Source organism: Corynebacterium flavescens (assembly GCF_008693105.1).
Classification (GTDB): domain Bacteria; phylum Actinomycetota; class Actinomycetes; order Mycobacteriales; family Mycobacteriaceae; genus Corynebacterium; species Corynebacterium flavescens.
The window spans coordinates 1-56,965 of the sequence record NZ_VXKK01000031.1; the positions used below are offsets into that span (position 1 = coordinate 1).

At 59.4% G+C, this 56,965-nt stretch carries 52 protein-coding genes, 1 tRNA gene, 1 pseudogene and 1 riboswitch (1 of these 55 cut by a window edge); of the genes and pseudogenes, 33 read left to right on the plus strand and 21 right to left on the minus strand.

Going from position 1 to position 56,965, the window contains the following annotated elements; genetic code table 11:
* The first annotated feature begins 260 nt into the window (after positions 1–260).
* The 17 genes from F4V60_RS05885 to F4V60_RS05960 all read left to right on the plus strand — a co-directional run bounded on the left by F4V60_RS05885 (position 261) and on the right by F4V60_RS05960 (position 17,090).
* The gene (locus tag F4V60_RS05885; RefSeq protein ID WP_075729756.1) at positions 261–1,304 is read left to right on the plus strand and encodes a tetratricopeptide repeat protein; all 1,044 of its coding nucleotides are present in this window, start codon (positions 261–263) and stop codon (positions 1,302–1,304) included.
* A gap of 1 nt (position 1,305) precedes the next feature.
* A complete protein-coding gene (locus F4V60_RS05890; protein ID WP_150387361.1) occupies positions 1,306–2,289 on the plus strand; it encodes an HAD-IIA family hydrolase in 984 nt (327 codons plus the stop codon).
* On the plus strand, positions 2,280–2,441 hold the full coding sequence (locus F4V60_RS12520) for a hypothetical protein (RefSeq protein ID WP_170216819.1): 162 nt from the start codon (positions 2,280–2,282) through the stop codon (positions 2,439–2,441). Before F4V60_RS05890 ends, F4V60_RS12520 begins: the two co-directional genes overlap by 10 nt.
* A 6-nt stretch (positions 2,442–2,447) precedes the next feature.
* Complete coding sequence (locus F4V60_RS05895; protein ID WP_075729758.1) at positions 2,448–3,257, plus strand: TlyA family RNA methyltransferase; 810 nt, start codon at positions 2,448–2,450, stop codon at positions 3,255–3,257.
* Positions 3,254–4,135, plus strand: coding sequence for an NAD kinase (locus F4V60_RS05900; RefSeq protein ID WP_075729759.1), 882 nt, complete (start codon positions 3,254–3,256; stop codon positions 4,133–4,135). The genes F4V60_RS05895 and F4V60_RS05900 overlap by 4 nt, the downstream gene beginning before the upstream one ends.
* Positions 4,136–4,206: 71 nt before the next feature.
* Positions 4,207–5,874: a DNA repair protein RecN gene (gene recN, locus F4V60_RS05905; RefSeq protein ID WP_075729760.1), complete on the plus strand. Its 1,668-nt coding sequence runs from the start codon at positions 4,207–4,209 to the stop codon at positions 5,872–5,874.
* A gap of 61 nt (positions 5,875–5,935) precedes the next feature.
* On the plus strand, positions 5,936–7,120 hold the full coding sequence (gene steA, locus F4V60_RS05910; protein WP_075729761.1) for a putative cytokinetic ring protein SteA: 1,185 nt from the start codon (positions 5,936–5,938) through the stop codon (positions 7,118–7,120).
* Positions 7,121–8,053: a copper transporter gene (locus tag F4V60_RS05915; RefSeq protein WP_075729762.1), complete on the plus strand. Its 933-nt coding sequence runs from the start codon at positions 7,121–7,123 to the stop codon at positions 8,051–8,053.
* Between the two features lies 1 nt (position 8,054).
* A complete protein-coding gene (locus tag F4V60_RS05920; protein WP_075729763.1) occupies positions 8,055–8,693 on the plus strand; it encodes an NUDIX domain-containing protein in 639 nt (212 codons plus the stop codon).
* A 50-nt stretch (positions 8,694–8,743) separates the two neighbouring features.
* Positions 8,744–9,625, plus strand: coding sequence for a site-specific tyrosine recombinase XerD (gene xerD / locus F4V60_RS05925; RefSeq protein ID WP_075731099.1), 882 nt, complete (start codon positions 8,744–8,746; stop codon positions 9,623–9,625).
* A gap of 212 nt (positions 9,626–9,837) precedes the next feature.
* Complete coding sequence (locus tag F4V60_RS05930) at positions 9,838–10,710, plus strand: ParA family protein (RefSeq protein ID WP_075731101.1); 873 nt, start codon at positions 9,838–9,840, stop codon at positions 10,708–10,710.
* 9 nt (positions 10,711–10,719) lie between these two features.
* On the plus strand, positions 10,720–11,526 hold the full coding sequence (locus tag F4V60_RS05935; protein ID WP_075729764.1) for a segregation and condensation protein A: 807 nt from the start codon (positions 10,720–10,722) through the stop codon (positions 11,524–11,526).
* A 40-nt stretch (positions 11,527–11,566) separates the two neighbouring features.
* Positions 11,567–12,121: an SMC-Scp complex subunit ScpB gene (gene scpB / locus F4V60_RS05940; protein WP_075729765.1), complete on the plus strand. Its 555-nt coding sequence runs from the start codon at positions 11,567–11,569 to the stop codon at positions 12,119–12,121.
* A 113-nt stretch (positions 12,122–12,234) separates the two neighbouring features.
* Positions 12,235–13,161: a pseudouridine synthase gene (locus F4V60_RS05945; RefSeq protein ID WP_075729766.1), complete on the plus strand. Its 927-nt coding sequence runs from the start codon at positions 12,235–12,237 to the stop codon at positions 13,159–13,161.
* A complete protein-coding gene (gene cmk / locus F4V60_RS05950; RefSeq protein WP_075729767.1) occupies positions 13,161–13,862 on the plus strand; it encodes a (d)CMP kinase in 702 nt (233 codons plus the stop codon). Before F4V60_RS05945 ends, cmk begins: the two co-directional genes overlap by 1 nt.
* Complete coding sequence (gene der, locus F4V60_RS05955; protein ID WP_075729768.1) at positions 13,849–15,519, plus strand: ribosome biogenesis GTPase Der; 1,671 nt, start codon at positions 13,849–13,851, stop codon at positions 15,517–15,519. Before cmk ends, der begins: the two co-directional genes overlap by 14 nt.
* A 185-nt stretch (positions 15,520–15,704) precedes the next feature.
* Positions 15,705–17,090, plus strand: coding sequence for an anaerobic C4-dicarboxylate transporter (locus F4V60_RS05960; RefSeq protein ID WP_075729769.1), 1,386 nt, complete (start codon positions 15,705–15,707; stop codon positions 17,088–17,090).
* 33 nt (positions 17,091–17,123) lie between these two features.
* Here F4V60_RS05960 and F4V60_RS05965 read toward each other — a convergent pair whose 3' ends face one another.
* The gene (locus F4V60_RS05965; RefSeq protein WP_075729770.1) at positions 17,124–17,927 is read right to left on the minus strand and encodes a class I SAM-dependent methyltransferase; all 804 of its coding nucleotides are present in this window, start codon (positions 17,925–17,927) and stop codon (positions 17,124–17,126) included.
* A 37-nt stretch (positions 17,928–17,964) separates the two neighbouring features.
* Between F4V60_RS05965 and F4V60_RS05970 the strand changes: the two genes are divergently transcribed.
* The 3 genes from F4V60_RS05970 to F4V60_RS05980 are packed head-to-tail and all read left to right on the plus strand — an operon-like array spanning position 17,965 to position 22,148.
* Positions 17,965–19,398, plus strand: a complete 1,434-nt coding sequence (locus F4V60_RS05970) for an ABC transporter transmembrane domain-containing protein (RefSeq protein ID WP_075729771.1) — start codon at positions 17,965–17,967, stop codon at positions 19,396–19,398.
* Positions 19,399–21,162: an ABC transporter ATP-binding protein gene (locus F4V60_RS05975; RefSeq protein ID WP_075729772.1), complete on the plus strand. Its 1,764-nt coding sequence runs from the start codon at positions 19,399–19,401 to the stop codon at positions 21,160–21,162.
* Between the two features lie 23 nt (positions 21,163–21,185).
* The gene (locus F4V60_RS05980; protein WP_141255883.1) at positions 21,186–22,148 is read left to right on the plus strand and encodes a CE1 family esterase; all 963 of its coding nucleotides are present in this window, start codon (positions 21,186–21,188) and stop codon (positions 22,146–22,148) included.
* On the opposite strand, the gene F4V60_RS05985 is transcribed toward F4V60_RS05980, so the two are convergent.
* Positions 22,145–23,467 (minus strand): site-specific DNA-methyltransferase, encoded by a 1,323-nt coding sequence (locus F4V60_RS05985; RefSeq protein WP_084559149.1) that lies wholly within the window; start codon positions 23,465–23,467, stop codon positions 22,145–22,147. The genes F4V60_RS05980 and F4V60_RS05985 overlap by 4 nt on opposite strands.
* A gap of 177 nt (positions 23,468–23,644) precedes the next feature.
* On the opposite strand from F4V60_RS05985, the gene F4V60_RS05990 reads away from it, so the two are divergent.
* A complete protein-coding gene (locus F4V60_RS05990; protein WP_075729773.1) occupies positions 23,645–23,824 on the plus strand; it encodes an antitoxin in 180 nt (59 codons plus the stop codon).
* A 222-nt stretch (positions 23,825–24,046) separates the two neighbouring features.
* Here F4V60_RS05990 and F4V60_RS05995 read toward each other — a convergent pair.
* From F4V60_RS05995 to F4V60_RS06005, 3 genes are all read right to left on the minus strand, one after another.
* Positions 24,047–24,120: transfer RNA gene (locus F4V60_RS05995), tRNA-Pro, on the minus strand.
* Positions 24,121–24,221: 101 nt separating this feature from the next.
* Entirely contained in the window at positions 24,222–24,626 is a 405-nt protein-coding gene (locus F4V60_RS06000; RefSeq protein WP_075729774.1) for a YchJ family protein, read from the minus strand.
* On the minus strand, positions 24,623–25,777 hold the full coding sequence (locus F4V60_RS06005; protein ID WP_075729775.1) for a bifunctional alpha/beta hydrolase/OsmC family protein: 1,155 nt from the start codon (positions 25,775–25,777) through the stop codon (positions 24,623–24,625). Before F4V60_RS06005 ends, F4V60_RS06000 begins: the two co-directional genes overlap by 4 nt.
* Positions 25,778–25,865: 88 nt before the next feature.
* Between F4V60_RS06005 and secA2 the strand changes: the two genes are divergently transcribed.
* The 5 genes from secA2 (at position 25,866) to F4V60_RS06030 (ending at position 30,907) form a co-directional block, all read left to right on the plus strand.
* A complete protein-coding gene (gene secA2 / locus F4V60_RS06010) occupies positions 25,866–28,157 on the plus strand; it encodes an accessory Sec system translocase SecA2 (RefSeq protein WP_075729776.1) in 2,292 nt (763 codons plus the stop codon).
* 99 nt (positions 28,158–28,256) lie between these two features.
* On the plus strand, positions 28,257–28,694 hold the full coding sequence (gene odhI / locus F4V60_RS06015) for an oxoglutarate dehydrogenase inhibitor Odhl (RefSeq protein ID WP_075729777.1): 438 nt from the start codon (positions 28,257–28,259) through the stop codon (positions 28,692–28,694).
* 192 nt (positions 28,695–28,886) lie between these two features.
* Positions 28,887–29,564, plus strand: a complete 678-nt coding sequence (gene ftsR / locus F4V60_RS06020; protein ID WP_084559258.1) for a transcriptional regulator FtsR — start codon at positions 28,887–28,889, stop codon at positions 29,562–29,564.
* 41 nt (positions 29,565–29,605) lie between these two features.
* Positions 29,606–30,244: a bifunctional nuclease family protein gene (locus F4V60_RS06025; RefSeq protein WP_075729779.1), complete on the plus strand. Its 639-nt coding sequence runs from the start codon at positions 29,606–29,608 to the stop codon at positions 30,242–30,244.
* A 105-nt stretch (positions 30,245–30,349) separates the two neighbouring features.
* The gene (locus tag F4V60_RS06030) at positions 30,350–30,907 is read left to right on the plus strand and encodes a MerR family transcriptional regulator (RefSeq protein WP_075729780.1); all 558 of its coding nucleotides are present in this window, start codon (positions 30,350–30,352) and stop codon (positions 30,905–30,907) included.
* 80 nt (positions 30,908–30,987) lie between these two features.
* On the opposite strand, the gene F4V60_RS06035 is transcribed toward F4V60_RS06030, so the two are convergent.
* The 4 genes from F4V60_RS06035 to gndA all read right to left on the minus strand — a co-directional run bounded on the left by F4V60_RS06035 (position 30,988) and on the right by gndA (position 35,861).
* Positions 30,988–31,806 carry a vWA domain-containing protein gene (locus F4V60_RS06035; RefSeq protein WP_075729781.1) on the minus strand — a complete coding sequence of 273 codons (819 nt, stop codon included), beginning with the start codon at positions 31,804–31,806 and terminating at the stop codon, positions 30,988–30,990.
* 156 nt (positions 31,807–31,962) lie between these two features.
* Positions 31,963–32,793, minus strand: a complete 831-nt coding sequence (locus tag F4V60_RS06040; RefSeq protein WP_075731107.1) for a 3-methyladenine DNA glycosylase — start codon at positions 32,791–32,793, stop codon at positions 31,963–31,965.
* A gap of 98 nt (positions 32,794–32,891) precedes the next feature.
* Positions 32,892–34,331, minus strand: a complete 1,440-nt coding sequence (locus F4V60_RS06045) for a DEAD/DEAH box helicase (protein WP_075729782.1) — start codon at positions 34,329–34,331, stop codon at positions 32,892–32,894.
* Positions 34,332–34,406: 75 nt separating this feature from the next.
* Complete coding sequence (gndA, locus tag F4V60_RS06050; protein WP_075729783.1) at positions 34,407–35,861, minus strand: NADP-dependent phosphogluconate dehydrogenase; 1,455 nt, start codon at positions 35,859–35,861, stop codon at positions 34,407–34,409.
* Positions 35,862–35,904: 43 nt separating this feature from the next.
* On the opposite strand from gndA, the gene F4V60_RS06055 reads away from it, so the two are divergent.
* Positions 35,905–36,351 carry a PaaI family thioesterase gene (locus tag F4V60_RS06055; protein WP_075729784.1) on the plus strand — a complete coding sequence of 149 codons (447 nt, stop codon included), beginning with the start codon at positions 35,905–35,907 and terminating at the stop codon, positions 36,349–36,351.
* A gap of 3 nt (positions 36,352–36,354) precedes the next feature.
* On the opposite strand, the gene corA is transcribed toward F4V60_RS06055, so the two are convergent.
* Positions 36,355–37,425: a magnesium/cobalt transporter CorA gene (gene corA / locus F4V60_RS06060; protein ID WP_075729785.1), complete on the minus strand. Its 1,071-nt coding sequence runs from the start codon at positions 37,423–37,425 to the stop codon at positions 36,355–36,357.
* Positions 37,426–37,517: 92 nt separating this feature from the next.
* Between corA and F4V60_RS06065 the strand changes: the two genes are divergently transcribed.
* Positions 37,518–38,120, plus strand: a complete 603-nt coding sequence (locus F4V60_RS06065) for a class I SAM-dependent DNA methyltransferase (protein WP_075729786.1) — start codon at positions 37,518–37,520, stop codon at positions 38,118–38,120.
* Here the strand turns inward: F4V60_RS06065 and F4V60_RS06070 are convergent.
* From F4V60_RS06070 to F4V60_RS06085, 3 genes and pseudogenes are all read right to left on the minus strand, one after another.
* Positions 38,117–40,352: pseudogene (locus F4V60_RS06070) on the minus strand (bifunctional hydroxymethylpyrimidine kinase/phosphomethylpyrimidine kinase). The gene F4V60_RS06065 and the pseudogene F4V60_RS06070 overlap by 4 nt on opposite strands.
* Before the next feature lie 38 nt (positions 40,353–40,390).
* Positions 40,391–41,206, minus strand: coding sequence for a hydroxyethylthiazole kinase (gene thiM, locus F4V60_RS06080; RefSeq protein ID WP_075729789.1), 816 nt, complete (start codon positions 41,204–41,206; stop codon positions 40,391–40,393).
* Positions 41,194–41,289, minus strand: a riboswitch (TPP riboswitch). Its footprint overlaps the gene before it by 13 nt.
* 252 nt (positions 41,290–41,541) lie before the next feature.
* Positions 41,542–42,888 carry an NAD(P)/FAD-dependent oxidoreductase gene (locus F4V60_RS06085; RefSeq protein ID WP_075729790.1) on the minus strand — a complete coding sequence of 449 codons (1,347 nt, stop codon included), beginning with the start codon at positions 42,886–42,888 and terminating at the stop codon, positions 41,542–41,544.
* Between the two features lie 232 nt (positions 42,889–43,120).
* On the opposite strand from F4V60_RS06085, the gene F4V60_RS06090 reads away from it, so the two are divergent.
* Entirely contained in the window at positions 43,121–44,440 is a 1,320-nt protein-coding gene (locus F4V60_RS06090; RefSeq protein WP_075729791.1) for a class I SAM-dependent methyltransferase, read from the plus strand.
* A 45-nt stretch (positions 44,441–44,485) separates the two neighbouring features.
* On the opposite strand, the gene F4V60_RS06095 is transcribed toward F4V60_RS06090, so the two are convergent.
* Positions 44,486–47,407, minus strand: a complete 2,922-nt coding sequence (locus F4V60_RS06095) for an FAD-binding and (Fe-S)-binding domain-containing protein (RefSeq protein ID WP_075729792.1) — start codon at positions 47,405–47,407, stop codon at positions 44,486–44,488.
* A gap of 421 nt (positions 47,408–47,828) precedes the next feature.
* Here F4V60_RS06095 and F4V60_RS06100 point away from each other — a divergent pair, with 421 nt between their 5' ends.
* The gene (locus F4V60_RS06100) at positions 47,829–48,839 is read left to right on the plus strand and encodes a bile acid:sodium symporter family protein (protein WP_075731108.1); all 1,011 of its coding nucleotides are present in this window, start codon (positions 47,829–47,831) and stop codon (positions 48,837–48,839) included.
* Positions 48,840–48,941: 102 nt separating this feature from the next.
* The gene (locus F4V60_RS06105) at positions 48,942–49,490 is read left to right on the plus strand and encodes an SRPBCC family protein (RefSeq protein ID WP_075729793.1); all 549 of its coding nucleotides are present in this window, start codon (positions 48,942–48,944) and stop codon (positions 49,488–49,490) included.
* A gap of 187 nt (positions 49,491–49,677) precedes the next feature.
* Here F4V60_RS06105 and F4V60_RS06110 read toward each other — a convergent pair whose 3' ends face one another.
* The 4 genes from F4V60_RS06110 to F4V60_RS12760 all read right to left on the minus strand — a co-directional run bounded on the left by F4V60_RS06110 (position 49,678) and on the right by F4V60_RS12760 (position 53,037).
* A complete protein-coding gene (locus tag F4V60_RS06110) occupies positions 49,678–51,054 on the minus strand; it encodes an MFS transporter (protein ID WP_075729794.1) in 1,377 nt (458 codons plus the stop codon).
* 667 nt (positions 51,055–51,721) lie between these two features.
* Positions 51,722–51,883: a hypothetical protein gene (locus F4V60_RS12525; protein WP_170216818.1), complete on the minus strand. Its 162-nt coding sequence runs from the start codon at positions 51,881–51,883 to the stop codon at positions 51,722–51,724.
* A gap of 107 nt (positions 51,884–51,990) precedes the next feature.
* Positions 51,991–52,692: a YceI family protein gene (locus tag F4V60_RS06115; protein ID WP_075729795.1), complete on the minus strand. Its 702-nt coding sequence runs from the start codon at positions 52,690–52,692 to the stop codon at positions 51,991–51,993.
* A 6-nt stretch (positions 52,693–52,698) separates the two neighbouring features.
* Positions 52,699–53,037: a hypothetical protein gene (locus F4V60_RS12760; protein ID WP_075731110.1), complete on the minus strand. Its 339-nt coding sequence runs from the start codon at positions 53,035–53,037 to the stop codon at positions 52,699–52,701.
* Positions 53,038–53,164: 127 nt separating this feature from the next.
* Between F4V60_RS12760 and F4V60_RS06125 the strand changes: the two genes are divergently transcribed.
* The gene (locus tag F4V60_RS06125) at positions 53,165–53,539 is read left to right on the plus strand and encodes an RNA polymerase-binding protein RbpA (RefSeq protein WP_075729796.1); all 375 of its coding nucleotides are present in this window, start codon (positions 53,165–53,167) and stop codon (positions 53,537–53,539) included.
* Positions 53,540–53,645: 106 nt separating this feature from the next.
* Here F4V60_RS06125 and F4V60_RS06130 read toward each other — a convergent pair whose 3' ends face one another.
* From F4V60_RS06130 to F4V60_RS06140, 3 genes are read right to left on the minus strand one after another with little or no spacing between them, the layout of a single operon-like run.
* Entirely contained in the window at positions 53,646–54,542 is an 897-nt protein-coding gene (locus F4V60_RS06130) for a polyprenol monophosphomannose synthase (RefSeq protein WP_075729797.1), read from the minus strand.
* Positions 54,539–56,074: an apolipoprotein N-acyltransferase gene (gene lnt / locus F4V60_RS06135; protein WP_075729798.1), complete on the minus strand. Its 1,536-nt coding sequence runs from the start codon at positions 56,072–56,074 to the stop codon at positions 54,539–54,541. Before lnt ends, F4V60_RS06130 begins: the two co-directional genes overlap by 4 nt.
* Positions 56,075–56,728: an FxsA family protein gene (locus tag F4V60_RS06140; RefSeq protein WP_075729799.1), complete on the minus strand. Its 654-nt coding sequence runs from the start codon at positions 56,726–56,728 to the stop codon at positions 56,075–56,077.
* A gap of 94 nt (positions 56,729–56,822) precedes the next feature.
* On the opposite strand from F4V60_RS06140, the gene F4V60_RS06145 reads away from it, so the two are divergent.
* Positions 56,823–56,965, plus strand: partial view of a cobalamin biosynthesis protein gene (locus tag F4V60_RS06145; RefSeq protein WP_141255881.1) — the 5' portion only. 694 nt of this gene lie beyond the right edge of the window; only the first 143 of its 837 coding nucleotides appear in the window; it begins with the start codon at positions 56,823–56,825; its stop codon lies beyond the right edge, outside the window.

The window sequence follows — 56,965 nt, forward strand, 5'->3', positions numbered from 1 at the left end:
ATAACGATGCTGGCCGCATCACGGCGATACTCCTCGGTGAATCGACGTCGTTGTCCCATATGAACATCCTTCCGCAAGACCACGTGGTCCCGCTAGTTTAGGTGTCCACAACAAGAGGGTAACCCCAGTGCGACGAGATTTCCACGAGTAGGCTCGCTTGAGCAGAGGTTGCTGGTCTATGGGGTTTCAGGGTTTCCCTGTTTTACCTGTAGACTTAGCCGGTACAACGCAACAGTTCAACTGAGAAAGATTAAGGCTTAATGTCTGAACGCAATAATGACTCTCGCCGCGAAGGCGGGCGTCAAGGCGGCGAAGGCCGCGGCTCCCACGGGCACTCCGGTCACGGCCGTGACTTCGAAGGCAAGCGTGGACCACGTGGTGGTCGCGATGAGCGCGGCTCTCGCGATGACCGTCGAGGCGGAGAACGCGGAGACTCTCGTCCAGACCGTCGCGGGGGGCGCGATGATGACCGCAGAGGCGGACGCCGCGGAGGGCGCGATGATGATCGGCGCGGGGGGCGTCGTGATGACCGGCGTGACAATCGTCGCGGTGACAAGCGTGATGACCGCAGGCAGGAAGAGGAGAAGGCACGCTCGCATTCTCCGCAGCGTTCGGGTTACCGCGAGGAGCGGATTAACCGGCGCATTGCCGATCCGGACCTGCCTGATGATATTGACATCGAGGATCTCGATCCCTCGGTTTTGCAGGACCTGAGGTCGCTGTCGAAGGATAATGGGGAGGCCGTCGCCAAGCATATGATCATGGCCGCCACGTGGATGGATGATGACCCTAAGCTGGCGTTGCGCCATGCTCGCGCTGCTAAAGACCGTGCAGGGCGTGTGTCTATTGCCCGCGAGGTCAATGGCATTGCTGCTTATCGTGCAGGTGAATGGAAGGAAGCCTTGGCTGAGTTGCGTGCGGCACGCCGTATTTCCGGCGGTCCGGGCATGCTTGCCGTCATGGCGGATTGCGAGCGCGGGCTTGGGCGTCCTGAGAAGGCCGTCGAGCTTGGCCGCAGCGAGGATGCATCCCTTCTTGACCGTGAGTCCGCCATTGAGCTGGCCATCGTCGTTGCAGGCGCCCGCCTGGACATGGGCCAGGCTGAATCGGCAGTGATTACTATCCAGCGCGCGCAGCCGAGCCGTGATGATCGTGGTATGAGTGCGTGTCGCCTCAGTTATGCCTACGCCAATGCTCTGGCTGAGGCCGGCCGCGTCGACGAGGCTAAAGAGTGGTTTGAGCACACCGTCGCTATTGATGAAGGAGATTGGACTGACGCCTCAGAGCGTTTGGCGGAACTTTAAGATGAGTATTCTCTCCCAACATGATTCATTGCTGCTCGATCTCGACGGGACTGTCTGGGAAGGCGGGCGTCCGCTTCAGCGCGTCGTCGACGTCATTAATTCCTGCGGCGTGCCTGCCATATATGTGACGAATAATGCCTCGCGCAGTCCAGCTGCTGTTGCGGATATGCTGGAGAAAATCGGCATTGGAACCGATGTGGAGCACATCGTTACTTCCGCGCAGGCGGTTCTCACTCTGGCTGCGCAACAGCTTCCTGCGGGTGCGAAGGTTCTCGTTGTTGGAGCAGAGTCTTTTCGGGCGCTGGCGCGTGACGCGGGGTTTGACGTAGTAGCAAGCGCGGATGACAAGCCTGTGGCCGTGTTCCAAGGGATGTCTCCGGAAATCGGGTGGAAACAGCTATCCGAGGCTGCTTTAGCTATCAATGCGGGCGCACGCTACTTTGCCTCCAATATGGACACTTCTCTTCCCACCAAGCGTGGGCTCGCGGTGGGCAATGGCTCGATGGTCGCTGCTGTAGTCTCGGCTACCGGAGTGGACCCGGTTTCTGCCGGAAAACCTGAGCCCGCAATGTTCAAGCTGGCGGCCGCTAAGGTTGGCTCCAAGAAGCCCTTGGCTGTTGGAGATCGCCTCGATACCGATATAGCTGGCGGAAACGCCGCCGCCATGAATACTTTTCACGTCCTTACGGGTGTTTCAGGAGAGCTCGATCTGATTGAGGCCCCGGCACCCCTGCGTCCGAATTTCATCGGTGCTGGATTCCACGAACTTTCCTTGCCCTGCTCCGTGGCTAAACCGGGTGCCCAGGGCGGTTTCACCGCGCGTTTCGATGGTCTCGACATTTTATTGCAGGGTGGCGAGGACAATTCCACCTCGATTCAAGCGCTGCGCACGGTACTCGAGGTGGCGTGGGCCATGCCGAAGCCTCCTCGTTACGTCCAGCCGCGCAGCGAATTCGCCGAGAAGGCCGTAACCCAATGGCGATAAAGCCTCATGATCCCCGCAAAGTCGGGGATCATGAGACGGTTGGCGCGGAGATCGGGGCCATCTTGGCCGAGCCCGCCGCGGACCTTAATGAAGAACTAGAACAGCTGTCGCGAGCGCACGGCGTGCTGCGTGAAGCCCTGCAGGAGAATTAGTAGTTTATGGCCCCCCAACGTCGCCGCCTTGACGCGGAACTCGTGCGCCGCAAGATCGCTCGCTCGCGGGAGCAAGCAGTAGAGATGATCAAGGGCGGAAGGGTGACCGTCGGCGGCTTCCAAGCCCTCAAGCCGGCGACCATCGTCGAGCCAGAGGTTTCCATCAAGGTCGAAAGCAACCCTGAGGATGAGTGGGCATCGCGCGGTGCTCATAAGCTGCTCGGGGCGCTGGATTCCTTCGGTGTCTCGCCCCAAGGGCTGCGTGTACTCGATGCGGGAGCCTCCACTGGCGGTTTCAGCGATGTCTGCCTCAAGCGAGGGGCCTCGGAGGTCATCGCAGTTGACGTGGGTTATGGCCAGCTGCTGTGGCGCCTCCAAAACGATGAGAGGGTCACGGTCTTAGATCGTACGAATATTCGCAACCTCACCGTCGACATGTGTGGGGGCTACTGCGACGCCATGGTAGGAGATCTCTCCTTTATTTCTTTAAAGCTGGTGCTGCCCGCCATCATCGAGTGTCTCAAGCCGGGTGCATGGTTGCTGCCCATGGTCAAGCCGCAGTTCGAGGTGGGGAAGGATCGTCTCGGCAGCGGCGGAGTGGTCCGTTCCCCGCAGCTTCGCGCGGAGGTAACGGCTGAGATCGCAGCATTCGCTCAGACCCTCGGCACGGGTGTGAAGTCCGTGGTGGCCTCACCGTTGCCCGGTCCGAGTGGCAACGTAGAGTATTTCCTATGGCTCGAAAAGGGAGCCTCGCCTGTAGATGCTGAAACGCTGCAGGCTTTGGTGGAAAAGGCAGTAGAGGAAGGTCCGCGATGATGCGCGAGATTTTATTGGTTCCGCACTCTGGGCGAGCAGATAACCTGGATGCGGCCAAGCGCGCGGCAGAGCTTCTGCTGGCTGCTGGGATCACAGTGCGCGTGTGTGCAAAGGCGGATGTTCTTCCTGAGCTCACTCACGTGGAGCACTCGCCGGATGCAGCCGCAGGATGTGAACTTGTCCTAGTGCTAGGCGGGGATGGCACTTTCCTGAGGGCGGCGGACCTCGCCCGCGCGGTAGATGTCCCTGTGCTAGGCATTAATCTCGGTCACGTCGGCTTCCTTGCCGAGTGGGACGCTGAATCCCTCGATAGGGCGCTGGTCAGGGTCATTGACCGTAACTATGGCGTGGAAGATCGCCTCACCATCGATGTATCCGTATTTGATGCAGACGGTAACCTACTCAAGCGTGGCTGGGCTCTCAATGAAGCTTCGATTGAAAACCTCGACCGTTCCGGGGTCTTGGATGCAATTTTGGAGATTGATGGCAGGCCGGTATCAGCATTCGGCTGCGACGGAGTGCTTATTTCTACGCCAACGGGCTCCACAGCCTACGCCTTCTCTGCCGGAGGCCCAGTGCTGTGGCCTTCGCTAGACGCCATCTTGGTCGTGCCCAACAATGCGCATGCGCTCTTTACAAAGCCGCTGGTGGTCTCCCCGGATTCCCAGGTTGCGGTAGAATCCGCTTCTGATACCAGCGCCGCCATGGTGGTCATGGATGGCTTCCGCCGCATCAACATGCCCCCGGGGGCGAGGGTGGAGGCTGTGCGTGGAGCACACCCGGTGCGCTGGGTGCGCCTTGATGATCAGCCCTTCACTGACCGCCTCGTCCGGAAATTGCGTTTGCCCATCGAAGGCTGGAGGGGCCGGCAGAGTTAGGCTCGGCTTTTGAATCTGCAAATCGCCCCGTCACACAATTTGACCATCACACAAGGAGGAGTGGGCAGCACGTGCTATTGGAGATTACGATCGAAGATCTCGGTGTCATTTCTCGCTCCACCGCCGAACTCACCTCTGGGCTTACCGTGCTCACAGGAGAGACGGGTGCGGGAAAAACCATGGTGGTTACCGGGCTGCGCTTGTTGGCGGGCTCTCGAGCCGATGCCTCCCGGGTCAGGGATGGAGCCAAGAAGGCTGCTGTTGAGGGAAGATTTAGCAGCGGGGTCCCAGCAGTCAAAGAACTAGTGGAGTCCGTCGGTGGAGAAGCCGACGAGAATGGCGAGTACTTGGTCTCCCGCACGGTTTCGGCTGCGGGCCGATCGAAGGCCTACCTGGGCGGCAGGGCGGTACCGGCTGCAAAACTCTCCGAGTTTGCCGCCGCGATGATTACCGTACATGGCCAAAATGATCAGTTGCGTTTGCTCGCTCCGGAGCAGCAGCTAGAGGCGGTTGATCGCTTTGATCCCGCGACGGCCCAGGTGCGTGAGGCTTATACTGAAGCCTTCTTGAGGTGGCGCCGCTTAGCCAAGGACTACCAGTCCCGCACCCAGTCTCGCCGAGAGATGGCGCAGGAAGCAGATCGCCTCAAGTTCGCGTTGCATGAGATAGAGGAGGTTGCACCACGACCGGGGGAGGACAGCGAACTCGTCTCCCAGATCCGCAGGCTGCAGGACGTAGATGCTCTGCGAGAATCCGCCAGCAGCGCTCTCGCGGCTATCGACGGCGCGGAGGAATTCTCCGGCGCCAGCGAGTCGGGCGCCTCCACAGTGCTGGGCAGGGCGGAGGCTGCGCTTTCTGGATCGAGCGATGAGCTGCTGCGGCAATTAGGCGAGCACCTAGGCGACATCAACGCGCAGCTTTCAGATATTTCCTCCGAGCTCGGCGGCTACCTTGAGAACTTGCCCGCTGACCCGAATCTGCTGGAGGTCTCACTCCAGCGGCAGCAGGACTTGAAATCCTTAACGCGCAAGTACGCGGGCGATATCGACGGCGTCATTGCGTGGAGGGACCAGGCGGCACGCCAGCTCGAGAGTCTCGATACCTCAACTGAAGCCCTGGGTGAGCTCAAAGCACAGGTCGCGGAGGCTGAGTCCGAGATGATTAAGGCTGCGAAGAAACTGAGTAAGGCGCGCACTGCGGCGGCTGAGGCACTCGGGGAAAGGGTCACCGCAGAACTGCATGGCCTGGCCATGCAGAACTCCACTCTGACCGTGGCGTTGCGGCGCTCCAAGTACTCTCGCTCGGGGGCGGATGAGGCGGAGTTTCTACTCAACGATAAGCCCCTGGCTTCCGCTGCCTCTGGTGGTGAGCTCTCTCGCGTCATGCTGGCACTTGAGGTCGTGATGAGCGGTGAGGGAGAGGAAACCCTGGTCTTCGATGAGATTGATGCCGGTGTGGGTGGACGTGCTGCGGTGGAAATCGGACGTCGTCTAGCGCGCCTTGCAGTCCATAACCAGGTCATCGTGGTCACCCACCTGCCACAGGTGGCGGCGTATGCGGATAGTCATCTGCACGTGGCCAAAGAGGATGCGACCTCGGAGCTCTCTCCCCTCAGCCGGGCTGAGCGGGTAGAGGAGCTGGCGCGCATGTTGGCGGGTCTCGATGATACTGAGACTGGCCGCGCCCACGCCGCTGAGCTTTTTGAGCGCGCCCAGTCTGAGGTTGAGAAGCTGAAGTAGCAGTCTGCCTCCTCCGCGCGCCTTCCACAGTTTGCCGCGTGTGGAGTTCACAATAGAGGCCATGAGTCTGTTTTCCCGAAACTCCGATCTCTCCGGCACGCAGGGTACGCTGCGTGATTGCACGCCGGGCGGAAAGGGCCTGAAGAAGTTCTCCGCTGGTGACTTCGCCGTCATTAACGCCGCAAATATCTCCCGCCAGGAGGCGCAGACGCTGGTCGATCTGCAGCCGGCAGCTGTCATTAACGTGGCGGAGTTTAGCACCGGATCCATTCCCAATTATGGGCCCCACATGCTCCTCGATGCGGACGTACTTCTCGTGGAAAACGTCGGCGAGGACTTCGTAAGCAGCTTTAAAGACGGCAAGAAGGCCCGTCTCAGCGACGAGGGTGGCGTGTTTCTCGGGGAGAAAGAAATTGCATCCGGCGCCGTGGTCGATAGGGAGGCGGCGGAGTCGCGTTTCACCTCCGCGCAGCGTGAGCTCATGGACCACATGGAGGCCTACTTTGGCAATGCCACAGAGTTCATTCAGTCGGAGGGGCCGCTGCTTATCGACGGCCTCGGGGTACCGGAATCCGGCGTCGAGATGGCCGGGCGCAAGGTGGTACTGGTGTCTCCGAGTCCAGATCACCGCCACAAGATAGCTCTGCTGCGCAACTTCATCCGCGAGTACGAGCCCATCATCATCGCGGTAGACGAGGCCGCGGATACTCTCATGGAGGTAGGCTATAAGCCTGACTTCATCGTGGGTGATCCCGCGAAGGTGAGTGCGGAGACGCTGCGCTGCGGAGCAAGAGTCATTCTCCCCGCGGATCCGGACGGAACCGCCGAAGGCCTAGAGCGGATCCAAGACCTTGGAATCGGCGCCATGACCTTCCCCGCCGCCACGGATTCCGCCACCGACCTTGCTTTGTTGCTCGCCGATTATCATGGGGCTTTGATGATCGTCCAGGTGGGCGCAGCAGTGGACTTGGATGATATCTTCGCGAACAAGGAAGGCGCCACCCCAGCGGCGATGCTCTCGCGGCTTAAGGCGGGAACGCGCCTGGTGGATGCAGACACCGTAATCAACCTCTATTCGGCACCGGCTAGCGGAAAGATCGCCTGGCTGTGGGCGCTGCTGAGCATCCTGGTTGCCATCGCGGTCATCATTGTCATTGTCGGTCTAGGTGGCAGCGAAGGCTTTGCCCAAAACCTCATTGATACCTGGAATAACTTGGCGCTGACGGTGCAAGGGTGGTTCAAGTAAATGGCTAAGAGCAAGTCTGTCGCAGCCTTTGTTGTTGCTGGCCTAGGGCTTGGAACTGCTTTGGGGGTTGCTCTCGGGGTATTCGCCATCTCGCCCACCGTTAGCGCCGGTGGAGCCGGCGGAGAATCCTCCATCCGGGAGGAACACCGTAGGGCACTGCAAGAAAACCAGATTTACCAGAATCAAAACGGTGCGAGCGACTCCGTTATCAATGAGCTTTCCCCCAAGATCGTGGACGGATCGCTAGCGCAGCGTCCCGTACTGGTTCTTACTACAGCCGAAGCCGTCGACGGAGATGTCGACGCGGTCAAGAACCTGTTGCGTGCTGCTGATGCGCAGGAGGCGGGCTCTATCCGCCTGACGGAGGACTTCTTCCGTCAAGAGAACTCGGATAAAATCCTTTCTTTGGTTTCTTCGACCCTGCCCGCAGGCGCCCAGCTGAGCACGGATTCGCGCGATGCGGGAACCCACGCCGGCGAGGCATTGGGGGCGGGACTGTTTATGGATCCCAAAACCACCGAGCCGCTGGCAACATCCAAGGAGCGCGCCACCTTGCTGCAGGCTCTGCGCGAGGCGGGATACATTGATTACGAGGACGAAACCATCCTCCCAGCGCAGGCAATAGTCATCGTCACAGGCAGGGGATCGGACGGCTATTATACCGATACCCTAGCCAAGCTAGCTACGCAGTTAGAGGATACCGCCGGTTCCACGGTGGTGGCCGGGCGCGTGGAGCAGGCCGGCGAGGAACGGGTCATCGGAAAGCTCCGCGCTGGGGGGACCAAGGTCTCCACGGTGGACTCCATTGATCGCGCCTCCTCCCGCCTGGCTACGGTACTTGCGGTGAAGGAACAACTAGATGGATCTTCCGGAGCCTATGGCTCCGCGCCTTCTGCAAACTCAGCTACCCCTGCGTTCCCGAAGGACGCCTAATATGTCTCATAATTTCGAGGTGGTAGATTCCACGCTTTTGGTCGACGCCCCCGTCATCGCGCTGCGCCGCGACGAGGTGCTCATGCCGGGAGGGCGCGTGGCGTCCCGCGAAGTCGTGGAAAATCTGGGCGCCGTGGCTGTTGTGGCGGTCGATGAAAATGAGCGCGTGGCGATGGTCTATCAGTACCGCCGCCCATTGGGTACGCGCCTGTGGGAGCTGCCCGCGGGGCTCCTCGATATCAAAGGCGAGGACGAGCTCACCGGTGCTAAACGCGAGCTGCAGGAAGAGGCCGGACTGCAGGCTAAGCGCTGGGAGGTGCTCTCAGATATCGCTACCTCGCCCGGTTTTAGCGAAGAAGCGGTGAGGATCTTCCTCGCCCGCGATCTAAGTATGGTGGACAAGCTCCATGACACCGGTGACGAAGAACAGGATATGACCTTCGCCTGGGTTGACCTCGACGAGGCAGTCAACCGCGTGCTGGCGGGGGAAATAGTCAATTCCATTGCCTGTGTGGGCATTCTAGCCACTTATGCAGTGCTGCGCGGCGGTCGCGCAACCCGTAGCACTGATGTGCCCTTTCCTTTGCGTCCAACCTCGATGGCAAAGCGGCGTCCCGGGCCTGACCTTAAAAAGAAGTGACGCGGCACGACAGCGGCGGGGGCGACTCCCGCGCGAGCGCAGCGGGGCACATCGCCACGACGTGGCTTAACCACCTTGTCGTGGAAAAGGGGGCCTCGCCCAATACGGTGAGCAATTACCGGCGTGACGTGCGCCGCTACCTGGACTGGCTGGCCGATGCAGGGATAGAAGATTTGTCAGCAGTGGGGCGCGAGCACGTCGAGGCTTATCTGGCGCACTTGCGCTCCCATTTGGCCGCATCGTCGGCCAGCCGGGCGCTTATCGTCGCCCGCGGTCTCCATAAGTTTGCCCTTGCCGAGGGCGTCATCGTGCGTGACGTGGCCGCGGACGTCGCGCCACCCAGCCCTGCCCAGCACCTGCCTGAGACCTTGAGCATCGCCGAAGTTGCCGCGCTTATCGAAGCCACGCCTAGCGGCGACGCCGCCACCGCGGTGGATGTGCGCGATAGGGCTCTGCTGGAAGTGCTGTATGGCACGGGCGCGCGGATTTCTGAGGCCACGGATCTCACGGTCGACGATGTTAGCGATAACGATGGAATCCTTCGGCTAACAGGCAAGGGGAACAAGGAACGCATCGTTCCCATCGGCTCCAAGGCCCAAGCGGCGATTTCTCACTACCTCGTGCGCGCGCGGCCCGTTCTAAGCCGTGGCAAGACGCCTGCCCTGTTTCTCAATACCCGTGGCGGGCCGCTTTCTCGACAAAGTGCATGGGTAGTACTCAAGCGCGCCGCCCAGCGCGCGGGCTTGGGTAAGTCTATTTCGCCGCACACACTTCGTCACTCCTTTGCCACTCATCTTCTGGAGGGCGGTGCGGATGTGCGTACTGTCCAGGAGCTCCTGGGACACTCCTCAGTGACCACGACTCAGATTTATACGCATGTTTCCGCCGATTCACTGCGTGAGGTCTGGCATACCGCACATCCGCGGGCCTAGAGTGCAGGTTGGGTTGTTCACGGAGAAGTGATTAGGTAAAGGACTATGCCTTGATCCCCGAATAGGATCGATCTGCAGGTAGGGTAGAGGGTAGTCTAAAATAACAACGTTGTAAGCTGGGTTTATTGAGGCTTTTAACTAGCGCTGTTTAGGGCTATCTAGGGGCGGCTAGGCGCAGCGAAGAACCAATGGTCAAGGAAGCAGGTATGACTGTGAATGATGAGGGACTTTTTTCGGCCGCAGACACGCAGGTAGGGCTAACTGGTCGCCCCATCCGCGAACTGCCGGAACCTGCCCCGCTGGCGCAGCATGGCCCCGCCACCATCATCTCCATGTGTAACCAAAAAGGCGGCGTTGGCAAAACCACCTCCACCATCAACATGGGTGCTTGCTTGGCGGAGATGGGGCGCAAAGTCCTCCTCGTTGACCTCGATCCGCAAGGTGCGCTCTCGGCCGGACTGGGCCTCGCGCATGATGAAATCGAGGACACTATCTATGACGTCATGCTCGATAGTCAGACCTCTATCCATTCGGCGATCAAGCACACCTCCGTGCCTGACTTGGATCTCGTTCCGGCCAATATCGATCTTTCGGCCGCAGAGATCCAGCTCGTCAACGAGGTAGGCCGTGAGCATACGCTGGCGCGCGCTCTGCGTCCGGTTCGTCGAGACTATGACTTCATCATCATTGATTGCCAGCCCTCCCTTGGACTGTTGACCGTCAATGCCTTGGCCTGCTCGCAAGGAGTCATCATCCCAATGGAGTGCGAGTTCTTTTCGCTCCGTGGACTCGCTCTGCTCACGGACACGGTGGAGAAGGTCTCGGAGCGCATCAACTTCGACTTGGAGATCATGGGCATCCTCGTCACGATGTTTGATCGCCGCACCAAGCACGCGCGCGAGGTCATGTCCCGCGTCGTAGAGTACTTCGGGGATCGGGTGTTCGACACCGTTATCACCCGCACGGTGCGTTTCCCAGAGACCTCCGTGGCCGGCGAACCCATCACCACATGGGCGCCGCATTCGCAGGCAGCGCAGCAGTACCGTAACCTCGCTAAAGAAGTCATCGAGCGTGCCGGTGCCTAAGGTACCGCGGTGTCAGAGGTAGTCCAGCCGGAGATCACGGGCTTTCGCATTGCGCTGCGCAACTTCGAAGGCCCCTTCGATCTGCTGCTCCAGCTTATTCAATCGAGGCGCCTCGATATCACTGATGTTGCCCTGTCGGAAGTGACCGATGAGTTCGTGTCCTATACCCGCCAGTTGGGGACTGCCGCGAATTTGGACGAGGTCACGGAGTTTTTGCTCGTCGCCGCAACCCTGCTCGATCTCAAGGCGGCACGCCTTCTGCCGCGCGGCGAGGTCGATGACTTGGGGGATCTCGAGCTCCTAGAATCACGTGATCTGCTTTTCGCGCGCTTGCTCCAATACCGAGCCTACAAGCAGGTTGCGGATCTCTTCGCGCAGTGGCAACGGGAAGCGCGCCACGCCTATCCGCGGGCGGTGGGAATAGAGAAAGAGTTCGCGGATCTTCTCCCGCCGGTTAGTCTCGGACACACGCCGGGCTCCTTCGCTGAGCTTGCCGCGGCGGTATTTCGGCCGCGGCCCCCGGAGGAAGTGGGAGTAGGTCACATTCACCAGGTAGAAGTCTCGGTTCCCGAGCAGGCGGGAAAGCTGCTGAGCGCCCTGCGCATTCTCGGAAGGGGAGTGTGGCAGGACTTCTCCGAGCTCAATGCGGACTGCACGCGTTCGATGGAAGTGGTGGGGCGCTTCCTAGCACTCCTCGAGCTCTACAAGGCCAAGGCCGTGGAAGCCAGGCAGGCCGAGTCCCTAGGCCCACTGGAACTGAGCTGGACCGGCTTAGTGGTTGATCCGGCGGTGGTAGCCGCCGCCAATTGGGATTAGACGGGGGCGCTTGCCCGAACGCGAGGTAGAGTATCTAGCTATGGAATTGCCGCTCATCTCTCAGCAACGCTCGCGCTTGGAGTCTGTTCTCCTTGTCATCGATTCCCCTGCCTCTGTCGAAGAACTTGCTCGCGCGCTGGATATATCGACTGGGGAAGTCAGTGACTTGCTTCGCTCGACTCGGCGTGAGTTGGAGGAGCGCGGCTCCGGAATTGACCTGCGCGAAACCGCCGAGGGTTGGCGCTTTTATACCCGCAAGGACAATGCAGATGCCGTCGAAGCATTCCTGCTCGATGGCACGCAGACTAAGCTTTCCCGCGCCGCTTTAGAGTCCTTGGCCATTGTGGCTTACCGGCAGCCGGTGACCCGCGCGCAGGTAGCCGCCGTCCGCGGAGTCAACGTCGATGGGGTCATGCGCACCCTTACTTTGCGCGGGCTTATTCGCGAGCTCCCGCAAGAAGAGCATTCTGGCTCCGCCCACCGTTATGAGACAACTGAGCTCTTTCTGGAGCTCTTGGGAATCGATTCCCTCGACCGGCTGCCAGAACTAGCGCCTCTGCTTCCTGACATCGACGCCATCGAGGAAGAGTTCTAAGCCGGAGGCTGCGGCGAGTACTCAGCCGGGGGCTTCAGTGATGCAGGAAAATCACGCTGAAGTGCTATCATTTCCCGAGTAACTGCATATTTTCAAGTGAAAAGGACACTCTTGTGACCCCACCCGCTCGCCGCGACGGCACACCGGAAAAGAAGAAGCGTGATAGTGACATGCTTCTTTCTAATGCCAAGCCGGCACGTCATCAACATGTCAAACAAAATAAGCGCTCCGCCGGAAGCGCAACCGCAGACTCCGTAGCCCGGGACTTGGGTGCGGACTGGCTGGTAGAGGACAAAGGCGCCTCCGCTAAGGGCGAACGCCTGCAGAAGGTGCTGGCCAAGGCAGGAGTAGCCTCCCGCCGCCACGCTGAGATCCTCATCGATGCTGGCCGCGTCGAAGTCAATGGCCAGATAGTGGTCAAGCAAGGTGTGCGCGTCGATCCGAACAAGGACGTCATTCGCGTTGACGGCGTTCGCATCAACGTAAACGAAAACCACCAGTACTTCATCCTCAACAAGCCACGGGGGATGCAATCCACCATGGATGATGAGATGGGCCGCCCCTGCGTGGGCGACGTTGTCGCTGACAAGGTGGCCGCCGGCCAGCGACTCTTTCACGTCGGGCGCCTTGACGCGGATACCGAAGGCTTGTTGCTGCTCACCAACGATGGGGAGCTGGCGAACCGCCTGATGCACCCTAAGTACGAGATCAAAAAGACCTATCTGGCCACCGTCTTGGGAGAGGCCAACAAGAAGTTGGTCCGCGAGCTCAAGGAAGGCATCGAGCTCGAGGATGGCCCCGCGAAAGCGGACTTCGTCCAGATCATCGATAAGAACCAAGGCTTTTCTCTGGTGAGGATCGAACTGCACGAGGGCCGAAAGCACATCGTGCGCCGGATGCTCAAGGAGGCTGGCTACCCTGTGCAGCGCCTCGTGCGTACCAAGCTGCATACCGTCCAGCTGGGGGATATGAAGCCCGGTGGCATGCGTGCGCTTAACTCCAACGAGCTGACCAGCCTGTACAAGGAGGTGGGGATGTAATGTATTCCAACATGCCCAATGGCGGGCTCATCCTTGCCGTCGACGGGCCTTCTGGAACCGGAAAGTCCACCACTTGCCGTGCTCTGGCGAAGCAACTGGATGCCAAGTATGTCGACACCGGCGCCATGTACAGGGTGGCTACACTAGCCGTCTTGCGTGCAGGCGTGGACCCGAGCGACGTCGCCCGCGTCATCGAAGCCACAGCGGATCTCCCCCTTGAGGTCTCCGAGGATCCGGATTCCACGTCGGTCTTGCTTGCTGGCGAAGACGTCTCGCGGGTCATCCGCGAAGACGAGGTCACCCGTAACGTCTCGGCCGTCTCCGCCATCCCGGAGGTCCGTGAGAACCTCGTCAACCTGCAGCGCAAGCTGGCCCATGAAGCCCACCGTGCCGTGGTAGAAGGGCGCGACATTGGTACTGTCGTGCTCCCTCAAGCCCCCGCCAAGGCTTATATGACCGCCTCCGCCGAGGTGCGTGCACAGCGTCGCTACGATCAAAACGTGGCAGCCGGTATTCCTGCTGACTTTGACACCGTCTTGCGCGATGTCATCCGGCGCGACGAGGCTGATTCCACGCGCGAAACCTCACCGCTGCGCCCTGCAGAAGACGCAGTCATCGTAGATACCTCCTCCATGAGCCCCGCCGAGGTTCTCAACGCCCTCATCGATATTGTTAAGGAGTCCGTACATGTCCAATCATGACGCACACGGCGCTGAACAGCCCACACCGGAGACCTCCCGTCCACATGCGGAGGAAAAAGAGACCGAGTTTCACTACCCAGTAGGAAAGCTCGATGAGGAAGTAGTAGAGACCTCCAGCGGTCGCTGGGCGGCTTCTGATTTCGATGCCACTGAATTTGACTTCGACGAATCGGATTTCGACGAGTCCGAATTCGGAGAGCCCGAGTTCGGCGATGATTTTGATGAAGACTACGCCGATGAAGACGGCAACGAGCCCCCAGAGGCTCTAACTGAGGAAGAGTGGGAGCGCCTCTCTGAAACCCTTGGCTTCGAAGGTGACAACCATACCGAGGAGCACCTTGCCACGGTGGCTATTGTTGGCCGCCCGAACGTGGGCAAGTCCTCCCTGGTTAACCGTTTCCTGGGCCGACGCGAGGCCGTTGTCGAGGACCATCCAGGAGTCACCCGTGACCGCATCTCCTATGTGGGCGAGTGGAACGGTCAGCGCTTCTTGGTTCAAGACACCGGTGGCTGGGATCCCAACGTCAAGGGCATTCACCGCGCCATTGCGCGTCAGGCTGAGGTCGCCATGGAGACCGCGGACGTCATCGTCATGGTGGTTGATACCAAGGTCGGAATCACGGAGACGGATGCGGTCATGGCTCGTCGCCTTCACAAGTCCTCGGTTCCGGTCATCCTCGTGGCCAATAAGTTTGACTCGGATAGCCAGTATGCGGATGTTGCCGAGTTCTACGCGCTCGGCCTGGGGGATCCATGGCCGGTTTCGGCACAGCACGGTCGCGGTGGCGCGGACGTGCTCGATGAGGTGCTGCGGAGCTTCCCAGAAGAGCCGCGCTCGCCGTCTATTACGTCCGGCCCGCGCCGCGTGGCCTTGGTGGGCAAGCCCAATGTGGGCAAGTCTTCGCTACTGAATAAGTTCACCGGCGAGGAACGCTCCGTGGTGGACAACGTTGCGGGCACCACTGTGGACCCAGTCGATTCGCTCGTGCAGCTGGATAAGCAGCTGTGGAGGTTCGTTGATACCGCGGGCTTGCGCAAGAAGGTCAACAATGCGCAAGGCCACGAGTACTACGCATCTCTGCGCACGCGCGGAGTTATTGACGCGGCTGAGGTGTGCATCATGCTTATCGACGCCTCTCAGGAAATCTCCGAGCAGGACCAGCGGGTGCTCAACATGGTGCTCGAGGCTGGCAAGGCTCTCGTCATCGCCTTCAACAAGTGGGACCTCATGGATGAGGACCGCCGCTATTACTTGGACCGCGAGATCGACGAACAGCTTACCCACCTGCCATGGGTCACTCGCGTCAATATCTCGGCCGAGACTGGTCGCGCCCTCCAGCGCCTGGAACCCGCAATGATCGAGGCTCTAGAGAGCTGGGATCAGCGTGTTTCTACTGGCCAGTTGAATAACTGGATGCGCGAGGCGATTGCTGCGAATCCTCCGCCGATGAAGAATAACCGTCTGCCGCGCGTTCTTTTTGCCACGCAGGCTTCCACCCAGCCACCGACAATCGTCTTGTTCACCACAGGATTCCTCGATGCGGGCTATCGGCGCTACCTTGAGCGCAAATTCCGCGAGCGCTTTGGCTTCCATGGTTCACCCGTACGCATTGCCGTGCGCGTGCGCGAGCGCCGCAACAAGAAGGGGCGGCGCTAAGGCAGTAGCGTTAAGTACATCCGCTAACAGTACGTGCGTTATGCAAGCGTTATAGCAAAACCCGGGTCTTAATTCGCTGGTTCAAACCTGTGATTATTAACACGGGTTTTCGCTCGTGTGCAATGCTTTTGGATAGCTAATCTAGAGAAGTCAGCCATAGTGCTATCAATCTAGAAAGGCTTCTCATGTTAGCCTCGCTCCTCGATCCAACCTCCGGCGTTGCGATCGTCTTGCAGATCATCATTATCCTCGGAGCCCTGCTCTTGGGCACGAGGTACGGCGGGCTTGGCCTTGGTCTTATCTCCGGCATCGGCCTGCTCATCATGGTATTCGTCTTTGGGCTGCCGCCCGGCAAACCACCCGTCGACGTCATGCTCACCATCATCGCGGTCATCGGCTGTGCGGCTACGCTCCAACAGGCCCGCGGACTTGACGTGATGATGCAGTTCGCGGAAAGAATACTGCGTGCACACCCGGAGAGGATCACTATCCTCGCCCCACTGACCACCTGGTTCCTTACCGTGCTTTGTGGAACTGGCCACGTGGTCTACACCATGTTTCCCATCATCGAGGATATTGCCTTGAAGAAGGGCATTCGCCCCGAGCGCCCCATGGCGGTGGCCTCGACCTCCGCGCAGATGGGTATTACTGCCTCGCCGGTCTCGGTGGCTACGGTCTCCCTCGCCTCCATCATCGCCGAGGACGCAGGGGTCACCCACGTCTCCTATTCGATTCCGCAGATTCTCATGGTGGCCATTCCGGCCTCCCTTTCAGGCGTCATCTTGGCCGCATTGTGGTCTTTGCGTCGTGGCAAAGACTTGGACAAGGATCCTGCTTTCCAGGAACGGATGAAGGACCCAGAGTTTGCCTCCCACATTGCGGAGTCGGGCGAGTCTTTGCTGGGTAAGGTCTTTCCGCCCGCTGCCAAGCGAGCGGTAGTAGTATTCCTCTCCGCGATTGCAGTCGTGGTCATTCTCGGAGCCTTTGACGCCTTGCGCCCATCCTTCCCGGACGCGGATGGAGAGATGAAGCGCCTGTCCATGAACTTGGTCATCCAGATGGTCATGCTGGTAGCCGGCGCCGTGATCCTCATCTTCTGCCAGGTAGATAATAAGAAGATTGCTTCCACCCCGGTGTTCAAGGCCGGCATGACCGCAGTATTCTCCGTGTTCGGTGTGGCGTGGATGGCTGATACCTTCTTCGAGGCGCACATCGACGCCCTCGAGTCCAGCCTGGGAGGCATTGTGCAGGCGGCGCCTTGGGCCTACGCAATCGTCCTACTCATCGTGTCCAAACTGGTTAACTCTCAGGCTGCTGCGCTCGTTGCCATTGCCCCCATTGGCTTGTCTCTCGGCATTGACCCAGCGGTCATCGTCGGCTTCTACGGTGCGGCCTACGGCTACTTCATTCTGCCGACTTATCCCTCGGACCTGGCTTGTATCGGCTTCGACCGGACAGGAACCACGCGGATTGGCAAGTTCGTTATCAACCACTCCTTCATCATCCCGGGAGCGATCTCGGTATTCACCTCGTGCGTTGTGGGTTCCATCTTGGCGCAGGTATTGCTTTAAGTTCTTCCGCCGGCCGCGCACCAGTGCGCTGCCTTATTCTTCCCGTACCAAGACGAAAGCATCCGTCCGGTACGGGATGTGCAGTTTTTCTTCCTCACTAAAACCCATGTGCTCGTAGAGGTACCAATTGAGGTTATTCGTCATGCGTTCGCGGATGCGCGCAGAGTTGCGCAGCCAATAAGAGCGGGTATGCATGAGTGCATGCAGCTGGGCTGGGCTTAAGAGGTGGTCCCAGGCCAGACGCAGGGTGTTATCTATGCGCCAGGGCTTGGACACCTCTGGCAAGAAGCCGGGGCGCTGAATATCGCCGGAGTGCATAATGCGGGCCAAGCGCAAGATCCAGGGATCATCCTCTACCGCCAAAGTATTCCAAGCTAAAAGGATCACACCGCCGGGGCGGAGAATTCGGTCGAATTCGGTGCTGGCGGCAGCGACATCGACCCAATGCCACGTCTGCGCGCAGGCCACGGCGTCGAGGGAATCTGGGGCCAGCGCGGTTGCTTCTGCGGTGGCCCTCCACAGCGGGTAGTTAAGGCGCTGGCGGAATACACGCGCCATGTCTCCAGAAGGCTCGCAAGCAAAGACCCGCTCATTACGCAGCGTGGCCGTGAACTTTCCCGTTCCGGCACCTACATCGAGCACAGTTCTAGCGCCAGCAATGAGTTCCGCGACTTCCTGCGGATAGCCGGGGCGAACGTCATCATAGGTATCCGCGCCTGCGCGAAATGCTTGCGCAGAGCGCTGGCGCAGGCTGGGATCGCCAAAGCTCGGGCCCTCTTTCTCCGAGGGTTTTCGGTAGCTGGGGAAGTGAGCGGGATCGGGCACGTGAGTCGACATACGCGTTATAACTTAGCGTGAAATACAATGGTCTACCATGTCGACACTTCCCGCACCCGACGATCCCCGCTGGCTTCTCAAAACCGTGTTCTCGCGTCGGTCGTGGACCATTCCAGCGGCTGTCCTCATGTCGATCTCTTTTCTCTGCAACGGAGTAACGCCAGTGATCATGGGGCGCGCCATCGATGATGCCATTGCGCGTGGAGAGGTCAGTTCTCTAGTAAAATGGCTGCTAACTTTGGTGGCCGTATTCGCCGTCAATGCCTTGGCAGCCTGGTGGGGACGCGGTTTCTTCAGCAGGGCCATGCTCGTCATCGGACATGACCTGCGCATGGAGGTCACTGATCGCATCCAAGACCCCCGCGGCATGGCGGGACAGCGCCGGACAGCGGGGGAGCTATTGTCCATCGCCTCCTCGGATACGCAACGCGTTGCAGATGCCGTTTTGATGACAGTGTTTCCCGTCGCGGAAGTGTGTGCGATTGTCTATGTCGCTGTCATGACTGCTCGTATCAATATCTGGCTGGGCATAGCGATTTTCCTCGGGGGACCGCTGGTGGTGTGGATTTCACTGCGGGCGGCAAAACCCTTGCGTAAACGCTCCACTCGCAGGCAGGCTGCCCTGGCACGGGCCTCTGCCATGGCCACTGATGTGGTCCAAGGCCTGCGCATCCTGAAGGGCTTGGGAGCCATCGATACGGTCCGTGGTCGCTACCAGAGCGTTTCTGATGAGGCCTATGAGAAAACGGTGGAGGCCAACGGCGCGCGTGCCCGCCTCAACGCCACCACCGATGCCACCGGTTCCATCTACGTCATTGCCGTGTCCCTAGCCGCTGGCGCGCTAGCCCTAAGCTCGCGCATGAGCGTGGGTGAACTCATCACTGTTGTTGGCTTGACACAGTTCGTCATCACGCCGATGACCATGATGGGCAAGAACATCGCCTCGCGGTGGGCGGCGGCGCAGGCCAGCGCGAGGCGGATCACGGATGTGCTTCTTAGCCCTCCCGTTAGCCATGGGCAGCCTTCCGAACCGGCATTAGATTCAGGAATCACGGTCATCAAGGACCACGTTCCGGAAGATCTCATCTATCTCCCGCGCGAGCGCTTCATCGTCTCCCCGCACTCGGCCGACCTTTTTGAAGGCAGCATCCAAGACAATATTCACCCCGAGTATGACGTGGCCCAGCGCGCACTGTATGCGGCAGCGGCGGAAGATATTCCAGGAGGTTTGGAGCGCCAGGTAGGGGAGAACGGAGGAAGCCTGTCAGGTGGCCAGCGCCAACGCGTGGCTCTGGCACGGGCAGTAGCCGCGGACCCGGAAGTGCTTATCCTGCAGGATCCGACCACCGCCGTCGATTCCGTCACGGAGCAGACCATTGCTGCGCGTGTTAGTGCGGCCCGGGCAGACAAGTCCACCATTGTCTACACCTCGGCTCCGGCCTGGTGTGCTGTTGCGAAAGGAGCCATGTAGATGCGTTTTCCCACCGCCCAATGGTCACAGGTGTGGCGCGTAGTAGGCCAGCAGCTCTCCCACCTGCCCGGCGCGCGTCGGCGCTTTTTCCTAGCCTTAGCGGTGCTCACACTCGGTGCTGCGGCCAATATTATGATTCCTCTGCAGCTGGGAAAGATAGTTGATGAGGTTATCGCGGCGGGCGAGCCCGCTCAGGGCCTGTTTGCAGCTCTAGGTTCAATTGCAGGAGGACTCATCGCAGCAGCGGTGGCGGCCGCAGCTTTCTCCGCCGCCGGATTCTACGTGCTCTCACGCATGACGGAGCGAATTATCGCCAACCTGCGCGAGGAGATGGTCGGCACGGCGTTGAGTCTACCTGCCCATCGCGTTGAGGAAGCAGGTTCGGGTGACTTGGTCTCACGCTCCACGGATGACGTGGCAGAGCTTTCCTCTGCGGTTACAGAGACTGTTCCGGTACTCGCTAGTTCGGCTTTCGCCATCGTGACTACTGCCGTGGCGCTGGTCGCCATGGACTGGCGCTTCCTCCTCGTCGTTGCCTGCGCGGTGCCGGTCTACGCATTGGCGGCGCGCAACTACCTCAAGGCAGCCCCGCAGCGCTATGCCAACGAGCGTGCTGCCATGGCGGATCGAGCCCGGCGCGTGTTGGAGGCCATCCGTGGACGCCATACGGTGCGTGCCTATCGTATGGAGCCGCTGATGCACGAGCGCATCCGTGAGGCTTCAAGCACCGTCGTCAAGCATGGTTATCATGCCCGCCGCACGATGATGGTGCTGCAGCTGTGGCTGACCACGGTGGAGCTATTGATGCTTTCTACCGGCCTCATTATTGGCTACCTTGTTGTGCAATCCGGTGCCCTGAGCGTGGGCGCGGTAACTGCTGCGATGCTCATGCTCATACGGCTGCGTGGGCCGCTCATGGGGCTGATGCGGGTGCTCGATACCATTCAGTCAGGCTATGCCTCCCTCGCGCGCATTGTGGGCGTCGTGGCGGATCCCCCGCTTCCCACTCCTGCCTCTGGTGCTCCCGCTCCGGGTGGCAGGGCCCGCATGGATGATGTTTCCTTCCGATACGACGACAAGGGCTGGGCGGTCAAAGACCTCAGCCTGGACATCAATCCTGGTCAGACAGTGGCGCTTGTCGGCGCTTCCGGTGCGGGGAAGACCACCGTGGCGGCGTTGTTGGCGGGAATGCGGGTGCCAGATTCGGGAGAGGTCACGGTTGATGGTGTGCGCGTTTCGGCGCTTTCCGACGCCGAGCGCATCGCCCGCCTGGCCATGATCTCCCAAGATGTTTACGTGTTTTCCGGGACACTCAGGGAGGACTTGGCCCTAGCGCGCCCCGGCGCGAGCGACGAGGAGATGATAGATGCCCTGCAACGCGTGGGGGCCGGCTGGTTCGAGGAACTGGCCGATGGACTCGACACAGTTGTCGGGGCACGCGGTCTGCAACTCGAGCCCGTGGAGGCGCAGCAGCTGGCTCTGGCGCGTATCCTCCTGCTTGATCCGAAGATCGTGGTCATGGACGAGGCCACGGCTGAGGCCGGTTCGGTGGGCGCTGGCGCATTGGAGGGCGCGGCCCAGGCCGTTACCAGTGGACGCTCCGCGCTGGTGGTTGCGCACCGCCTCGATCAGGCAGCGCGTGCGGATCGGGTGCTGGTCATGGAGGATGGTCAGGTGGTAGAAGAAGGAACCCATTCGCAGCTGTTAGATTATGGTGGCCGCTATTGTGAATTGTGGGCGGCGTGGCAGAAGGGACGTGAGTGAGCAGGACGATGGTGAGCTTAAATATGAAGAAAGCCACGCGGGCATGGGGCGGCGTTATCTCCTTGTGCCTGCTTGCCGCCGGCATTGCCTCCTGCGCCAAGGCAGAGGCGCCGACGGAAGCCGCGTCCGCCGGGCAGTGGAATAAGGCCTCCGCGCTGGGTATCCCTACCTCCGCTCCTTTGGTTGGTCCCGGACCCGGGGAATCGAAGACCATCAACCTTCCTTCGGGACGCAACTACATTCTGCACGTGCCGAAAGACTATAGCGAAGACCAGCAGTGGCCCGTTGTCATGGTCTTTCATGGTCTAGGGGATACCGCAGCCAATACTCAGGCCTATAGCCTGCTCGATAGCGCTGAGGCGCTCGTGGCTTATCCCCAAGGGATAGAAAAGGCCTGGAGTCCTGCCCCCTACGCCAAGACCACTGGTGAGGAGGACAGGGCATTCGTAGCAGACATTCTCGATACAATCCGCGCTACCTACAGGGTGGATGATGCGCGGGTCTTTGCCACCGGCCTGTCCAACGGTGGAGGCTTCGCGGCATACTTGGGCTGCACAATGCCGGAAGTATTCCGTGCTGTGGGCACCGTTTCTGCCGCCTATTACGATGCTATTCACCAAGGCTGCTCTGATGAGCCAGTCGCACGCTTTGATATCCACGGTACGAATGATCCGGTGGTGGACTACCACGGCGGAACTCGTCACGACACACACTATAACTCCGTCGACGAGGTCATGCAGCAAGACGCCAAGCGTAATCGCTGCACCGGCGGGGTGCGCACCAGCCGCCTAGTTAACAATGCACTAGAGCTCAACTGGACTAACTGCGAGGAGCCGCTCCAACACATTCGTATCGCCGGCGGCGGGCACGTGTGGCCGGGTGGCGAATATGACAAAGACCAGGAAGTCGGCAAAGGTTTTGCCACCGACCGAGTCCTCGATTTCTTCGGCATTCCCGGCCGGCCCAGTGGAACGCAGCAAACCTAGCCTGCGGGAGCTATCGGCACCTGGCCCCACGTGTCGAAACTAGCGCCAGGTAGTGCGGCCACCCGCGCTATACAGATCTGCGCGAGGTCCTCCAATCCGGCGCGGGCCGCAGTGCTCGTGGGATGAGTGGGCTGGGGGATTTGTACTAAATGGAAACTGCGGGTTCCGCCATCTTCTGCGTTGAGCTCGACTACCGCTTGTGCGGTGGTGCCCGAGCCTGCAAAGAAGTCGAGGACAACCGCGTCAGAACCTGCACCGATGGCGATGAGATGCTTGATAAGGCGCACCGGTTTGGGGAAGTCGAAGACGCCTGCCAAGCCTAAAGCCTCCTCCGCGTCACGCCTACCAGTGCGCGTGACGCCGAAGCGCTCCCCATCGAGGATGGAGCGCGGCCGCGCACCTTTCTTTTCATAGTTCTTGGTGTAGACAAAACCCCGGCGGAAGACCAAGTCTGCGTGATTGTGGGCAACCTTGTCTCGTCCCCACCTCCACCGCGCTACCTTTTCCCCTTCGCCGGGTTGATCCGGCCAGTACTCCCGGCCATCCGGCCCTCTGATGGGGAAGTCAAGGGTGGGCAAGTATCCCAGCGTCTTGGAATCGAGGCGAACTAGTGAATAGTTGCCCCACTCATCGCTGTGGTTGTATTTGGTGGTAGGCCGCGCACCGAAGTCCACGTTAAAGCCCGGATTATCCGGCGAGGCTGCGTAGCACAAGACATATTCGTGCTCGACTACGGCGTACTTGGAATCATTCTTGCCCGTACCGGCCTTCTTCCAGATGAACTGGCCTGCGAAGGCTTCCTCTCCAAATACCTCATCGAGAACCTTGCGCAGGTTAGCGCACTCAAACTCACCGATGGAGACAAAGAGAAATCCACTGCGCCTCAGCAGGGCGTGCGCCAAGATTAGGCGAGGCAACATCAATGAGAGCCACTCGGAGTGCCACTGCGCATAGCTCTTCGAGTTCATGTGACGCCGGGATCGGAAATTATCCCGGAAGATAAAATCCTTGCCCGTGTTATATGGCGGGTCGATATAAATGATGTCTGCGCGAAAGCCCTCACCGTGCAGGTGCTTGAGGGCATCGAGGTTATCGCCGATGAAGATACGGTTACTCCCTGCAGCTGTGAAGTCCTGTGAGGCGCCACCGCTAGTGCGCGGATGGTGGGAAAGGCACTGAAATTCAACGACACTGGGCGCTGTCGCCGCCGCCCGCGCAGCATCTTTTCCTGGCCACACCAAGCCGAAGAAAGCGGGGGCCTCGGAAGGGGCGGTCGTGCACGAAGGGTGCGACTCCTTCGCATTAGTGGTTGCTTTCATCGTCGTTGCTCCCCTTTCGCTTGCACACCACGCTAACATTATGGCGTTGTGGCTAAAAACCGGCTAATAAAACGTTCTTAACAGGAAAGATCCACTATTAGCTGGGTAAGGTTGAGCCTGGAGCGGCTTAGGCCAGCTCCTCAGAAGCTAATTTTCAATCTATGACGGAGGAATACTGTGGGAATTTTCGATAAAGCCAAGGAAGCGCTGAACTCTGATAAGGGCGAGGAGATCTCCGACAAGGTTCTCGATAAGGCATCGGAACTTGCCAAGGGCGCACTGGGCGAGAAGTACAGCGACAAGATCGACGGCGCTCGCGATAGCATCGACGAGAAGATCGGCAAGAACGAAGCTTAAGCTCCGCCAAAAACGGTATAGGGACAGCCATTGTTTAGGGGGAGGTTCTTTCGAAACGCGGTGGATCCGCCGTTCACGGTAAATAGTGGCCCAGTTTTTCAATCTCGCGGCCACTGTTTGCAGTGAAAACCACCATGAGAGGCATGAGCCTTATCCCCGCCCCATAGACCCACTGGATTAAGAAAAGGTCAAGGCGAGATTTCGCCTTGACCTTTTAGTCTGTCGGACTAACAGGATTTGAACCTGCGACCCCTACACCCCCAGTGTAGTGCGCTACCAAACTGCGCCATAGTCCGCCGTCTGTCCTTTAAGAACGCGACTGCACTAGATTACAACACTGTCATTGGATACTCCCAATCACGTGCCTGAAGTGCGCAAACGTGAGAGTTGTGACTCTTTAGGAGCTCTCAGTCTCGGCGTAGTAGATCCAATTCCCGTTTATGCGGTGGAAGCTCGAACGCTCGCGCTGGGAGCCGGTGGCGGCGCCTTTGTAGAAGGCCTCAAACTCCACGATGCCCGTGCTGTCGAGCAAACCGCCACCAACGGTATCGAGGATGTCGAGGCGATAGAAGCGCAGATCACTGGCGTCTAGGTGCAGCGCTGTGGGACGAGTGTCGGCGTCCCAAGTGCGCAGGAGATAGTCCTCATCGCCGGTGACGAAGGCACTAAAGCGCGAGCGCATCAGCGCCTCAGCTGTGGGAGCAGGAGCGCCGGCATGGTACTTCCCGCAGCACAGTCCAAAGTTCAAGCCACTGCCACAAGGGCAGCGCTTGATCCCATCGAGCGGAGAGAGTGCAGTCATTTCAGGGTGTCCACGATGTGGGCGTCGTGGATGAAGGATTCGACCGCGGAGGTCTTAGAAGCAGCAAGCAGGGCGCGGCGTTGCTCGGGGCTGAGCGTGCCTTTGAGCTCGATGTGCCTTTCGAAGACGGTGTCGTGGATGTGGGTAATCTCCACCACGACATCGTCAAGCGGCAATCCCTTCGCGGCCTCCTTGATGGCCTGGGTGGTGGCAGCGGCAAGTGCTGACATGAAGAGGCCTTCTGCCGTTATTCCTTGGCCCTTGCCGCCATCTTCCTTGCGGCGATCCACCTTGACGTCGCGGTCATTGCTGCGAACGACGACGCCGAGCTTGGTTCCTACGGCTAGGTTCGCGCGGGCTTGAGAGGCGCTGACCTCCGGGGGCGTGTAGTCAGGCACGATGAATTGTTCAGCCCAGGCGCCAATGAGGTCCGCGGCACGGGCGGCGGCACCCTGCTTGGTCAGCAGGTGATCGGCCTTGTCTAAGGCCACGAGTGACTTGGGGTAGCGGGTCTTGAGGAAGATATTCTGCGCGTTGTCGATTCCGACAGTGGTATCGACCGGGGAGTGCAGTACCATCAGCGGCTTGCGGAGCTTGTGTAGATACTCTTCCGGGTTGGTCTCAGCGAGATCCTCGAGGAAGTGCCGGGAGATGGTCAGGGAACGGCCTCCGAGAACGACCTCGACCCCGCCGTGGGTATCGACCTCGCCGATCTTGTCGGCGTAGTGCAACACCGAGTGGGCCGGATCGAAAGGGGCGCCCAAGGTCGCCACGGCGCGCAGGGAGGGCAGGCAGCTGGCCGCGGCCAACGCCGCGGCGCCACCCAGGGAGTGGCCCATAAGCAGCTGCGGGGCCTGATAATTCTCCTCGAGCCACTGTGCGGCGGCGCAGATGTCGCGTACGTTTTGGCTGAAACTGGTCTCCGCAAAGTTGCCCGCAGATTGGCCGAGTCCGGGGAAGTCGAAGCGCAAGGTGGCGATGCCGAAGTTCGTGAGTTGCTTGGAGGTACGAGCGGCGCCGGGGGTGTGGCGTGAGCCTGCGAAACAATGAGCAAAGAGTGCAAATGCCTTGGGAGGTGCGTCGGGGAAATCGATGGTGCCGGCCATCTCCGTCCCGGTGCTGGACGGGAGCTTAAGGTTCACGGATTGCATGCGACTAAGGATAGCCAGCCTAGTGCCCCATAGCTACAACACGGTCAACTACAGTCAGAAGCGTTACATCACGAGGAGGAATGAGACCATGGGCGCATTCAATTGGTTTTGGAAGGCGATGGGGGCGCAATCCGAGCGCAATGATAAGAAGTCCAAGGCCATAGTGGAGGATTCCGCCGCGGCTCACTCCCGGCTGCGTGAACTTAGCGACGAGGAGGTGGCGCAGCTCGCCCGCGGGGCTGTGTGTGGCGGAGAGGTTAAGGATAAGCCCGCTCTCTTGGCCTGCCTAGCCGTGGCTGCTGAGCGCAAGCTCGGGCTAGTTCCCTTCAACGTGCAATCCCAAGCGGTGCTTCGCCTCTTAAGCGGGGACGTTATTCAGATGGCCACGGGAGAAGGCAAGACCTTGGTCGGGGCGATGGCCGCGACGGGCTTCGCGCTCACGGGCCAGCGCGTTCACCTCGTCACCGTCAATAACTATCTCGCGGTGCGCGACGCGGAATGGATGCGCCCACTGGTGGAGTTCTTCGACCTGTCTGTGTCATCGGTCACCGAGAAGTTGGCACCGGGCGCCCGCCGCGAGGCCTACTTGGCTGATATTGTGTACGCCCCAGTCAACGAGCTCGGTTTCGATGTTTTGCGTGATAACCAGATAAGTGATCGCTCGCAGACGGTGCAGGCCCCGGCCCAGGTGGCCTTGGTCGACGAGGCAGATTCGGTGTTGGTCGATGAAGCGCTCGTTCCCTTGGTCCTCGCCGGTAGCCGCCCGGGAACCGATCCCACGGGGCAGATCACGGCCGTCGTCGCGCGGCTCAAGGAAGATAGCGACTTTCGGGTGGCCGAGGATGGGCGCACCGTGTCCCTGACGGAGGACGGCGCGGCCAAGGTCGAGCGCGAGCTGGGCATAGATTCCCTCTACTCGGAAGAAAACATTGGCGCCATCTTGGTGAAGGTCAATCTCGCGCTGCACGCGCGAGCCCTGCTCATTCGTGACGTCCACTACATCGTGGTCGACGGTGGCCTGCAGCTTATCGACGCCTCCCGCGGCCGCGTCGCAGACCTACAGCGCTGGCCAGACGGCCTGCAGGCGGCCGTCGAGTCCAAGGAGGGCCTCGAGGTCTCCGACGGCGGTCGCATCCTCGATACGCTCACGCTGCAAGAACTCATGCGGCGCTACCCGCGGGTGTGTGGGATGACTGGCACGGCGGTCGAGGCAACGGACCAGCTGAGGCAGTTCTATGGGCTCCATGTCTCCGTCATCGATCGCAACAAGGAATTGCGTCGCTTCGACGAGGCGGATCGTATCTACGCCACCTTGGCGGAGAAGTATGCCGCCCTCGTTGAGGAGATCGCCGCGATTCACGCCACGGGACAGCCCGTCCTCGTGGGCACTCACGACGTCGCTGAGTCGGAGGAACTAGCTGAGGCGCTGCGCGCTCGGGGCATGGATCCAAGCGTTCTCAACGCGAAGAACGACGCTGAGGAGGCGCGCATCGTCGCCGAGGCAGGAGACATCGGGCGCGTCACCGTCTCCACCCAGATGGCTGGTCGCGGAACGGACATCAAACTAGGTGGGGCCGACGAGGCGGACCACGACCGTGTGGCCGAGCTGGGAGGCCTGGCCGTTATCGGCACGGCGCGTTATCGGACCTCCCGTTTGGATAATCAGCTGCGGGGCCGAGCCGGACGCCAGGGTGATCCCGGCCTTTCTCTGTTCTTTGTCTCCTTGGAAGACGACGTAGTGCGCCAAGGTGGGGAGGGCGAGGAACTACAGGTTCAACCCGGTGCAGATGGGCGCATCGAGTCCAAACGGGCCCAAGAATTCGTGGCACACTGCCAACGGGTTACCGAGGGGCAGTTGCTAGAGATTCACGCTCAAACCTGGAAGTACAATCAGCTGCTCGCGGATCAGCGCATCATCATCGACGAGCGCAGAGCCCAACTCCTCGATAGCGATGCCGCGTGGCAGGAACTGGAAGAACGCGCGCCGCAGCGGGCAGCCGAGTTGGCGGACGTGCCGCTAGAGACGAAGATCACCGCCGCACGTGAGATCATGCTCTTCCACCTCGACCTGGCGTGGGCCGATCACCTCGAGCTCATGGATGATGTCAGGGAGTCGATCCACCTGCGTGCCATCGCCCGGGAGACCCCCATTGATGAGTATCACCGGATTGCTGTCAGGGAGTTCAAAGAGCTTGCCCAGCGCGCTGTCGACGACGCAGTGGAGACCTTCCAAAAAGTGAGGATTGACACTGGCGGCGCCCACCTGGACGAGGAGGGGCTCGCGCGACCGTCCGCTACCTGGACGTATATGGTTTCGGATAACCCCCTGGCGGGGGCGGGCAATTCGGTGCTGAGCAGCATCGGTAATATCTTTCGGTGAAACAAATTAGCAAGCGATGACCATAGCCCAGGCTTAATCGCTATTATTGGTATAAGTCATTAAACGATCGGAATAGTTTCCGAAAATTCGGAGGTAACAATGAGCGAGAAGACCGGAACCCCGGAACCACAGGTTGAAACCACTTCTGTGTTCCGCGCAGATCTCTTGAAGGAGATGGAAAACGGCGCGGCGGCAGATAGCACTGCCACCTCCGCAACGGGCATCGAGAACCTAGGGGAGGGGCAAGCATTGCTCGTCGTCAAGCGGGGCCCCAATGCGGGAGCCCGCTTCCTTCTTGATCAGCCGACCACCACCGCGGGACGCCACCCAGAGGCTGACATCTTCTTGGATGATGTCACCGTCTCACGCCGTCACGCAGAGTTCCGCATCAATGATGGCAAGTTTGAGGTCGTTGACGTGGGATCCCTCAACGGCACCTACGTTAACCGCGAGCCGCGCAACTCGCAGGTCCTTGAGGTCGGGGACGAGATCCAGATTGGCAAGTTCCGGCTAGTATTCATCGCCAACGAGAAGTAGTAACCTGTGAGCCACAGACTCTAGGGTGATGAGGGGCACGCCACAGGCGTGCGCCTTCCCAAACATAATGACCGCAACTATCAGAAGAGCTACAAGAGACACACAGTGAGCGCAGCAGCCCGAAACGCAGCACCGAACCCCGCTTCCGCCCTTCGCCGGAAGTCTGAGGCTAAGGCCACGAAGGCCAAGACCATGTCTATTGGCGTGGTCTTGGAGAGTCTGCATGCGCAATTTCCTGAGGTGACTGTCTCCAAGATTCGTTTCTTGGAATCTGAGGGGCTCATCAGCCCCCAGCGCACGGTCTCTGGCTATCGCCGTTTTACTCAGGAGGACGTGGATCGGCTGCGTTACATCCTGACCACCCAACGGGATAACTACACACCACTTAAGGTCATCCGTGAACAGCTCGAGGCCCTAGATTCCGGGCAGGTCACGGCTATTGTCTCCGCTGGCAAGACCGAACCGCTGGTGACGCCGGAGCAGTTTAAAGCGCCTACCATCACCCGGTTGACGGACACGGATGTGGCGAACCAGGCTGGGTGCAGCGAGCAAGACGTGGCGGAGTTGTACAAGATTGGTCTGATTTCTCCGGATTCCTCGGGCTTCTTCAACACCGATGATGTGGCCGTGGCCTCCGCCGCGATTGCTCTACGGGCCTTTGGGTTCGATACCAGGCAGCTGAAGTCCTTGCGCAATAATGCGCGCCGGCAGGCAGATCTGATCTCTCAGGTAGCCTCTCCGGTGGCCAATTCTAAGGCCGATACCGCTCGCCAGCAGGCCGAGGAGCTTTCGCAGCAGATGACCGCTCTGGTGGTTTCGCTCCACGCCACTTTGGTCAAGACTGACCTTCGTAATGAATACAACTCCTAAGCCTTAACACTCGGCCTTTCTTTTGTGGGAAAGTGGACGTTATGAATGACGTAGTTCTCGAGTTCGCAGGTATCCATGACATGGAACCTGAAAATGACCTCTGTGCGGTCTTTCGCTGGGTGGAGGGGGAGAAGATCCTTCCCATCTGGCTCTCCCCGGTGGATGGGGCTCGCGCGCTTTCCCACACGGGTGGATTTAGCAGCAGCCGCCCTGACACGTATGACCTGCTCATTGATGTCCTTGAGGAGCACGGCGGTATAGATAGCATCCGCATCAGTAGTCACTTCGAGGGAACCTTCATGGTGGACGTATCTACCACGGACGGTGCGAACTATGATTGCCGCCCGAGTGATGCCATTGTCCTTTCGGAACACTTCGGTATTGCATTTAGCATCGATGAGGATATCCTCGCGCAGACAGCCGTGTATGTCAGCGCAGATGACTTGCAGGAGTATTTTGGATTAACTTTTGTTGACTCTCCCGGCGAGGAGAGGGAGGTGAGTGCTCAGGGCAGTGGTCTTGAGACCTCTGCATCCGGAAACCCGCAGGCAGATGCCGACTTCGAAGAGATGATGCGTTCCCTTGGTGTCTCGGAAGAGGATTTCTTAAGCGGACACGATGATGAAGAAAATAATGACACGCGTGTTATTAATGATGACAATGATGACGGCGAGGTCTAAAGTTTAACTTGAGAGTTAGGCTGAAGGCTCTTGACGTTCTATGAGCCCTTCGCCTTTAATTGAGCTTTAGGGCTTTGAAATAATCATTGGAGAAAACACGTGAGTATGAATGATGAGCACCAGGATGCCGGCGCCTACGTCCAAGAGTCCTTGTTTGATGTGGGCCCCGACGAAGAGGTAGGCTACCGCGTCCCTATCGCGTGCCAGGTTGCTGGCATTACCTACCGCCAGCTCGATTACTGGGCGCGCACCAATCTGGTAAATCCCTCCATTCGTACTGCACGCGGCTCCGGATCCCAGCGTTTGTACTCTTTCAAGGACGTCCTCGTCCTGAAGATTGTCAAGCGTCTGCTTGATACAGGAATTTCCCTGCAGAATATTCGCCTTGCCGTCGAGGGCCTGCGGGATCGCGGCGTCAACGACCTAGCACAGCTCACGTTGGTCTCGGACGGCACTACCGTCTACGAGTGCCGCTCCAACGACGAGGTGATTGACCTCCTCGCCGGCGGGCAAGGGGTATTCGGCATCGCCGTGCCCGGAATCCTCAAAGAGCTTTCTGGAACCATTGCTGCTTTCCCCGCAGAGCGCGTCAACGATCTTGATGGCGAAATAGTCATTGGAGTAGACGAGCTCGCTGCACGCCGCCACCGCAAGACTTCCTAGCTCTAGAGGCAAGTCCCCCAGGGCTCCAAACATTCTCACTCACGTGATGCTTGGAGCTCTGGGGGACTTTGGTGTTTTCTCTAGACTCCAGTGGCCTGCGCGAGGGCCTTATTCAATGCTGCACTATCGTTGGCGTCCGTAACCTCAGCGTGAGAGTCTGCGAGCTCACCAAGCAATGCGTCCTTCTCCCCGCCGATGGTGACGACTGAGAGCTTCACACTATCTCCCTTTCTCGAAGCCAGCGCATCTCGGAAGGAAGCATCATCCATGTCTTGTTGCGTACCCGTGGTGACTACGAGGACGCGAGTGTCTTGCCCGGACTCGGCAGAGCGCTGTGAGGCGGAATCTAGCGCTGCCAGCACTGCGCTGCGAGTCTGGGGCACGCCGCCGGTGCCAAACCTATCAAGAGTTCCAGCGACCGCGTTGCCATCACCAAAGCCCAAGTTATCGCGGTAGCCCACTGTTGCACCTGGAGAAAGCGGCGAAGAATAGTTCCACAATGCCACCGATTTTCCATCAGTGCCTAGAGTTTGCGCAGTGCCGGACAACGCAGCCGAGACCGACTCGAAGCCGGGAGCCATGGCCTCGGAGGTATCGATCAGCACGAGGGTATCAAGCGCCGTTGCTTTAGAATCCTGTGGGGCCTGTGGCGTGGGCGCGGCGGAAGATGATTGAGAAGACTCGGTGCTCGGGGGCGCAACAGAGGTCGCGGGCGCGGTGGTTTGGGCCGCTGTGTTCTGACTCGAGTCTGCAGCGGCGGAAGAATCCCCCTCCTGGCCACCGCGTGAGCTCAGTAACCACACTGAGCCGGCCACAAGCAGCAAGGCGATGATTGCGATGACGGAGATGAGCCATGTGGATATGGCAAAGGATTTTCTAGCGCTGGCGTGCCGTCCCATAGAGAAACGAGTCCTTCCTGCCGCGGGGCTGATGCCGCAGCATACAATGGTTGCTACTTGTCTAAGGCCATTGCTTTAGAGCCTGCTTAGAATACCTGCGCGCGGCGGTGAGCTGCGTACTCGTTTCCTAAGCTCACTCACTTGGCAAAGCGAACTTTAGTAATCCAGTGTAGCCGCGTAGGCACGGTCGATTTGGGAGACAAGCCGGGATCTTAAAGGTTTCGCCGCTGCAGATAGGGCGCGCTGCCGGTGCACATACTCGGCCTTGCCCTCAGGGGTCTCGATAGCCACTACACCGAGGCCAAGATCGCGGCAGTCATAAGGTGAGGCCTCCATATCGAGAATGCGGGCCTGCACAGCAATATCGAAGCAGTCGAGGAAGAGTTCTCCGGGGATAAGAGGGCCGAGCTTCCATGCCCACTTATAGAGATCCATAGTGGCATGCACGCATCCACACTGATCATCTGCTGGTTGGCGTTCCCGCGACAAGACTGTGAGGTTGAGGGGGCGGGCCGGCTCGGTGAAGAAGCGATAGGCATCAAAGTGCGTGCATTTAATGCGGTGGCTTTCTACTACCGTATCTGTTCCCCGTGCGCCTAAACGCAAGGGCAGGCTGTGTCGCGGCTGCTCGGTACGGTAAACCATGGCCCATTCGTGGAGCCCGAAGCAGTCGAAGGAGGTGGGGTTTTCTGCACTCTTGCAAAGAAAGTCGCGCATGAAGGTAACTGATTCACCGCGACGGGCCCAGAATTCCGCGAGGTCGAGACTTATACCCTGATCTGTGCGGTGATAGTCACGCCACTGAGCATGCGGTGCGGGTTCGCCACCGTCTACAGCGAGAGTGAAGCCGAAACCAGGGTGCCAGCGCCGCAGATGAGAGGGACGGACAGGGTAGTACTCAAAAAGAAAGTCGAAGACGGGATGATAGCCACCTGCGTGGCGGTATCGAGAAAGACGATCATCCGCCCGTTCTTGGTGGCGCTGCATTGCGGCGCGCCATTGTGCCGGCTCGAGTACTTCCACGAGCGTCCCTTCACCTACTTCTTGACAAACAACGGGGCTAAAGCCCACGACATAGCGCGGCTTTAGCGCTGTCCGGAGCGCCCGCCGCTGCGACGATTGCCACCGCCATGACGAGACGCCGAGCCTTGGCCACGTCCGCGGCCACCGGCGTTATCACCAGAGCCGCGCCGCGAGCCACTACGCCCGCCGCCACGCCGGCTGTTTCCGCCGCGGCCTCCGCGCCCACCATGGTTGCCACCAGTGGATTCGAAGCTACCGTCTTTGCGGCCATTGGGCTTTGAGGGCTGCTGTGCCGGTTGACCCGGAGGGGGCAAAGGGGTGCCCGAAGGCTTACGAGCGCCAGTTATCTGGGCGAGCTCCGGAGCGCTGGCAGGATTCTCCCGCGTGGTGAGATCGAAGGTTGTGGCCTCGACGCCGGCTTTCTTGATGAGCTTGTTGACTTCGCTGCGCTGCTCATCGAGCACCAGAGTGATGACCTTGCCAGAGGCGCCACCACGGGCAGTACGCCCGGCGCGGTGGAGATAAGCCTTGTGCTCGGCTGGCGGATCGACGTGGACAACGAGGGATACATCGTTGATGTCGATTCCGCGCGCGGCGATGTCCGTTGCTACGAGGACGGGAATCTCTCCGCTGCTAAAACCTTCGATGGCACGGGTACGCGCGCCTTGGCTCTTATCGCCGTGGAGTGGATAGGCGTTGATTCCCACTCGGCGTAGCTTCTTGGCCTGGCGGTCAACGCCGTGCTTGGTGCGCATGAACATGATGGTCTTGCCAGCGCGCGCGCCCAAACGCAGCACGACTTCGTTGCGGCCATCGCGGTCCCCAACCAGAGCTAGGAAGTGCTCCATGGTGTCCACCGCAGCCTCAACCGGGGCAGTGGAGTGGGTGACGGGGGAGTGCATGAACTGGTTGACCAGCTTATTGACGTCTCCGTCAAGGGTGGCTGAAAACAGTAGGCGTTGGCCGTGCTGGGGCGTTAGAGCCAAAAGCTTGCGTACCTGGGGAAGAAAGCCCATGTCCGCCATCTGATCGGCCTCGTCCAACGCGGTAATCTCAACATCGGCGAAAGAAAGCTTGCCCTGATTGATGAGATCCTGTGCGCGGCCTGGGGTGGCCACGAGAATATCTACCGGGCGTGCCAGTGAACGAATGTGGTGGTTGATGTTGACGCCACCTACGACAGAAAGCACGCGCAGGCCCATGGCATTGGCCGGCTCATCGAGGCGCTGCTGGGTTTGGGTTGCCAGTTCGCGGGTGGGGGCCAGAATCAACGCGCGGGGTCGTCCCGGCTTGGAGGCACCAGAAGCGGCCAAGCGGACGATGATGGGCAGACCAAAGGTGAAAGTCTTTCCTGAGCCTGTGGGCCCGCGGCCGAGCACGTCCTTGCCGGCTAAGGCGTCAGGGATCGCCGCTTCCTGGATGGGGAAGGGCGACTCAATTCCCTGACGGGAGAGGGCATTAGTGATGGGGCGGGGGAGACCGAGTTCGGCAAAAGTAGTCATTGCGCTCAAGTCTATAGCGAGCGCACTACGATCCCGGCATCGCCCGCCCTGGGACTAGCCCTATTTGCGTTGCTCCTAGTTCTCGGTGCGGGTCAGGGAGCGATCTCCAGACCATTCCAGGTGGTAGACGCCCGGCTTGTCGACGCGGTGGAAAGTGTGCGCACCAAAGTAGTCACGCTGTGCCTGGATGAGGGCAGCAGGAAGACGCTTGGCCCGCAGGCTGTCGTAATAAGACAGCGACGAGGAAAATACAGGTGCGGGAAGACCCAAGCGTGTGGCGGCTACGACGACGCGGCGCCAAGGATCTATGAGGCCAGCGAGTTCATTCTTGAAGTAGGGATCAAGAATGAGGGCGGGCAGATCGGCGTTGTTGTCATAGGCCTCGCGGATCCGGTCGAGGAACTTGGCCCGGATGATACATCCGCCGCGCCAGATGGTGGCCAGATCACGAGGATCGACATTCCAATCGAACTGATCGGAGCCAGCCTTGATCTCATCAAAGCCCTGGGAGTAGGCGATAAGCTTGGAGGCGTAGAGCGCGCGGCGTACATCCTCGATGAACGCGGCCCTATCCACGTCGAGCGCAGGCAAGTCACCCGAGGGCAGCTCACCTTCCTGGGCGGCCTGACGCTGCTGCGCCGAGGAAGATAGAGCGCGGGCGAATACTGCCTCGGCGATGGCGGTGACGGGCACGCCAAGCTCTAGGCCGTTGATGGCGGTCCAGCGGCCGGTGCCCTTTTGTCCGGCCGCATCCACGATGACGTCCACCAAGGGGCGCCCGGTATCCGGATCGGTCTGGGCAAGAACCTCGGCGGTGATTTCGATGAGATAAGAATCGAGGTCGCCGGAGTTCCACTCCTTGAAGGTCTCCGCAATCTCTGCCGGTTCCATGCCAGCGCCATAGCGCAGGAGCTGGTAGGCCTCCCCGATGACCTGCATATCGGCATACTCGATTCCGTTGTGCACCATCTTGACAAAGTGTCCGGCACCGTCTGGGCCGATATGGGTCACGCAGGGCACGCCGTCGACCTTGGCGGCGATGGACTCGAGGATGGGGCCCAAAGTCTCCCAGCTCTCGGCGGGACCGCCAGGCATGATGGAAGGACCATTGAGGGCGCCTTCCTCACCGCCGGAGATACCGGCGCCGACGAAGTGACGGCCCTTGGCGGCCACTTCCTTCTCCCGGCGGATGGTGTCGGTGTAGAGGGCGTTGCCGCCATCGATGATGATGTCGCCTTCATCCATTGCTTCGACGAGCTGGTTGATGACAGCGTCAGTCGCCGCACCGGCCTTGACCATGATGATGGCCTTGCGCGGGCGCTCGAGGGAAGCGACGAAGTCCTCAACGGTCTCGGAAGGAATGAAATTGCCTTCGGAGCCGTGCTCTGAGATGAGTGCGCGGGTCTTTTCCGGGCTGCGGTTGTAGACGGCAACGGTGTTGCCGTTGCGGGCGAAGTTGCGAGCGAGGTTCGAACCCATGACGGCCAAACCCACTACGCCTATCTGAGCGAGATCATTCTTTTTGGTCATGCTGGATAGTCTACGTCACGCGAACCCAGTATCCTGTCCAAGCATGGACCACTTAACCGCCATGCAAAAACTCATCGCCACTGCGGGACAGCGCCCGCTCAAGGCGGAAGAGCTCGAACTCTTCAACGGCAACAACATGGGCTTAGGAGCCCTACTGGGTATTCGCCTGACCCATATCGCTGCACGTGAAGTGCGTTCCGAGCTGGAAGTAACCCCTGAGCACCACCAGCCCTGGGGCGTGGCCAACGGCGGGCTTTATTGCTCGATTGCGGAGTCCACGGCATCCATCGCCAGCATCGTCGCAGCCCAGGCTCCCGCCGTCGGAGTGAATAACTCCACTGACTTCATCAAACCCGTCAGCGCCGGAATCATCGAGGCTGTGGCCACTCCCATTCAGATTGGGCAGACTACGCACCTCTGGAACGTCGAAATGCGCCAAGACGGCGAACTGGTCGCGCGCACCACCCTGCGCACGATGATTAGGGGCTAGAGGCTAGAGCCAGTGGTTGCGGCGGAACCACCAGAACATAACCGCAACTACGAAGACCATCAGCCCCAAGGACATGTAGTAGCCCCAGGCCACGTGCAGCTCCGGCATGATATCGAAGTTCATGCCGTAGATGCCGGCCACGAGGGTGGGAGCAGCCCACATGCCGACCACGGCAGAAATCGTGCGCATGTCGGTGTTTTGTTGCATGGTTACCTTGGCCACGGAGGCGTCGATAAGCGAGCTAAGGCGCTCGTCGAAGGAAGCCACCTGATCCTTGACCACGAGCTCGTGGTCGTTGACGTCACGCAGATAGGAACGGATCGTCTTCGAGATGAGATCCTTGTGATCCGAGATCATCGCTTTCAGGGCCGTGGAGAGCGGATCGATGGCGTGCTTCATCTCTAGAATCTCGCGCTTGAACATGTAGATGCGGTCGATGTTGAACTTGGTCTGGGGAGTAAAGACCTCCTCTTCAATCTCATCGACCTCGATCCCGATAAGGCGCACGATCTCGGAGTAGCGGTCCACCATCATGTCCAGGATTTTCCACGCCATCGCCACCGGGCCCAGCTCAACGAGATCCTGCTCATCTTGAACCGTGTAGGCCAAGTTGGGCAGCTTCGCGGAGTGACGGACGGTGATGATGAAGTTGGAGCCGATGATCATCTGGATCTCACCGGTGGAAATGATCTGGCGTTTATCCGCCACTTCGTCGTGGTCGCGGTAGTTGACGGAGCGGGCCACCACGAAGAGCTGATCGTCATAACGCTCGAGCTTGGGGCGCTGGTGCGCCTGCACTGCGTCCTCAACGATGAGTTCGTGGATATTGAACTCCGAGGCGACCTTGGTCATCTGAGACTCGAGCGGCTCGTGCAGGCCAACCCAGACGAAGCCGCGACCGTATTCTTCGACGGTCTTCATGGCAGAATGCGCAGTGAATTCTCCGGGCAGCGCCTCACCATCGACGAATACCCGGCAATGCTCGATCGCCCTCTCCACGGGGACCTTGATGAGGGAGTCCTTCGGAGGCTCACTTTTCTTGCGTGGCCGAAATGGAGACGGTACTGCGGGCATCCTGAGAGCCTCCTTCACTTTAATCAATGGCAGGCGAGAGCCTATCTAGCGCGGACTAAAGCCTACACCGATACAAGGCCTATACTGATTCCATGCCTACCTGGAAAGACCTTACCTCAGCCAATCCTGCACATTCGGAGAACTTCGCTCGGAAGTGGAAGATCCTGGAAGCCCAAGGAAAAGACATTAACGGCGAGGCGCGCTTGGTCGATGCCATGGTAGAACGCCACTCCAGGGTCCTCGATGCAGGGTGCGGATCCGGCCGGCTGGGCGGCGAGCTTGTTCGCCGCGGGCACACCGTGGTCGGCGTCGATGTTGATCCCATTCTCATCGCCCACGCTGAGGAAGATCATCCGGAAGGCACATGGGTAGTCGGGGATCTCTCCACCGATGAAGTCCCCGCAGGCGACTTCGACCTCGCCGTAGCGGCCGGAAACGTCATGGCGTTCATCGCCGTTGAAGGCAGAGAGCAGGCACTGCGGAATATCTTTAATTCGCTGCACCCTGGCGGACGCTTCGTCGCAGGCTTCGGAGAAGGCCGCGGATGGCTATTCGAAGACTTCATCGAATTGGCGCAAAGTGTTGGCTTCAACCTCGACTTCCGCTTCTCTTCCTGGGATCTGCGCCGCTTTAGTGAAAACTCCACTTTCCTCGTCGCGGTGTTTTCTCGGCCGGGCGCAGACCTCCTGGATTAGCCTCGACGATCGGCCTGATCGAAGAAGTCCACCTCGTGGAAAGCGGCCGAAAGATAAGCACGGCAGGCACGCTCGCGAGTGATTTCGTCCACGGCCGCTAGAGCCTTCTCAGCAATTGCGATAGCGGCGCGCACTCCGTTAATGAAGTCCTCTCCTGCATAAAGTGAGAGCCAGTCGTGGTAGGGGTGCTCTGGGTGGTTGTGACCCGCCAGTTCAAGCCCTACTTCGGCATAAAGCCAGTAACAGGGGAGGACAGCTGCCACGCCGATGACGTAGTCCTCGCCATGGGTCGCGGCGATGAGGAAGTCCGTGTATGCATTGGTAATAGGAGATGGCGCGGTACTTATTTGCCCACCTAACCAGTCGCGATGAAGCGCCGACTCGACCTCGATGCATTCGGCCGCGCCGCCCGCCCAATGCAGCTGTGCCTGCGCGTCCGGTGCCATGGAAGCTAAGCGTGCCAGCGCCTTTGAGTAGCGCGAGAGATACTGGGCATCTTGATCCAGATAGAAAGAAAAGTGTTCCGGACTCAAGGAACCTTCTCCGAGCGAGCGGATGAAAGGCAACGCCGTTATCTGCTCCCAGGCGTCACCCGTGAGATCCCACAGACGTTGCGTATGCGACCCAGCGGCCGCCACGTGGGGACGCGGCGCCGGCAGTGTTGACTCGAGCGAGGTGAAGTGGCGCAGGGGCTCAGACGAGGCAGCAACACTCAGGCGACGGGCACGGTGGCCGTGATCTACCGGGCCATGACCCTTGCCCACAAGGAGCTCTTCAGCGTAGGAGATGGCCTCGTACAGCCACTGCGTCGACCACTCCAAGGCGGCAGGCAGGCTGTGCCCGGCGCCGAGTTTGGTGGCGAGGGCAGAAGAGAGCGAGCAGCCCGTGCCGTGCGTATTCTCGGTATCTACTCGCGGACAGGCCACGCGGTATACGGCCCCCGTGGGCTCTACAACCGCATTGTCTGCCGCACCGGAACTAAGGTGGCCTCCCTTGACAACGACGGTCGTGCCAGCATCTTCCGCCCAGTGCTGGGCGGTGGCGATAGCCTCCTCGAGGGTGGTGGCCTCAGGCGTGCCGGTAAGCACGGCCAGCTCCTTGAGATTAGGGGTGATGACGGTGGCCTGCCGGCATAGCTTACGCACTGCCTCCTCCGCCGCCTCATCCAGTAGGCGATCGCCGCTCGTTGCCACCATGACCGGATCTAGCACCACCGGAATGCTCCGGCGCGTGCGATGAGAAGCAGCTTCAGATTCACTGTCAGCATCACTGTCAGAATTAATCTCAGTAAGAAACTCAGAGACCACGGCGACGATGTCTTGGCTTGAGAGCATGCCGATCTTTATGGCATCAATCTCCACATCGTCCGCCACACAAACAAGCTGCTCTTTTAAGAAATCCAACGGCGGGACATGTACGCTGCGCACACCTTGGGTATTCTGTGCGACCAAGGCAGTGATGACGCTCATGCCGTAGCCACCTGCAGCGGTGATGGACTTGAGATCCGCCTGGATCCCGGCACCTCCGGTGGGATCTGTTCCGGCGATGGATAGTACGCGTGGAATGACTGCAGATTCCCGGTCTGGATTTTTAGCCATGAAACTTCTCCTTGAGAGTGTGGGCGGCGGCTTCAGGGTCTTGCGCCGCCATGATTGCGCTGATTACGCAGACCCCGGAGAAATCCGAGCCTGCTAGGAAAGAAACACTGTCGGCATTGATTCCGCCGATCGCCACGGCTGGGATGTCGCGCTCACTCGCGCGAGTGGCAAGGCGTCTGGCCTCTTTCACTCCGAGGCCAGACGGCGCATCGAGTTTTGTAGCGGTGTTAAACACCGGGCCGATACCGACGACATCCGGCAAAAGATGTGGGGAGGTCGTTGCAAGCCCGTCGAGGGCATCAAGATCGGCATCACTTCCTACAGAAAGGCCAATCAATTGCTCGGGTCCAAGGGCCGCGCGGGCCTGTGCAAGCGGCATATCATTTTGCCCTATGTGCAGGTGACAGTCCAGTTTAGCCGCAACCTCAACCCGGTCATCGATAAAGAGCGGGACATCACCCAGAATCGCTAGCAGCTCCCGGGCGGTTTCCTCGACCTGGGCGTCGCTGCCCTCCTTGTCGCGCAGTTGGACCACCCCAACGCCGCCAGTTAGTGCGCGCTGGACGACGCCGACAACCTCCTCACGGCCTCCGCCCAAGTAGGGATCGGTGACGAGATAGAGGGACCAATCAATGCCTCTTGTTGCGCCGGCTCTTGATGAATCAGACACTGTTATACCTGCGCGATTTCTTCTATTCGGCCGCTCGAGGCGATGGCTTGACCGTCAAGCTCATAGAGCGCGTCTATCCACGCCACGGCAAAGGAACCGGGCGCATGGCATGTGCTGGCAGCTACCTGACCGGCTGCACCCATATGCGCATGGGCGGCTAGGACTGCCTCAAAAGGGTCCTGCCAAGCAGCAAGATAAGCAGCTACGAGAGCACCGAGGGAGCAGCCAGTACCGATGACTAGCTGCAGCATCGGATCCCCGCTGTGCAGATAAACAGCCCGCTCGCTACCACCCTGGACGCGAACGATGAGATCGCGCTCACCGGAAACTGCCACGACCGCACCAGTGCGGCGCGCGAGGGCCAGGGCAGCAGGCAAGGCTGCATCGACGCCGTCCGTGGAATCGACGCCGCGGCCGCCAGCACCGGCGCGGGAAAGCGCGATGATTTCAGAGGCATTGCCCCGAATGGCAGCAGGCTTTTCCCCGAGAATCGACAGCATGAACTCGGTGCGGTAGGCCAAGGCACCTGCGCCGACTGGATCCAGTACCCACGGAGTTCCAGCAGAATTAGCGCCGGCGATGGCCGCTCGCATGCCCGCATAAGACTCTTGTGAAGGCGTCCCCGCGTTGATTAAGACTCCTTGTGCGACTTGCGCGAATGCACCGGCTTCCTCCGGGGTATCGCACATGGCGGGGCTGGCTCCAGCAGCTAATAAGACATTGGCCGTGACGTCCATGACCACGGAATTTGTCAAACATTGAATGAGTGGGGCATTACTGCGCACGGCTTCGCGTGCGCGTGAATAAGCGCTATCCACAACTTTCCCTTCGCTAGTTCTAACTAAGTGCAGGTTCTATGGGTCTAATCTCAGCTGCATCTGCAGCACCCCAGGTTGCACTTTCGACTCTAGCAAATCTGCACACCAAGGCCCCCCGAGAAGGTTGTCTGGCACGTCTCCACAAGGCGCCGTGCACATGGGGTGCTGTGCTGCATTTTTGGGGCATTTTGGTGCAGGAAAGGTCGGGGAAGTAAAGGGAAAGGGAAAGAAAGCAAAACGAACGAAGCCCCCGCTCTCCTGCGGCACATGCTGCAGGAGAGCGGGGGCTAGAGGCCTAATCAATAAGCTTAAAAAACAAAAAGCCTTGAAAAGAATTACTTCTCGTTAGCCTTGTTGATGATGTTGCGAGCATCACGCTGCTGGAGGGTGAAGTTAAGGTGTCCGCGATCCCTAGAGACAAGGTTGCCCAGCCAGTTGAACACGGTGACGAAGCGGTTGCGGAAGCCAACCAGGTAGGAGGCGTGCAGACCCAACCACGCCAACCAAGCAGGAAGGCCGGTGATCTCGGTCTTGCCAATCTTCATCACGGCATTGAAGCGGGAAATGATGGCCATGGAACCGCGATCGAAGTAGTCGAAAGCTTCCTTCTCGTTGGCGGTGGACTCCTCGTCGACCTTGGCCTCAATGAGCTTGGCGGCGTGGGTGCCGCCCTGAATTGCCACCTGGGCAACACCAGGGAGGCGGTTGAGGCTAATCATGTCGCCGACGATATAAACGTTGGAGTATTCACCAACGGTGAGATCCTCATTAACGGACACGCGGCCGGCGCGGTCAGACTCAACGCCTGCCTGGTCAGCAACGAGCTTGCCCAGGGGCGAAGCCGACACGCCAGCGGACCAGATCTTCGTGGCACCGGCGATGGTGGTGATCTCCTCGGTCTTCATGTCCTTATAAGTCACAGCGTCAGCATCGACGTTGGTGACCATAGCGTTGAGGCGAACATCGACGCCGAGCTTCTCGAGCGAGCGCTGAGCCTTGCGCCCAAGACGCTTGCCAAAGGGAGGGAGCACCTGGGGTGCACCGTCGAGGAGGTAAATCTTTGCTGCGGAGGTGCCGTAGTTGGAATAAGCATCAGACAGCGAGCGGTTTGCCAGCTCGGCGATCTGACCAGTCAGCTCCACGCCGGTGGGGCCGGCGCCGACGATGACGAAGGTGAGCAGGCGCTCGCGCTCTGCAGGATCATCCGTGAGCTCTGCCTTCTCGAAGGCGGAGAGGATACGGGCGCGCAGCTCGAGTGCGTCATCCAAGGTCTTCATGCCGGGGGCAAACTCAGCAAAGTGATCGTTGCCGAAGTAAGACTGGCCAGAACCAGCGGCGATAATCAGCGAGTCATAAGCAAAGGTGCGCTCGAACTCATCAAGATTTGCGGTGACGGTCTGCTTCTCCAAATTGATGTCGGTGACCTCGCCGTTGACGAAGTGAGCGTTGTCTTGTCCGCGCAGGACCTGACGGGTGGAAGGAGCGATCTCTCCGGCAGAAATCAGGCCAGTGGCAACCTGGTAAAGCATGGGCTGGAAGAGGTGGTGGTTCTTCTTGTCGATGAGAGTGATCTCAACGTCTGCACCCTTGAGGTGCTTGACAGCATTGAGCCCGCCAAAACCGGCGCCGATGACGACTACGTGATGGCGACCGCCGGTGGGGCGGTATGGAGTTTCTGCCATGGTGAAGTGATACCTTCCTAAAGCTATATTTTTGGTACCGCCATAGCATAGTCCTTTGATATAGGACATGCATACTTTATCCCCGTTTAACTGGATCTTCACCGGCATGCCTGTCTGTTTTGTCACTGCGGGGATACTAATATTGGGGTGATAGTTAGTTGCTGTCTCATGCAGCTTTTGTTGTCATGCACGCAGCAGGACGGCACACGTCTACTAAAGGAGCTGCGAGTTCTTGTCTGCTCACCCTTTTTCCCACCTCGAATCGATCGACGCGCAGGCGTGGCCCAACGTTGCTACCGTCCCCTCCGGCAGGTTCACCAAGGCGCGGGTGCGCCTCGCCGAAGCCGAGTTTGCCAAAGCTTGTTTTGCTGCGGGATTGGACCTTGATCCGCATAGCAAAGCTCCAGCCGGGCCGGACCTCATCATCGAACATGATGCCCTGTTTTTCAGGCTCGCGGATTCTGGCTGGCTGGGCCTGGCGGAGTCCTACATGGCCGGGGAGTGGAAGACTCCGGACTCCACCCGGTTGGTCAAAGTTCTCCGCGCCTTGCTGGAGGTTCACTATGCGCCGCGCACGCGTGCCATCCCAGTGACAGATTCTTCAACCGGAGAATTGCCTCTGGATTTGGTTTCTTTCTCCGCCGGCGACGGGCTGAGCCAATCCGGGGGGATCTATGCCTCAGGAGTTCCAACAACGGTGCGGGAGAGCGTTGAGAACTATCGGCACAAGATAGGCAGTCGCGAGCCGAAGACCCACTATGTTGACGTCACACAGTTTAGCGTGCCTGAAGCCGTTGACCGCGATGACTTGGGCGATGCCCAGAGGCGGGCGGCAGATTGGCTCTTGGATCTCTCTCGCACCCAGCCAGGCACTCACCTGCTTGTCTATCCTGCCGCAGGCTTGCAGGCGGCAATTCGTGCCACCTCACGCAGAGCAACGGTTGACGTGCTTACGAGCGACGTCGACCAGCGCGCGGCCCTGCAAGAGCTCCTCGTCTTAGAAGGGGCGCAAGACGCCGTCCATGTGGAGACCATAGACACCCCAGTCCCAGGCCCCGCCCAGTGGCGTGGACACTATGACGCGATAATCAGCGTCGAAAAGCTCGAAGCGCTGTCCCCGCGCCAGCGCAAAGCCTATGTGGCGGGCCTCGATCGCCTTTTGGGCTATGAGGGGCGCGCAGTGGTGCAATCCACTGTCGCCACCGCGACGCTGACCGCGCCGGCTCGATCCGCCATGCAGGTTCTACGCGCATATATCTGGCCGGGCCTCGACTTCGGAGAAACCGAGGACGTACATAAACTCTTCGACAGGCACTCCGGCCTGCGCGTTACCTCGCAGACGCACCTGGGATCGCACTACCTGGAGTCGCTGCGGCAGCAGCGCTCTTTCTTCGAGGGGCACAGGCGCGAGGCGGCGGCGGCCGGTTTCGACCGCGTGTTTCGGCGTCTATGGGCGCTGCAATTCGCGCTGCGTGAGGCGCTCTTTGAGCTGGGTATGCTCGATTCGGTGGTCTTCGGCGCCACCCGGCGCCACCGCGGTGGGCGGCGCTAGGCTGGACGCTTAAGTCGGTGCTCGATCCGAAGATCGAGACCGAAATTAAGGGGTGACCACGGGACGCGAAGCGCGCTCAAGGAGCACGGCGATGGAATCGTAGCTGCGCCCGGCGATCATCTCCAGGCCCATCTCGCAGGTGCGGTTATCTGAGACATAGGCGTCGAAGTACTCCGCCGACAGGGATGCGCGCTCCTCGCGGGTCGCGGATTCCACGAGCTCCGGGTGCAGTAGCGCGCGGTCACCGGCGGTGCCACAGCACATGGCACCGGCTGGGACTTTGGCCTCGCCGCAGAGATCTGCCAGAGCAACGAGGTCATCACTGATGCCCATGTGATGGGTGGAACACGTCGGGTGGACCGCAATCTTGCCCATGCCGTGGACGATGGGCAGGTGCTCTACAACCTCGTCGCGCAGCCATTCCACGACGTCGAGAATGCGCAGCTGCTTCCACTTTTCCTCGTCCTCACCCTCGAGGACGTGCGGCACGTTGTCGAGCAAGCCGTGGGTACAGCTGGCTGCATCGACGATGATGGGTAGCTCACCGTGGTCGGACCACTCCCACAGATCGCGGATGATCTTGCGAGCTTGGTAGGCAAAGCCCTCGGCGTAGCCCTTGGATGACCAGGGGGTGCCGCAGCAATCGCCCACGACGTCCTCCGGAATCCACACGGGTTGACCGGAGCGGCGTCCGAGCTCGACGACGGCCCGGGGGAGATCGACGGTATCGGCCGCAGAGCCCGCAGGGCGTCCAAAGATACGGTTGATGCAAGCAGGGAAGTAGACCGCGCCCGCGCCCTCGCGAGGAGTCTGCGGTAGGCGGGAAGCCCCCTTGGGGAGCGGGCCTGGCACCGTGGGGAGAAGGTCGGGGCTAATCACGTTGCGCGCTAGGTTGGCGCCGATTTCCAGCGGCTTATTGCCTACTTTGTTCGCAGAGATGACGCCGGCGCGCGCGAGCTTTTCCACGACATTCCATTTTTCTGCTGTGGTCAGTGCGATCTTTTCGGCTGCCGGGGTGGCCTGCTGGTGGCGCAGCTGCTTCATCACCGAGCCGGTGTCGATGCTAATCGGGCAGGGGATAGAGCACGTACCGTCAGCGGCGCACATATCGACCGCGTCGTACTGATACTCTTCCTGCAGCTTGGCCAGTACTTCCGAGCCCTCGGGCTGGCGGGCCATTTCGCGGCGCAGCACGATACGCTGACGCGGGGTGACGGTGGCGTGCCGCGAGGGGCACACCGGCTCACAGAAGCCACACTCCACGCAGGGATTGATGGCATCTTCGACCTTAGGGAAGGACTTGAGGTTCTTGAGGTGAATGTCGCTGTCACGGCTGAGCTTGACGTTGGGCGCCAAAATCCCCTCCGGGTCGATCATGTCCTTGAGTTCCCACATCAGCTCCCAGGCCTTCTCACCCCATTCCTGTTTGAGGAAGGGCGCCATGTTGACTCCCGTGCCGTGCTCGGCCTTCATCGAACCGTGGTACTTGTCGATGACGAGTTCTGCCAGCTCGTCTAAGAATTCGGCGTAGGCTTCACGCTCGGACTCGACGTCGAATCGCGGGGTGAGGAAGAAGTGCAGGTTGCCAAAGGCGGCGTGGCCCATGACGGACTCCGGGTAGCTGTACTTGGCCTGCAGGTCGAGGAGATCCGCGGCCGCATTGCCAATGTCTGAAGGTGGGAAGCAGACGTCCTCGGTGAGGTAGGAGGTGCCGTTGGGGCGATCGGAGCCCAGCAAACCATAGAGACCATTGCGAAGCTCCCAGGCCCCGCGCATGCCCTCGTCCGAGGTCTCGAACTCCAAAGGGCGCAGCAGCGGCGCATCCTTGAGCACCTCTTTCAGGCGTTCGATGGCGGCCTCGAGGTCGGCTTCGTCGGTTCCGCCCATTTCCACCAGCAGCGCCGCCGTGTCGTCGTCCAGCGTGCGCCAGGACTGCGGGGCGTGGGAGTAGTGCTCGCTGGAGCGCCGCATGACGGAGGCAACGAGCAATTCGCAGGCCTCGGCTCCGGCCTCGACGATGGGGTGGACAAAGCTGGCGGCGTCACGCAGGTTGGGCAGTTCGACCCAAGTGGTTGCCTTGACGCGTGGCAAGGCCACAGTCTTGATAACGGATTCAGTGATGGCACCGAAGATGCCCTCCGAGCCGACTAAAAGGCGCTTGAGAATATGTACGGGCTCGTCCTCGTCCAAAAAGGCGTCGAGGCGCAGACCATTGGTATTGCGGATGGAGAACTTCTTGCGCAGGAACTCCACCAACTCGGTATCGGCGCGCAGGCGATCCCGGAACTCTAGCAACTGGGCGTGGAGCTCCGGCTCCTGGCCTCGAAAGGCCGCGTCACCCTGCGTAGTATCGACGACGGTCCCGGAAGGCAGCACGAAGACTAGCTCATCGACGCAGTGGTAGCTATCGCGCTCGAGCGAGCAGCGCATGCCGCCGGAGTTATCTGCGAGGACGCCGCCGATGGTGCACACGGAGGTTGATCCCGGATCCGGGCCGAGCATGAAACCGTCTCGGCCTAAGATGGCCTGGGCATCGCCGAGGATAACGCCAGGGCGCGACCAGAGCTTCTTCCCGCCTTCACGGACTTCCATGCCACTAAAGTGTGTCTTGACATCGACGAGAATATCGTCCGACATGGCCTGTCCATTTAGGGAAGTACCCGCCGCACGGAAAGTCATGTGGCGGCCGTTTTCGCGGCAGTACTTCATCAGACGAGCGAGGTCATTGGCGCTGCGTGCCGCCACGACAATCTGCGGAATGGCGCGATAGGGACCAGCATCGGAAGAAAAGCGGACGAGATCCGTCAGTCTGCCGTGCACATTGTCTTTGCCGACGATTTCCTCCATATCTTTGATGAGATTGAGAGGGGAGCCATTGGTGAACTTTGAGGGCACCGCGTCGGCTTGGGCGGTTGAGCCCGCCGGGCGGGAGATCTTGGCCGGATTGGGGCTTAACAGCTTTTTCATGGCTCAAATCTAACGCCGCTTAACTGTCGATGGATAGTAAGTCAACCCTAATCAGTGTCTCAAGCAGGGGAGATTTGTCGGATATTACTGCATAGAGTCACAGAACTACGACACCCGTGTCCCAGTGCACGAAAAGAAGTTCCTAGGGCATGGGACGTGTGATAGTCTCTGCGAAACCCATTAACAACTCCAGAGTGATAGATACCGACAGAACCGGTAGACACGATAGGCACTGTGCCGCCGCGATCCGGCGAATCGGCGCCCAGACCTGGAGCGGCTCCTGCACGCTTTTTGACCCGCGAACCGGGCAACAAGGCCACTGCCGAATTCCACATATTCCTCAGTAAACCTAAGTCACGGGGGTGAGAGGCTCATGTCCTCTTCGCAAGAAACCAACACTGTCGCTGCCAGCACGCAAAGCATGCAAAGCGCAGAAGACACGGCAAGCAGCGCCAACGAACCGCAGGAGGGCAGATCTGAAAAGTTTGCGGTATTCATCTTCCCGCTCGTTATCGTGCTCTGCGCGGTGGTGGCATTCCTGGCACCGGATACCTTTACTCCTTTGAGCAACTACACCAATCAATTGCTCATGGTCATCATGTTCTCGATGGGGCTGACCCTGACGCTGCCAGACATGGCCTTGGTGGCCAAGCGCCCTATCCCCATCGCCCTAGCCGTGGTCTGTCAGTACATTGTTATGCCGGTGAGTGCGCTGTTGATTTCAAAGGCCTTTGGTTTCAACGAGGCCGTGACCGTTGGACTCATCCTGCTCGGCTCCGTGCCCAGCGGAACTGCTTCCAACGTCATGACCTATCTTGCTAAAGGAGATGTCGCGCTATCGGTGGCGATGACCTCCGTTTCCACCCTTGTCTCGCCCCTCATGACCCCCTTCTTGATGTTGACTCTAGCGGGGCAGACCACAGCGGTCGATGGTGCTGGTATGGTCTGGTCGCTTGTCCAGACGGTGCTCGTACCGGTTATCTTGGGCCTAGTGCTGCGTTCAGTGGCCACCAAGGCCGTTGATTTCGTGCTTCCGGTCTTGCCGTGGGTGGCTATCTTCGGCGTGGGTGCCGTGGTAATGGCGGTGGTCTCCAAGTCCCAGGAGGCACTCATGATCGTTGGTTTCGTCGTCTTCATCGGTGTGGCCATCCAGAACTTTGTGGGCTATGTCTGCGGTTATTATCTGGCCAAAATCACCCGGCAGCGTGAAGCCGTTGCACGCACGGCGGCTATTGAGATTGCCACGCAGAACTCCGGTCTGGCGTCCGCGTTGGCCTTGCAGTTCTTCACCCCAGAGGCTGCCTTGCCCGGAGTCGTTGCCGCGGTGTGGGCCAACATTACCGGCTCTATCTACGCCGCTATCTCGCGGCGCCGCCCCCTCGAGAAGACACCTGCACCCCAGCGTGTGAAGCAGCCAGTTTCAGCCGCTTAAGCAGGGGATATTGCGCCAAGAATGCTCTCCAGCCCAGAAGTAGGGTGGGGAGCATTCCTCGCGATTGCATAAATTCGCATAGTGGGTAGTAACGTCTGCGCAATGACCAAGCAGACTAAGGGCCTTGAAAGGGGCCTAGAGTACGAGGAAGAAGCCTTCGAACCCACCGGCGACATCGTCGATACCGACGCTGGACGCCAGATTGTCATCGTTCGCGACTTCCCGCAGTCTCCGCGCGTTGTCTGGGATTACATCACTGACCTCCGCGACTTAGAACTCTGGTGCGGAAACCTGCTCAAAGTAGCTGACCGAGAGCACGTTTATGAGTTGCACTCCTGGGACAAGGAGGACTCTATTGAGATCACCGTTGTCGAGTGCACCGCACCCAGCTTCCTGCATATTCGCTCCGATTACGGCCAGGGCATTCAGCGTGAGATTCGCGTCTTTATATCTTCCGATGGACATGGCGGATCCTTCCTCGAGTTCCACCACAATGTCGAGTCCTGCTGCAATTTGGCCGGCACCATTGGCCCCGAGTGGGAGTTTAAACTCGACCGTCTCATGATTGCCTTAAACGGTGGCAACGTCACCAACGTGTGTCTGGAGAACTACCTGCCGCATCAGCAGTCGCACTACAGCATTAGCAACTAGCCCTTCACTCCGAGAGAATTCTCGGCAGAGGTCTGCGTTAAGTCGGGCAAATCTCGCACTCTTAAAAGCGCTCGATCAAAGGTCCCCGGCGACTGCACCACCAATAGGTAGCGCAGCCGCCGGGGAACGACGTGATCTCTAGGGGAGGCGGGGAGCTGCAGCAGGCTAGGGGACTGCCAGCACGGGTTTAGACCTGGTTGAGGTCAACCTTGGACAGCTCTTTCATGCACAGGACGGCGATCAGCGTGATGACTGAAACGATGATCAGGTAGTAGCCAACCCACGCGATACCCGCGTTGGCCACCAGCCACGTAGCAATGAAGGGAGCGATGGCCGCGCCCAAGATGGAGGAGACATTGTAGGAAATGCCCGAACCGGTATAGCGGACGTTGGTGGGGAAGAGTTCAGGCAGGACCGCAGACATTGGGCCAAAGATGAGGCCCATGATGAACATGCCAATGACGAGGAAGGCCAGAACCGAGGCGGTGGTAGCGCTGTCGATGCTCAAGAAGAATGGGAAGGTAAAGCCAAAGGCGATCATGATGAAGGAAGTGGCTATGAGGACAGGCTTGCGTCCACGCCTATCAGCCAAGATGGAGGCACAGGGGATGCCGACCATGAAGGCGAAGATAGAGATCAACTGGATTTCAAGGAACTCGATGTAGTGAATACCCAGGCCCAGACCCTTGCTCGGATCCCCGATGCCATAGGACAGGATCCAGGTGGTAACCAGGTAAAACAGGGTGTAGCACGAAACCATGACGAAGGTGCCGACAATCATGGGCTTGGCAGCGGTCTTAAAGGCCTCAGCAACTGGGCGCTTGGCCTTCTTGCCGGTATCGACAGCGTGGCGGAAAACGGGAGTCTCTTCCAGCTGGAGACGGACGTAGAGGCCGACCAAGACCATGACAGCAGAACCCAGGAACGGCAGGCGCCAGCCCCACTCCATGAATGGACCGGTGACATCGCCGCGCGTGTAGTCCATTGTGGCAACCAAGGTCAGGAAGAAGCCGTTAGCAATCAAGAAGCCGAAGGGTGCACCGAATTGCGGCCACATGGCGGCATAAGCGCGCTTGCCCTTCTCAGCGGTCTCGGAGGCCAGCAGAGCGGCTCCGGACCATTCTCCGCCCAAGCCTAGGCCCTGGCAGAAGCGCATCAGAGCTAGCAGTGCGGGAGCCACAATGCCGATATGCGCGTAGGTGGGAAGACAGCCGATGACGAACGTTGCAATACCCATGGTCAACAGCGCGCCAACCAATGTTGCCTTGCGTCCAATGCGGTCACCGAAGTGGCCGAAGAGGATGGAGCCCACCGGACGTGCCACGAAGGCGAGGCCGAAGGTGGCAAAGGACTGAAGCAAAGCTAAGTTCGGGTCCTCGGTCTTTGGAAAGAAGAGGAAGGGGAAGACCGCGACGGCCGCGGTGGCATAGATGTAGAAGTCATAGAACTCGATCGTGGTGCCAATGGTCGAGGCAAAAGCTATGCGACAGCGGTCCCGTTTACTTAAATGTGCAGTTGAACCAGCCGCTGGCTGCTCGGACTGCTCCGTGGTGGCGATGGACATGTGGTGATCCTGTCAACTGAGAGAGATTATAACTACCTTATGGACGATAGGTGTCCATATAATGAAATGAATTGTCAAGTCCATTCAATGAGACGGTGACAAGTCGCATAGTGCTGGGTGCGAGTACATTGTGAGACATCGTGTGAAGGGTGTCCGCGGCGAAGGGCGCTCTACGCATTCCATGCATTTATGGTGTCGTATGGTGTCGGCTTCGGCGTTTGCTGTCCATCGCCGATCACTGGCGCCTGCCGGGCGGATTCATCAAAGCACGCGCTTGTCGATGCCGTCTGGTGCGGTAGCTACATCGGCGCTTGGAGGGGGTGCAGTTGGTAAAGTTTGACAGAACACAACCAGATGGGGAGGGCGACACAAGCCCTAAATGACATAATGTACATTATCGGACAATAATGGATAGCGGTGAAACGCTATGCGCGGGCTCTGCTGCCTTGTGGTCCACCTACGTGTGGCGCGTCATATGCTTGGCGGCGTCTCATGGGGACTGTTCTCATGCCAGGCTGCAGTCTGAGCGTGCCCGGGCGTTTGTTGACCCTCGAAGTATTGGAGACGCTCCCCGTCTGGGTCCAGTTATGACCTCTATTAAAGTAACAGTGACTTAATAAAGGTGATGGGCTCTGCTCTGTGGCTTATCAGTGATGAGACGTACTACTTAGCTGCGATAAGCCCGTAGTAGTTGCCACGCTGTAAGCCCCACCAACGCGACGGCAACGGACAAGACTATCCACATGGATTGGAAGCCGACGAAGATGATAAACCCGAGTAAGACCACGAGCCTAAACCACAGTGCCGGAATGATGTGTCGCGAGGACATTTTCACCACCTTGTTTCGATACTCGGCCACGGAGCCAACTGTGAGGGCTCAATGCTAGATGCTCAGTACTAGATGCTCAGTACTAGACCAAGTCTAAAGCAAACGGCCTATTGCTTGGCCAGTGCGATACGGATATTGACTTCGCCGTTCTCCGCAATCTTGGCGGCGATCATGTCAGGGGTTTGGATGTCATAATCTAGGCGGTTGACGGGAATGGTGCCGCCCAGCAAGATGAGGTCCCCGTCGCGCACGACGTCGAAATCCTGCGTGACGGGACGCTTCGCATCCTTGATTTGCAGGTCACCAGTGAGCTTGACTTTGGCCACCGAGCCGTCATCCGGCACCGCGGAAAGATCCGCAGGCTGTGTGATGTTAAAGCTAGACTCCGGGTACTTCTCGGTGATGAAGAGCTTAGACTTCATGTTCTGGTCACGGACCTTCTTATCCGTACCCAGCTGAGTCATGTCCACGGTAATGGAACCGGACTCCAATACTCCCCCGTCGATGCTGGCCTGGCCTGTTACGGCAGTTGTAGAACCCGAGGTCCTCGTACGTTCAGCCGGAAGGACCTCGTCAAAAGTAAAGCCCACGGAGGAATGATTGCGGGGATCGCCCTTGACAACCTTCCAATCGCCGTTGAGATCAGTTGATGCTGCCTTCAGCCGGGAAGTATCGATAGGCTCGGTCTTGACGCCCTTGCCCATGAAAAGCGAATAAAAAACCGGCCCGAGCGCCACCGCGCTGGCCAGAGCGATAAGCACCACAAACACGCTGATGACGAGCTTGCGGTTACCAAGAACCTTGTTCATTGTTTCCTATCTTAATTCCTCTAGTTCGCGTGCTAATACTACAAGCTCGGCGCACAACTGTGTTAGTTCTTCACTTGCGGCACCCTCTTTGGAGGCCGTTGCAACGTCTTCTGCGGAGCAACGAAGCTCAAATAGGCCATCCCTTAGAGCATTTGCACGCTGTGGCGACAAGATGACCGCGTCTGCGGGAATCGAGGTGCCAGAAACGTTATTGCGCTGCTCATAGGCACGTTGCTTGCACGAGGCGCTGCAGAACTTGCGTGGTCGACCCCGCCCGTTAGGAGGCAGCTCTTTCCCACACCATTGACAAGATCCCCTGTGCTGGTCACGACGTACGGTACGGATCACCCCAAACACCTTAGCCCATTTGGGCGACCGTGGGAACAAACTTACCTACCAGTCCGTTATACTTATTGTTCTTTGGGCGTTAAATTAGCGCCCAGCACAGGGATTTTGAAAAGGATGATGTTGCATGGCAGATCGCGTACTCCGTGGCAGCCGAATGGGTGCCGTCAGCTACGAAACCGACCGCGACCACGATCTTGCGCCGCGGCAAATGGTTAAGTACCGGACCGAGGCGGGCGATGTCTTTGAGGTTCCTTTTGCGGATGATGCAGAAATTCCTGAGGAATGGATGTGCAAAAACGGACAGCTGGGCACCCTCATGGAGGGGGAAGGCGTAGAGTCCAAGCTGGCCAAGCCACCGCGTACCCACTGGGATATGCTGCGTGAGCGCCGTTCTATGGAAGAACTGGAGTCTTTGCTCCAGGAGCGCATGGATCACCTCAAGTCGCGTCGCCGTACGGCAGCTCGCCTGCTCAAGGAGCAGCAAGCGGCTAATAAGTAAGTCTCTGTGACTGACTCTTATAGAGTCAGCACGCACAAGAAGAAGTGCCTAACTCACGCCGCTGGTGGCGGCCGAGTTAGGCACTTTTTGATGGGTAGTCAAGGAACTACTTAGTCTTGAAAGAGTCCCACTCGTGGCGAGCCATGCGCGATACCTCGCCAAGGAAGTCTTTCATATTGTTGCTCGCAACGGAGACGGCCTTCTTGCCCTCTTGCAGCTTGCCATCTTTGAGCTCATGGGAGGCCATGCGCGATACTTCGCTGGCAAGCTCCTTGGCTTGCTCGGCACGGTGAGCCAAGCCCCACTTCGAGACCTCGACGAGGGAGTCTTTGACAAACGAGCCGTCCAGCTTGGACTCACCAAATTCGCGATCGGTGAAGGTGATGGGTACTTCGCGCACGTCGAAGCCCTCCTTGACCGCGCGGAACGCGAGATCTACCTGGAAGATGTAGCCGGCCTTGGAGAGCTCATCGAAGTCGATGGACTCGAGCAAGCTACGGCGGAATGCGCGGTATCCGGCGGTCATATCGGACAGGCCGGCACCAAGCGCGAAAGAGATGTAGAGGTTACCCAGACGCGAGAGGTACTCACGCGAAGCCGGCCAGTTGACGGTCTCCCCGCCCGGCACATAACGCGAGCCAATAACCAGATCGGCGCCTTTGTCGATCTGCTCGAGGAGCAAGTGCAGCTGCTCAGGGGCGTGCGAACCATCAGCGTCCATTTCACACAGCACCTCATAGTCACGCTCAAGGCCCCACTTGAAGCCAGCGATATAGGCCCCGAGCAGCCCGCCCTTGCCCTCACGGTGCAGGACGTGAATATGATCGTTGCTCTCGGCGTACTTATCAGCCAGATCGCCGGTCCCATCGGGAGAATTATCATCGACGATCAAGATGCGGACGTCCGGGGTTGCCTCGAGGACTCGACCGGTGATGAGAGGGAGGTTCTCAATCTCGTTGTAGGTCGGAATGATCACCAAGGTGGAAAATGTAATAGTGCTCACGGCGTACTAAGCTCCTCAATCGTTTTCTTTGACTTGCGCGGCGCGCGCGGCAGCCGGTTGTAACGCAGCGCAATAACTGCGCAGACGATTCCAATGATAGCCATGAGCCATTGCAGGAGCGAACCAAAACGCACAGCAAAAGTCTCTCCCTCCCGCACGGGAAGGGTGGCTATGAGGTGATCGGGCTCAAAAATCTCAGTCTGTTGGCTCACAGAACCGTCCGGTTGAACTATAGCCGAGACACCTGAGGTGGCGGCCACCACCACTGCCCTATCCGTCTCCAGCGCACGCAGCCGGCTCATTGCTAGCTGCTGATAGGTCATATCGGAGTAGCCAAAGGTGGCATTGTTGGTGGGCGAGACTAGGATCCCCGCACCGTGGCGAACCGAGGAACGGAAAGCCTCATCGAAGGAGACTTCGTAGCAGGTAGCAACGCCCACCGCGATTCCCGCCATGTCGACTACTCCCGGCCCGTCACCTGGTTTGAAGTCCCCCGCGTAGTCCACATAGGAAGAAAGATGCCGGAAGAAGTCCCTCATGGGCATGGTTTCCCCGAAAGGCTGCAGGTACTTCTTGTAGTGGTGCTCGCCAACGCGGGAATCGGGGTAGAACACCTGCATGGTGTTGCGCTCTCCCACAGCGTCTTCCGTGAGCGTGCCCACCAGAATTGGGGCCTTAATGGCGTTTGCAGCGGCGTCGACTAGCGTGCGGGCCTGCGCGTCCTGGAAAGGATTGACATCGGAAGAGTTCTCCGGCCACAGCACGAGATCGACTTGTGCCCCCTCGCGCGCGGCGCGTTGGGTTTCCATGACGTGGTTACTCAACACTGCGCGGCGCTGTCCCTCGAAATCCAGTCCAGTGCGCGGCACGTTACCCTGAATGGCCGCTACCGTTACCTCACGTTCTGTCTTGGCGGGATTATTGACGCCTCCCTCCGCCAGCAGCCCGGCGACCAACGGAAGAACTACGGCCGCAAGGCCAGCTCCCCGCAGGCGCCAGCTGTTGGCTGCGAAGGTTCCCACAAGACCCATTGCGCAGGCCACCGTGGCAAAGGTAATGAGCGCCGGGCCTCCCCAAGGCGCGAGATAGGCCAAGGGGCCATCGATTTGGCCCCACGCCAGGCGTACCCAGGAAAACCCGCCAAAGGGCACCGAAGAGCGCAAGAGCTCCACCGCCACATAAAAGAAAGGGAAAACAAGGAAGCCCCAGCGCCACCTAGAGATCGCTACCCCTCCTATGCCTAAGAGCAGGGAATACAACGACAACCAGAACGCCAACGCGATGTAGGGAAACTGGCCGACGAGCTCGCCTATCCACGGTAGCGTGCATAGGTAGAGGACTAAGCCGTGCGCGAAGGCGAAGACGGCACCGTACCACGTAGGAATGGTACGCCCGCGCCAAGGCATGAAGCTGACGTATAAGAGGGCAATGCCGACTATTCCTGCCGGCCACCAGCCCAGGGGCTTGACCGAGGCAAAGGTGATGCCGCCTGACGCTAAAGCTAGCGCCAAGCGGCCAAGAGATATAAGCACTTATTTACCGCCGCGGGGAGAATCAGACGGTCCCTCAGAATCGTCGGGGTGGTCTGTGCGTTTGGTGCCTTCGGTTCCGCCAGGAGAACTAAAATCCTCCGGTGATACCTGCTCAGACCAGCGGTGGATTTCCTCCTCCTCGATGACTTCCGTGCCGGAGCCGATGCCTCCCATGCTGGGGTGGGAGCTCCCTGCCGCAGCCGAGGGTGGTGTGCCAAAGCTGCCATAGCTGGCGTGGTTGTTGTGCATCGGGGACGCCTCGTACATGCGTGCACCCACGTTCTCAATTTTTCGGTACAAAGACGCAGCGGCGATGGTACGGATAAACGCGCGGGTAGGCGGGAGAATCAACAAGATTCCTAGTCCCGTTGAGACAAATCCCGGCATGGAGAGCAAAAATCCTCCCAACAGGGTCAGGCCCACGTTGCCCGCGGTCTTTCCCGCTTGGCTGCTGTCCATGTAATAAACGCCGTCTTCGCCTTTGACTACCTGGTGGCTCATCAGGCGGCGGACCTCGAAGCCTGCGATGGACATTCCGAAGAACATGCACACGAATAGTGCAAGCAGTGCCCACCCCAGGCCGATCCACCTCGACACGGCCCAGAATGCAAGTGTTTCGAGGAAGATATAAACAAAGAAGACTAAAAACGGCATGTCCCTACCCTACCCAGAACGGCTGTAAATTTGATGCGAGGCACGAATACTATGGAGGCGTAACTGGAGGAGCGCGCGCGGCTAGACTAGCCGCATGGCTTTACCCTTGATATTCAATAGCCGTACCGGTCTGATAAACAATAATTACGCCGATTCCGTGCGATTTCACCCTGCGGGAGGCGCGATGACTGGGCACGATTGGCAGAACTTGGCCGAGATGGCGCAGCAACTGGGTGA

What these genes read in the sequence shown, in the direction of transcription:
- F4V60_RS06140 (WP_075729799.1), bottom strand. Translation starts at nt 56,728, where the DNA reads ATGCCGTTTTTAGTCTTCTTTGTTTATATCTTCCTCGAAACACTTGCA.
- F4V60_RS06030 (WP_075729780.1), top strand. Translation starts at nt 30,350, where the DNA reads ATGAATGATGAGCACCAGGATGCCGGCGCCTACGTCCAAGAGTCCTTG.
- F4V60_RS05980 (WP_141255883.1), top strand. Translation starts at nt 21,186, where the DNA reads ATGAAGAAAGCCACGCGGGCATGGGGCGGCGTTATCTCCTTGTGCCTG.
- F4V60_RS05915 (WP_075729762.1), top strand. Translation starts at nt 7,121, where the DNA reads ATGGCTAAGAGCAAGTCTGTCGCAGCCTTTGTTGTTGCTGGCCTAGGG.
- secA2 (WP_075729776.1), top strand. Translation starts at nt 25,866, where the DNA reads ATGGGCGCATTCAATTGGTTTTGGAAGGCGATGGGGGCGCAATCCGAG.
- F4V60_RS06105 (WP_075729793.1), top strand. Translation starts at nt 48,942, where the DNA reads ATGACCAAGCAGACTAAGGGCCTTGAAAGGGGCCTAGAGTACGAGGAA.
- der (WP_075729768.1), top strand. Translation starts at nt 13,849, where the DNA reads ATGTCCAATCATGACGCACACGGCGCTGAACAGCCCACACCGGAGACC.
- F4V60_RS06065 (WP_075729786.1), top strand. Translation starts at nt 37,518, where the DNA reads ATGCCTACCTGGAAAGACCTTACCTCAGCCAATCCTGCACATTCGGAG.
- odhI (WP_075729777.1), top strand. Translation starts at nt 28,257, where the DNA reads ATGAGCGAGAAGACCGGAACCCCGGAACCACAGGTTGAAACCACTTCT.
- scpB (WP_075729765.1), top strand. Translation starts at nt 11,567, where the DNA reads ATGGAATTGCCGCTCATCTCTCAGCAACGCTCGCGCTTGGAGTCTGTT.
- F4V60_RS05970 (WP_075729771.1), top strand. Translation starts at nt 17,965, where the DNA reads ATGTCGACACTTCCCGCACCCGACGATCCCCGCTGGCTTCTCAAAACC.
- F4V60_RS06035 (WP_075729781.1), bottom strand. Translation starts at nt 31,806, where the DNA reads ATGGGACGGCACGCCAGCGCTAGAAAATCCTTTGCCATATCCACATGG.
- F4V60_RS05920 (WP_075729763.1), top strand. Translation starts at nt 8,055, where the DNA reads ATGTCTCATAATTTCGAGGTGGTAGATTCCACGCTTTTGGTCGACGCC.
- F4V60_RS06085 (WP_075729790.1), bottom strand. Translation starts at nt 42,888, where the DNA reads ATGGCAGAAACTCCATACCGCCCCACCGGCGGTCGCCATCACGTAGTC.
- F4V60_RS06005 (WP_075729775.1), bottom strand. Translation starts at nt 25,777, where the DNA reads ATGCAATCCGTGAACCTTAAGCTCCCGTCCAGCACCGGGACGGAGATG.
- F4V60_RS06115 (WP_075729795.1), bottom strand. Translation starts at nt 52,692, where the DNA reads ATGAACAAGGTTCTTGGTAACCGCAAGCTCGTCATCAGCGTGTTTGTG.
- F4V60_RS05985 (WP_084559149.1), bottom strand. Translation starts at nt 23,467, where the DNA reads ATGAAAGCAACCACTAATGCGAAGGAGTCGCACCCTTCGTGCACGACC.
- F4V60_RS12520 (WP_170216819.1), top strand. Translation starts at nt 2,280, where the DNA reads ATGGCGATAAAGCCTCATGATCCCCGCAAAGTCGGGGATCATGAGACG.
- F4V60_RS05960 (WP_075729769.1), top strand. Translation starts at nt 15,705, where the DNA reads ATGTTAGCCTCGCTCCTCGATCCAACCTCCGGCGTTGCGATCGTCTTG.
- F4V60_RS06095 (WP_075729792.1), bottom strand. Translation starts at nt 47,407, where the DNA reads ATGAAAAAGCTGTTAAGCCCCAATCCGGCCAAGATCTCCCGCCCGGCG.
- F4V60_RS06125 (WP_075729796.1), top strand. Translation starts at nt 53,165, where the DNA reads ATGGCAGATCGCGTACTCCGTGGCAGCCGAATGGGTGCCGTCAGCTAC.
- steA (WP_075729761.1), top strand. Translation starts at nt 5,936, where the DNA reads ATGAGTCTGTTTTCCCGAAACTCCGATCTCTCCGGCACGCAGGGTACG.
- F4V60_RS05895 (WP_075729758.1), top strand. Translation starts at nt 2,448, where the DNA reads ATGGCCCCCCAACGTCGCCGCCTTGACGCGGAACTCGTGCGCCGCAAG.
- ftsR (WP_084559258.1), top strand. Translation starts at nt 28,887, where the DNA reads ATGTCTATTGGCGTGGTCTTGGAGAGTCTGCATGCGCAATTTCCTGAG.
- cmk (WP_075729767.1), top strand. Translation starts at nt 13,161, where the DNA reads ATGTATTCCAACATGCCCAATGGCGGGCTCATCCTTGCCGTCGACGGG.
- F4V60_RS06040 (WP_075731107.1), bottom strand. Translation starts at nt 32,793, where the DNA reads ATGCAGCGCCACCAAGAACGGGCGGATGATCGTCTTTCTCGATACCGC.
- F4V60_RS05975 (WP_075729772.1), top strand. Translation starts at nt 19,399, where the DNA reads ATGCGTTTTCCCACCGCCCAATGGTCACAGGTGTGGCGCGTAGTAGGC.
- F4V60_RS06055 (WP_075729784.1), top strand. Translation starts at nt 35,905, where the DNA reads ATGGACCACTTAACCGCCATGCAAAAACTCATCGCCACTGCGGGACAG.
- F4V60_RS06025 (WP_075729779.1), top strand. Translation starts at nt 29,606, where the DNA reads ATGAATGACGTAGTTCTCGAGTTCGCAGGTATCCATGACATGGAACCT.
- F4V60_RS05885 (WP_075729756.1), top strand. Translation starts at nt 261, where the DNA reads ATGTCTGAACGCAATAATGACTCTCGCCGCGAAGGCGGGCGTCAAGGC.
- corA (WP_075729785.1), bottom strand. Translation starts at nt 37,425, where the DNA reads ATGCCCGCAGTACCGTCTCCATTTCGGCCACGCAAGAAAAGTGAGCCT.
- F4V60_RS05890 (WP_150387361.1), top strand. Translation starts at nt 1,306, where the DNA reads ATGAGTATTCTCTCCCAACATGATTCATTGCTGCTCGATCTCGACGGG.
- F4V60_RS06045 (WP_075729782.1), bottom strand. Translation starts at nt 34,331, where the DNA reads ATGACTACTTTTGCCGAACTCGGTCTCCCCCGCCCCATCACTAATGCC.
- F4V60_RS05965 (WP_075729770.1), bottom strand. Translation starts at nt 17,927, where the DNA reads ATGTCGACTCACGTGCCCGATCCCGCTCACTTCCCCAGCTACCGAAAA.
- F4V60_RS05900 (WP_075729759.1), top strand. Translation starts at nt 3,254, where the DNA reads ATGATGCGCGAGATTTTATTGGTTCCGCACTCTGGGCGAGCAGATAAC.
- F4V60_RS06110 (WP_075729794.1), bottom strand. Translation starts at nt 51,054, where the DNA reads ATGTCCATCGCCACCACGGAGCAGTCCGAGCAGCCAGCGGCTGGTTCA.
- F4V60_RS12525 (WP_170216818.1), bottom strand. Translation starts at nt 51,883, where the DNA reads ATGTCCTCGCGACACATCATTCCGGCACTGTGGTTTAGGCTCGTGGTC.
- F4V60_RS06000 (WP_075729774.1), bottom strand. Translation starts at nt 24,626, where the DNA reads ATGACTGCACTCTCTCCGCTCGATGGGATCAAGCGCTGCCCTTGTGGC.
- gndA (WP_075729783.1), bottom strand. Translation starts at nt 35,861, where the DNA reads ATGACCAAAAAGAATGATCTCGCTCAGATAGGCGTAGTGGGTTTGGCC.
- F4V60_RS06100 (WP_075731108.1), top strand. Translation starts at nt 47,829, where the DNA reads ATGCAAAGCGCAGAAGACACGGCAAGCAGCGCCAACGAACCGCAGGAG.